This window comes from Hyphomicrobium sp., from assembly GCF_036780825.1.
In the GTDB taxonomy this organism is placed as follows: domain Bacteria; phylum Pseudomonadota; class Alphaproteobacteria; order Rhizobiales; family Hyphomicrobiaceae; genus Hyphomicrobium_C.
In genome coordinates, this window is sequence record NZ_DAIQCD010000023.1 from 1 (window position 1) to 41178 (window position 41178).

General features: G+C 65.5%; 39 protein-coding genes. 15 read left to right on the plus strand and 24 right to left on the minus strand.

Features of this window, described 5'->3' with window-relative positions:
* The first annotated feature begins 7 nt into the window (after positions 1–7).
* Positions 8–136: a chemotaxis protein CheB gene (locus V7P99_RS10340; RefSeq protein WP_333794773.1), complete on the plus strand. Its 129-nt coding sequence runs from the start codon at positions 8–10 to the stop codon at positions 134–136.
* Here V7P99_RS10340 and V7P99_RS10345 read toward each other — a convergent pair.
* The 4 genes from V7P99_RS10345 to V7P99_RS10360 form a co-directional block, all read right to left on the minus strand.
* Positions 133–561, minus strand: a complete 429-nt coding sequence (locus V7P99_RS10345; RefSeq protein ID WP_333794736.1) for a DUF1178 family protein — start codon at positions 559–561, stop codon at positions 133–135. The genes V7P99_RS10340 and V7P99_RS10345 overlap by 4 nt on opposite strands.
* Positions 558–1430: a carbon-nitrogen hydrolase family protein gene (locus V7P99_RS10350; RefSeq protein ID WP_333794737.1), complete on the minus strand. Its 873-nt coding sequence runs from the start codon at positions 1428–1430 to the stop codon at positions 558–560. The genes V7P99_RS10345 and V7P99_RS10350 overlap by 4 nt, the downstream gene beginning before the upstream one ends.
* A gap of 3 nt (positions 1431–1433) precedes the next feature.
* Entirely contained in the window at positions 1434–1697 is a 264-nt protein-coding gene (gene grxC, locus V7P99_RS10355) for a glutaredoxin 3 (RefSeq protein ID WP_333794738.1), read from the minus strand.
* A gap of 125 nt (positions 1698–1822) precedes the next feature.
* Positions 1823–2623, minus strand: coding sequence for a ComF family protein (locus V7P99_RS10360; RefSeq protein ID WP_333794739.1), 801 nt, complete (start codon positions 2621–2623; stop codon positions 1823–1825).
* Positions 2624–2775: 152 nt separating this feature from the next.
* Here V7P99_RS10360 and V7P99_RS10365 point away from each other — a divergent pair, with 152 nt between their 5' ends.
* Positions 2776–3663 carry a methyltransferase domain-containing protein gene (locus tag V7P99_RS10365; protein WP_333794740.1) on the plus strand — a complete coding sequence of 296 codons (888 nt, stop codon included), beginning with the start codon at positions 2776–2778 and terminating at the stop codon, positions 3661–3663.
* A 129-nt stretch (positions 3664–3792) separates the two neighbouring features.
* Here the strand turns inward: V7P99_RS10365 and mutT are convergent, their stop codons facing one another.
* Positions 3793–4200, minus strand: a complete 408-nt coding sequence (gene mutT, locus V7P99_RS10370; RefSeq protein ID WP_333794741.1) for an 8-oxo-dGTP diphosphatase MutT — start codon at positions 4198–4200, stop codon at positions 3793–3795.
* Between the two features lie 50 nt (positions 4201–4250).
* Here mutT and V7P99_RS10375 point away from each other — a divergent pair, with 50 nt between their 5' ends.
* On the plus strand, positions 4251–5234 hold the full coding sequence (locus V7P99_RS10375; RefSeq protein WP_333794742.1) for a beta-ketoacyl-ACP synthase III: 984 nt from the start codon (positions 4251–4253) through the stop codon (positions 5232–5234).
* A gap of 694 nt (positions 5235–5928) precedes the next feature.
* Here the strand turns inward: V7P99_RS10375 and V7P99_RS10380 are convergent.
* Together V7P99_RS10380 and V7P99_RS10385 are read right to left on the minus strand one after the other, a co-directional pair.
* Positions 5929–9357: a helicase HerA-like domain-containing protein gene (locus V7P99_RS10380; RefSeq protein ID WP_333794743.1), complete on the minus strand. Its 3429-nt coding sequence runs from the start codon at positions 9355–9357 to the stop codon at positions 5929–5931.
* 47 nt (positions 9358–9404) lie between these two features.
* Positions 9405–10565 (minus strand): hypothetical protein, encoded by a 1161-nt coding sequence (locus V7P99_RS10385; protein ID WP_333794744.1) that lies wholly within the window; start codon positions 10563–10565, stop codon positions 9405–9407.
* 356 nt (positions 10566–10921) lie between these two features.
* Between V7P99_RS10385 and V7P99_RS10390 the strand changes: the two genes are divergently transcribed.
* Positions 10922–11611 (plus strand): CAP domain-containing protein, encoded by a 690-nt coding sequence (locus V7P99_RS10390; protein ID WP_333794745.1) that lies wholly within the window; start codon positions 10922–10924, stop codon positions 11609–11611.
* Positions 11612–11846: 235 nt separating this feature from the next.
* Here V7P99_RS10390 and V7P99_RS10395 read toward each other — a convergent pair whose 3' ends face one another.
* From V7P99_RS10395 to V7P99_RS10410, 4 genes are all read right to left on the minus strand, one after another.
* On the minus strand, positions 11847–12632 hold the full coding sequence (locus V7P99_RS10395; protein WP_333794746.1) for an enoyl-CoA hydratase: 786 nt from the start codon (positions 12630–12632) through the stop codon (positions 11847–11849).
* An 18-nt stretch (positions 12633–12650) separates the two neighbouring features.
* A complete protein-coding gene (mutM, locus tag V7P99_RS10400; RefSeq protein ID WP_333794747.1) occupies positions 12651–13538 on the minus strand; it encodes a bifunctional DNA-formamidopyrimidine glycosylase/DNA-(apurinic or apyrimidinic site) lyase in 888 nt (295 codons plus the stop codon).
* A 96-nt stretch (positions 13539–13634) separates the two neighbouring features.
* The gene (locus V7P99_RS10405; protein ID WP_333794748.1) at positions 13635–14519 is read right to left on the minus strand and encodes a hypothetical protein; all 885 of its coding nucleotides are present in this window, start codon (positions 14517–14519) and stop codon (positions 13635–13637) included.
* Entirely contained in the window at positions 14516–17065 is a 2550-nt protein-coding gene (locus V7P99_RS10410) for a Lon protease family protein (protein WP_333794749.1), read from the minus strand. Before V7P99_RS10410 ends, V7P99_RS10405 begins: the two co-directional genes overlap by 4 nt.
* 187 nt (positions 17066–17252) lie before the next feature.
* Here V7P99_RS10410 and V7P99_RS10415 point away from each other — a divergent pair, with 187 nt between their 5' ends.
* Positions 17253–17783, plus strand: coding sequence for an MmcB family DNA repair protein (locus V7P99_RS10415; protein ID WP_333794750.1), 531 nt, complete (start codon positions 17253–17255; stop codon positions 17781–17783).
* Between the two features lie 70 nt (positions 17784–17853).
* Here the strand turns inward: V7P99_RS10415 and V7P99_RS10420 are convergent, their stop codons facing one another.
* Together V7P99_RS10420 and V7P99_RS10425 are read right to left on the minus strand one after the other, a co-directional pair.
* Positions 17854–18420, minus strand: coding sequence for an ActR/PrrA/RegA family redox response regulator transcription factor (locus V7P99_RS10420; RefSeq protein ID WP_333794751.1), 567 nt, complete (start codon positions 18418–18420; stop codon positions 17854–17856).
* Positions 18421–18580: 160 nt separating this feature from the next.
* Positions 18581–20011, minus strand: a complete 1431-nt coding sequence (locus V7P99_RS10425) for an ActS/PrrB/RegB family redox-sensitive histidine kinase (protein WP_333794752.1) — start codon at positions 20009–20011, stop codon at positions 18581–18583.
* A gap of 162 nt (positions 20012–20173) precedes the next feature.
* On the opposite strand from V7P99_RS10425, the gene V7P99_RS10430 reads away from it, so the two are divergent.
* Both V7P99_RS10430 and V7P99_RS10435 read left to right on the plus strand, forming a co-directional pair.
* Positions 20174–20836 carry an SCO family protein gene (locus tag V7P99_RS10430; protein ID WP_333794753.1) on the plus strand — a complete coding sequence of 221 codons (663 nt, stop codon included), beginning with the start codon at positions 20174–20176 and terminating at the stop codon, positions 20834–20836.
* 158 nt (positions 20837–20994) lie between these two features.
* Positions 20995–22374: a polyhydroxyalkanoate depolymerase gene (locus tag V7P99_RS10435; RefSeq protein WP_333794774.1), complete on the plus strand. Its 1380-nt coding sequence runs from the start codon at positions 20995–20997 to the stop codon at positions 22372–22374.
* A gap of 148 nt (positions 22375–22522) precedes the next feature.
* On the opposite strand, the gene V7P99_RS10440 is transcribed toward V7P99_RS10435, so the two are convergent.
* Positions 22523–23461: a 50S ribosomal protein L11 methyltransferase gene (locus V7P99_RS10440; RefSeq protein WP_333794754.1), complete on the minus strand. Its 939-nt coding sequence runs from the start codon at positions 23459–23461 to the stop codon at positions 22523–22525.
* Between the two features lie 49 nt (positions 23462–23510).
* Entirely contained in the window at positions 23511–25172 is a 1662-nt protein-coding gene (locus tag V7P99_RS10445) for a GMC family oxidoreductase (RefSeq protein WP_333794755.1), read from the minus strand.
* Between the two features lie 281 nt (positions 25173–25453).
* Here V7P99_RS10445 and V7P99_RS10450 point away from each other — a divergent pair, with 281 nt between their 5' ends.
* A complete protein-coding gene (locus V7P99_RS10450; protein ID WP_333794756.1) occupies positions 25454–25888 on the plus strand; it encodes a GlcG/HbpS family heme-binding protein in 435 nt (144 codons plus the stop codon).
* Positions 25889–25971: 83 nt separating this feature from the next.
* On the opposite strand, the gene V7P99_RS10455 is transcribed toward V7P99_RS10450, so the two are convergent.
* From V7P99_RS10455 to V7P99_RS10490, 8 genes are all read right to left on the minus strand, one after another.
* Entirely contained in the window at positions 25972–26532 is a 561-nt protein-coding gene (locus tag V7P99_RS10455; RefSeq protein WP_333794757.1) for a TIGR00645 family protein, read from the minus strand.
* Between the two features lie 72 nt (positions 26533–26604).
* Positions 26605–27543, minus strand: coding sequence for a L,D-transpeptidase family protein (locus tag V7P99_RS10460; protein WP_333794758.1), 939 nt, complete (start codon positions 27541–27543; stop codon positions 26605–26607).
* 229 nt (positions 27544–27772) lie between these two features.
* Positions 27773–28699 carry a murein L,D-transpeptidase family protein gene (locus tag V7P99_RS10465; protein ID WP_333794759.1) on the minus strand — a complete coding sequence of 309 codons (927 nt, stop codon included), beginning with the start codon at positions 28697–28699 and terminating at the stop codon, positions 27773–27775.
* A 9-nt stretch (positions 28700–28708) separates the two neighbouring features.
* Positions 28709–29704 carry a murein L,D-transpeptidase family protein gene (locus V7P99_RS10470; protein WP_333794760.1) on the minus strand — a complete coding sequence of 332 codons (996 nt, stop codon included), beginning with the start codon at positions 29702–29704 and terminating at the stop codon, positions 28709–28711.
* Between the two features lie 148 nt (positions 29705–29852).
* The gene (locus V7P99_RS10475) at positions 29853–30848 is read right to left on the minus strand and encodes an acetyl-CoA carboxylase carboxyltransferase subunit alpha (RefSeq protein WP_442909894.1); all 996 of its coding nucleotides are present in this window, start codon (positions 30846–30848) and stop codon (positions 29853–29855) included.
* A 185-nt stretch (positions 30849–31033) separates the two neighbouring features.
* Positions 31034–31978 carry a site-specific tyrosine recombinase XerD gene (locus V7P99_RS10480; protein ID WP_333794762.1) on the minus strand — a complete coding sequence of 315 codons (945 nt, stop codon included), beginning with the start codon at positions 31976–31978 and terminating at the stop codon, positions 31034–31036.
* A 3-nt stretch (positions 31979–31981) separates the two neighbouring features.
* Complete coding sequence (locus V7P99_RS10485; protein WP_333794763.1) at positions 31982–33718, minus strand: hypothetical protein; 1737 nt, start codon at positions 33716–33718, stop codon at positions 31982–31984.
* Positions 33715–33873 (minus strand): hypothetical protein, encoded by a 159-nt coding sequence (locus V7P99_RS10490; RefSeq protein WP_333794764.1) that lies wholly within the window; start codon positions 33871–33873, stop codon positions 33715–33717. Before V7P99_RS10490 ends, V7P99_RS10485 begins: the two co-directional genes overlap by 4 nt.
* 245 nt (positions 33874–34118) lie before the next feature.
* Here V7P99_RS10490 and V7P99_RS10495 point away from each other — a divergent pair, with 245 nt between their 5' ends.
* Together V7P99_RS10495 and aroB are read left to right on the plus strand one after the other, a co-directional pair.
* Entirely contained in the window at positions 34119–34700 is a 582-nt protein-coding gene (locus tag V7P99_RS10495; protein WP_333794765.1) for a shikimate kinase, read from the plus strand.
* A gap of 67 nt (positions 34701–34767) precedes the next feature.
* Positions 34768–35916, plus strand: coding sequence for a 3-dehydroquinate synthase (gene aroB / locus V7P99_RS10500; RefSeq protein ID WP_333794766.1), 1149 nt, complete (start codon positions 34768–34770; stop codon positions 35914–35916).
* A 56-nt stretch (positions 35917–35972) separates the two neighbouring features.
* Here aroB and V7P99_RS10505 read toward each other — a convergent pair whose 3' ends face one another.
* Positions 35973–36254 carry a BolA family protein gene (locus V7P99_RS10505; RefSeq protein WP_333794767.1) on the minus strand — a complete coding sequence of 94 codons (282 nt, stop codon included), beginning with the start codon at positions 36252–36254 and terminating at the stop codon, positions 35973–35975.
* A 300-nt stretch (positions 36255–36554) separates the two neighbouring features.
* On the opposite strand from V7P99_RS10505, the gene V7P99_RS10510 reads away from it, so the two are divergent.
* The 5 genes from V7P99_RS10510 to V7P99_RS10530 all read left to right on the plus strand — a co-directional run bounded on the left by V7P99_RS10510 (position 36555) and on the right by V7P99_RS10530 (position 41149).
* A complete protein-coding gene (locus V7P99_RS10510; protein ID WP_333794768.1) occupies positions 36555–37184 on the plus strand; it encodes a J domain-containing protein in 630 nt (209 codons plus the stop codon).
* Between the two features lie 152 nt (positions 37185–37336).
* Positions 37337–38338: a cobaltochelatase subunit CobS gene (gene cobS, locus V7P99_RS10515; RefSeq protein ID WP_333794769.1), complete on the plus strand. Its 1002-nt coding sequence runs from the start codon at positions 37337–37339 to the stop codon at positions 38336–38338.
* A gap of 10 nt (positions 38339–38348) precedes the next feature.
* Positions 38349–38684, plus strand: a complete 336-nt coding sequence (locus V7P99_RS10520; protein ID WP_333794770.1) for a hypothetical protein — start codon at positions 38349–38351, stop codon at positions 38682–38684.
* Complete coding sequence (gene cobT / locus V7P99_RS10525) at positions 38681–40570, plus strand: cobaltochelatase subunit CobT (RefSeq protein WP_333794771.1); 1890 nt, start codon at positions 38681–38683, stop codon at positions 40568–40570. The genes V7P99_RS10520 and cobT overlap by 4 nt, the downstream gene beginning before the upstream one ends.
* 141 nt (positions 40571–40711) lie before the next feature.
* Entirely contained in the window at positions 40712–41149 is a 438-nt protein-coding gene (locus V7P99_RS10530; RefSeq protein WP_333794772.1) for a GtrA family protein, read from the plus strand.
* The last annotated feature ends 29 nt before the right edge of the window (positions 41150–41178 follow it).

The following is a 41178-nucleotide window of genomic DNA, read 5'->3' on the forward strand; positions in this document are numbered from 1 at the left end:
CTACAATATCTCTCAGGACCAGGCGTCCTGCGTTGTCTACGGAATGCCGCGCACGCTAATCGAGCGGGGGGGGGCGAACGAGATCCTGCCGCTCGACCAGATCGGCCCGCGAATCCGCACCGCGCTCGGGTGCTAGTTCAGATCATCCGGAAGGCGCGGCACGGGCAGGAAGGGAATGCCGTCCTCGGCAAGCCCTTGCGCCTCCTCAATGCTCGCTTCGCCATAGATGCCGCGGGGCTCACTTTCATCGAAATGAATCCTGCGTGCCTCTTCGGCAAACCGCGGGCCTACGTATTCCGCCTTGGCACGAATCTCGTCGCGGATCCGGCGTAGGATTTGATGATGCTCGGACAGCGGAGACGACGTCTCGGGCGCCGCCTTCCCATCGCGCTCCGCACGCTTGGCGATCGCGGGGGCCATGATCGCCTTATCGACGGCATTGCTGCCGCAGTGCGGACAGGCAATCTGCGCGCGGGCGACTTGTGCCTCATACGCCGCGCCATCCTGGAACCAGCCCTCGAACTCGTGGCCATCCCGGCACACGAGACTGTATTTGATCATGACGAAATCTCCGCGGCCTTCTCCGAGGCCGCCACAACGTCGAATGTCCTGTCATGCCGCAGGGACGGCACGCGTGCGCGGACGCTCGCGATCTCGGCCGGATCTATGTCAGCGAAGATGACTGACGGGTGAACGCCGCCCTCGGCGAGAATATGGCCCCACGGCGAGATTGCGAGGCTGTGGCCGAACGTCTCGCGCCCATGCTCGTGCAAACCGCCCTGTGCGGCCGCAAGAACGAAGCACTGCGCCTCGATCGCCCGCGCGCGTAGAAGCGTCGTCCAATGGGCTTCGCCCGTGAGACGTGTGAACGCCGCCGGCACTGCAAGGAAAGAGGCCCCTCCCTTGGCAAGGGCGCGGTAGAGATAGGGAAAGCGCAGATCATAGCAGATGGAAAGGCCGAGCCGCCCCCACGGAAGGTCGGCCACGACGGCGTGCGCGCCGGCTTCATAGTTCGCGCTCTCCCGATAGACCTCGCCATTCGGGAGATCGACGTCGAACATATGGATCTTGTCGTAGCGCGCCGTCACCGCGCCCGCGGGCGAGATTAAAAAAGCGCGGTTGGCAAGCTTCGTCTCGCTTGCCCTGACCACGAGCGAGCCGAGGTGCAGCCAGATCCTGAGCTCCCGCGCGAGGTCCGCAAATTGCTGAAGGCCGGCATTGGTGCTCTCGGGCTCCGCGGCCGCGAACAGGCGCTCGCGGTCGAGCTCCATGAGATTGGTGACTTCGGGCGTCTGCACATACTGCGCGCCGCCGCTTGCTGCCTCGCGGATCAGCGCCGATGCATCGCGAAGGTTGCGCGCGACGTCGCGCCCCGAGCACATCTGGACGAGGCCGGCCCTGAACGCCGCCGGCGTGTGAGCATAGGACATGGGCTAGGGACTCGCGGAAAGGAGGGGATCGAGCTCGCCGCTGCGCTCGAGGCACATCAGATCGTCGCAGCCGCCGACATGACGATCGCCGATCCAAATCTGCGGAACCGTGCTGCGCCCGCCGGCCTTGGCGCTCATCTCTGCCCGGAGTGCGGACTTGCCAGTGACATCCACCTCTTCGAAAGGCACGCTCTTTGCGCGCAATAGCTCCTTCGCCATGTGGCAATAAGGACAAAGCATAGTGGTGTAGATCGTGACTTTCGCCATGTCTCCCAAGGGCTTCAATGGCCCTGCCTCGTGTCGTCCCCGTGTTTGGCCAGTATATCTTGAGACGCAAAGGCATCTCAGCGCCATGACACTACGATTTGCAACTTTTTTCCAGTGCCTGCGCCTCAGGATGGAACGAGCGCGCGATCGGTGACCATCGCGACCACGAGCACATCCACGCGCTCCGCGCCCGCCCGACGCAGAACACGCGCGCAGGCACTCGCGGTCGACCCCGTCGTGATCACATCGTCGACAAGAAGGATACGCCGTCCCGTGACGCGCTGCCTGCATCGGGGCGGGACTGCAAAAGCTCCGGCCACATTGCGCTGGCGCTGAAGACGCGAAAGGCCGACCTGGCTCGGCGTCGCCCGCTTCCTTTCGAGAACCTGCGGCTCGTAGCCGATGCCGGTGAGACGCGCCACCTCGCGGGCCAGAATGGCGGCCTGGTTGAAGCGCCGCGCGAGGAGCCGGCGCCGAGACAGAGGCACCGGAACGACGATCTCGGTGTCGAGGAGAAGCTCGCGGCCAGCCTCAACAAGCCATCTGCCGAGCAAGCGACGCACGTCATGGCGGTCGTGGAACTTGAGCGCGTGAACGAGGGTGCGGACAGCCCCCGCATGCGCGGCGACGGCACGCGCCCTGTCGTAGGGCGGCGAAGCGGCAAGAGCGGCAGCCGAGACCATGACGCCGCCCGTATCGAACGGGAGCGGCATGCCGAGCCGATCGCACAACGGGGGACGGATGAACTCGACGCCGCGCCAGCAGGGGGGACAAAGGGCATCATGGTCGCCCAGCGGCTCTCGGCAGACGAGGCAGACGGGCGGCATGATGAGGTCGGACACCGCTTGGAGAGCGCGGTGAACGAGGCGGGGCGCCGCGCGGATGCCACGCGAATTCTCGCTGTCGTCTGCGCTCCATTCCGTCACGGCTCGCCTCCCACGCCAACTTTCGGCGAAGCGGGCGGCCTCGGCAATGCCTTCGCGGCCGGCGCAGTCACGGAACGCCTCGTTCCGATACCGGCGAAAACCCGTTAGACTAGATCGCGCATCCGACGCGCCAGCACAAAGCTTCTAACCGCATGCCTGAGTCTCACGCCCTATTCGACGCATCCCTGCTGACAGCCCGGCGCAACCGCGCCGCCGGTGCGGCGACGGGGCATGACTTTCTCCTGCAGCGGGTCGCAGACGATCTCGCCGAACGGCTTTCGATCGTCCGGCGCAAATTCGAGGTGGCAGCCGATCTCGGATCGCATCATGGAATAGTCGGCCGTCAGATCGCGGCTCAGCCCAATGTGGGGCGGCTGATCTCGCTCGACCCGGCAGAGATGCTGCTCGCGCAGGCGCCCTCGCCGCGCGTCCTGGCAAGCCTCGAGGCGCTGCCGTTTGCACCTGCTTCGCTGGATCTCGCCGTATCGGGGCTGGCGCTGCATTTCGTCGATGACTTGCCGGGAGCGCTGGTCCAGATCCGGCGCGCCCTGAAACCGGATGGGCTTCTTCTCGCCTCCCTCCTCGGCGGGCGGACGCTCGCGGAGCTGCGCGAAGCGTGGCTCGCGGCCGAAGAGGAGATAACGGGTGGAGCTTCGCCGCGCGTCGCGCCGTTTGCTGACGTCCGCGACCTCGGCGGCCTCCTGCAACGTGCGGGCTTCGCGCTGCCGGTCGCCGATTCCGACGTGGTCTCCGTCACCTACAGTGATCCGATCGCGCTGATGCGTGAGATCAAGGCCATGGGTGCGTCCAACATGCTGCGCGACCGGCGACGCGTGCCGGTCACGCGCGGGCTCCTGATGCGGGCGGCTGAAATTTATGCAGAGCGGTTCGGACGCGCGGACGGGCGTGTGGCGGCGACGTTCGAGATCCTGACGCTGACGGCCTGGGTGCCCCACGAGAGCCAGCAGAAGCCGCTCAAGCCGGGCTCTGCCCAGGCGCGCCTCGCCGATGCGCTCGGCGTGCCGGAGCGGAAAGCCTAGCCCTCAGCGTTCTGACGCGGCAAGCGAAACGGTGATTGGCGAAACTATGCGAGTTAAAGTGCCCGATAAGGAGCACGGAGAAACAAAAGCTTAGAGCCGTTCCCCGATTCCACTTAAAGCGGAACGGCTCTAGCCGAGCAGATCGCGTAGCCAGGGGACGAGCGGCGCATCGGCGGGGGGCATGGGATAATCCGCGAGACGCATGGCGCGGACCCAGGCGATCTCCTGGCCCTCGCGCGGCTCTACATCGCCCTCCCAATTGCGGCAGAGAAAGAGCGGCATCAGCAGGTGGAAATCGGGATATGCGTGGCTCGCGAACGTGAATGGGGCGAGGCATGTCTCGCAAACTTCGATACCGAGCTCCTCCTGCAGCTCGCGGCAGAGCGCGACCTCGGGCGTCTCGCCTGCGTCGACCTTGCCGCCGGGAAACTCCCACAGCCCCGCAAGTTGCTTGCCTTCCGGCCGCTTCGAGATCAGGACACGGTTGTCGGCATCGACGAGCGCTGCCGCGGCGACGAGAAGAATAGGCTTGCTCATGAGATGATTTGGACCTTGTCGGAGCGGAATGGCCGCCTGTAGGAAGGAGCATGGCATCTGGATCGGCACTTCACGCTCTCGGACACTATGCGCCGGACCGGCGCGTGACAAATGCGGAAATCGAAGCGCGGCTCGGCGTCGAGGCGGGCTGGACGGAGCAGCGCACGGGGATCCGCGAGCGCCGCTTCGCGGCCCCTGGCGAGGCGCTTTCGGATCTCGCCGTCAAAGCCGGGGAGATGGCGCTTCTGCAAGGGAGCATCGATCGCGCCGAGATCGGACTGCTCGCCCTCGCCACCTCTACACCCGATCATCTGCTGCCGCCCACAGCGCCCCTCGTCGCACATCGACTCGGACTATCGCGGGCGGGCGCCATCGACATGGCCGGCGCCTGCGGAGGCTTTCTCTATGCGCTGGCCTTCGCCGACAGCTTCGTGCGCCAGCAGCGATCCGCAGCGCTGGTGATCGCGGCGAACATTCTCTCGCGCCGCCTCAACCTCGACGATCCGGTGAGCGCGGTGCTGTTCGGAGATGGCGCAGGCGCGGCGCTTCTCGTGCCGAGCGACCGCGAGGGTTCAGGCGTGCGCGGGGTGCATCTGACATCGGACGGCGCCGCCTACGACCTGATCCAGATCCCGGCAGGCGGCAGCCGAACGCCCTTTGCCGAAGGCCTCCCGCCCGACGCAACCCTCATGCACATCCGCGACGGCCGCGCCGTGTTCAGCCGCGCGGTGAAGATCATGACGGCCTCGGCGGAGGCAGCGCTTTCGCGGGCCGGGCTCACAGCCGGCGAGATCGACTATTTTATCCCGCATCAGGCGAACGCGCGCATCATCGGCGCCGCACAGCGGCAACTCGGCATCCCGGACGAAAAGCTGCTCTCCTCGATCGCACTCTACGCCAACAGCTCGGCCGCCACGATTCCGCTCACCCTCTCGCTCGCAGCCGAGCAACGTCCGTTCAGAAGCGGCGAGCGGCTTCTGATGTCGGCTGCCGGCGCCGGCCTTACTGGCGGTGCTATCGTCATCGAAATCTAATTGGAGCGGCGCGCGCGGGAATTTCACGCTGCGCCAGCGGTATGGAAATGACGAATATGGCTTGAAAGCCCAGCCGTAGCTCGGCTTTCCGCGCACTTGGCTACATCGTGTTGAGGAGAACAAAGAGCCCAACGCCGACAGCCGGTCCAAGCAATGTGGCGGCTACGAGCATCAAAAATGATCGCGCAAACATAACACGCAAAACCCCGCACTCTACTTACTTGCCGTGAAGCCCCTCCCTTCTCCGGCATCCTCCGATGTTCGCGCCCCTCAACGCGTCACGACAGAAATATAACGCAAGGAATAAATCCCCTCCAGAGGCAACCTCATTTTCGCCATAATGGTGGTCAGCGCCGCCAAATTGATTTGCTGCAATGCGGCATCAGCGAGAGAACGCACGCTTTTACTCCGTAAATTCAAAACGTTCTAAGTTGCTTCCGGATTGAAAAGGGACGTCGAATTGGCTTCCGGCGCCGGGAAACGGACGCCGGGTCTGCTTCTTTTGTTAAGGTTAGTTGCGAAATGGCAACGACGTTTCCGCCATTTTCGACGGCCGGATAATGAACCGGTTAGAGCGCGTTCACTCTTATCGGAGTCGGATTGAGCGACGAGAACGCGCGCTAAGTTTTTATTTGAGAGACTGATTCACGTTCTCGGTGAGTGCGTGTCCGCATCCACCTCAAACGATCAGGCTCTAGCTGCGGCGCGCGCTGGACATCCGCAGGGCATCGAACAGGCGAAGCTGGCGCTCGTCCTGACCTTTGGTTTCGCTGGCAAGCTGCTCGATACGGTCGAACGGCACCTGCTCTGCCAGGATCAGAGATCGCTGCGCCTTGACGGCCCGCACCAGCCCTTCCTGCACGAGATGGAACTCACCGACCGTCTGGCCCGGGAGGACGGCTGCCGGATCGAGGCCGCTCTCGCTCTGGAACGCGGCCTTCAGCTTGCGCAGCGCCGTATCTTCACGCACGCGGCCGATGAACCAGCTCGTGATCTGGTCGCGGCTCTTGTAATCGAGGTCGCCGGGCGACTGCGTGGCCAGCATCAGGCCGAGACCGGCAGAGCGGGCGCGCTTGAGCAGGCTCTGGAGCGGCTCCGCGGTGGCCGGCTTGGCGTTGGCCGGGATGTAGAGGTCGGCCTCGTCGAACATGACGACGGCCTGCAGTTCGTCGTTCGGGTTGCGCTGACAGAAGCGCAGCGCCTCGGACAGAAACTGCGAGACCCAGAAGAGGATGTTCTCGTTGTCGCCGAGGAAACCCGTGTAGATGATCGAGAGCCGCGTGCGGCCGTCGCGTGCGTAAGGGCCGAGGCCGAGCAGGCTCTCCATGCTCAGGCTCTCGCCACCGCCCTCGAACAGGGCCGCGTTGCGATGGCGGAGGCTATCGAGCTGGGCGACGAGATCACGGCGCAGCCTGCCCGAAGGATCCATCCGCTGGGTGAGGTCGGTCAGCTCCGGATCCTCGTCTTCGAGCAGATTGATGAGATCGCCGAGCGTCACCTCACGGCTGTGGCGCGAGCCCAGAATGCGCAGCGCCACCGACAGCGTGCCGGACTGCTTCTGGTGGGTCGCCGAGTTCTTGAGATGCAGCATGTCGCCGAGGGCCGCGGCCGACAGGTTGGCGAGAAGCTGCTGCTCGTGGTCGGGCAGCTCGTTGATGCTGTTCGGCAGGAGCGTGATCGAGATCGGCCGGCCCGACGAGCGGCCAGGTGTATAGACGGCAACATCGATCGCGTCCGCCAAGCGCTCGCGCTCGCCACGGCGCTCTCCGAACTCGTCGTCGTTGGCGCGCCAGACGTCGGGATTGGCGTAGCTGCAGAGGTCGCCCTTGCGGTCGATCAGCACCGCCGGGATGCCCTTCAGGAGAAGCTGCTCGATCAGGCAAAGCGCCAGCGTCGTCTTACCGGAGCCGGAGCCGCCGAGCACCGCGGAGTGACGCTTCAGCACGTTCATGTTGAGTGTGACAGGCTTGGCGGGGCCGCCGAGCTCCCGGCCGGCGAGGATGCTGGTGCCGGTCGTGCCGGTTTCGTCCAGGATCACGGAGAGCGGCAGCTCGTCGTCGTTCGCAGGGAGCGGCTCCGCAGGCGCGCCGCGACCGAGAGACCAGGGCGGAGGCAGCGCCGGATCAGTCCGGTGCTCGGCGACGTCGACCGGCGGCAGCGGAGGAGGAGAAAGCGGAGTGGGCATCTCCGGCGGAGCCTCAGCTTCCGCCGCGCGCACAGCGCCCGCGGTACGCGGCAGCGCACGGCCGAGCAGATCGAGGCGCAGAACGCTGATGATCGAAATGATGTTCGACAGCAGCTTGGCATCCTCGAACCAGGCCTGGAAGCCGGGATCGTTCCGATAGTGGGCGTGGAACTCGCGCACCATCATCATCCGCTCCCATTCGGGGATCGGAATGGTGAAGAGGCGGCCGCCGCCTTCGCGGAACTTCCGGAACGCCTGCGCCGTCTGGTTCTTCTTGTTGGTCGGATAGTCGCTGGCGCGCAGCATCACGCAGGTGCGGCCGGCCGTCATGGGCAACACTTTATCGAGCTGCCGCTTCAAGCCTCCGCCCTGCGTCGGACGGTTGCAGAGAAAGACGCGCAGCTCGCTCATGTGGCCAGACTTATGGGTCACGCGAACATCGATGCCCGGAACCTCGTCGGACACCTCGAGCCCGCCGACGCTGAGCTTGACGGCGCTGCCCCACTCGTCCCTGGCGAGCGCGAGCGCGGACGCGAACACATCCATAAGCTCATTCTCGTCGGAGGGGATCTCCGCTTCGGAGGCGTTCTGGAAGCGCTCCCAGGCGTCGCGGTAATTGATCGAGGGAGAGAGCGGGCGCGATGCGTCACCGCCCGCGTCCGGGCCGCCGAAGATGCCGCCAAGCACGGACGCAAGCGTCGACGTCCACGAGCCCTGGTCCTCTGCCGGCTCATCGCCGGCCTCGGGAGACGCCTTGTCGCGCAAGCGGCTCTGCGCATGCTCCAAGAGGCGGCGCGTGGAAAGGCCGCCGAACTCCTCGAAGAAGTCGGGGCCGAAGTACTGCGCCGGATCCGGAAAATCGAGCCCGCCGCCCTGCTCGGCGATATGCTCGAGGCGCCGCGCGATGATCAGGCGCGCTTCTTCCGGTGTGCGACTCTCGAGCAGCGGCACGGGGCCGGATTTCTCGATGCGGTCAACGTAAGACTGCGCGAGGACGCCGCGCACCTGACCGTAAAAATCCTCGAGGCACGAGATGATGATGATGGCGTTCGGCAGGCGGTTGGCGATCTGGATGAGATCGCGCGCAGCCTTCTGGAAGCGTTCCTCCGCATCATCGAAGAAACGCAGGTCCTCGACCTGGTCGATGGCGAACACGAACGCGGCGCGCTCGACCGTCCATACCAGCGCACCCAGCGCCGTGATGATCTCAAAGGCACGATCCTCGCCGGTATTGGGATCGAGGGCCGCGACGGCCTGATGGGCGAGCTGCGTCAACTGGCGCCCGAACATATACTGGCGCACGCGCTGATCGATGCGCGGGTCGCGGCGCTCAAGGTAAAGCAGAGCGCGCACGATATTGATGTCGAGATCGAGGTCGCGGAATTTCGGGCTGGCGACGATGGCGTCACTGAGGCGCAAGATCAGCACCGCCAGGTCCTCATCCGAAAGCGAGCTGTCGCGCAGCGCCTTGAGGTCAGTCTTGGAGAGGACCTCCGCATCCTCGACGAGGCGCGTCGTGAGGCGGGACAGGGCGCTCTCGCCCTCGCCTTCGCTATCCGGATCGTAGGGCTTCTCGAGAGAGTGCACGATACGGCGCAGATAATAGTCGGCATAGTTCGAGACGTCGGGCGTCATCTGCGCATAGCCGAAGTAGGCCCTGCCCTCGCGATGCGCCGACGTGCGGAGGGCGCGCAGAAGGTGCGTTTTGCCGGCGCCGGACTGGCCGTGGAAGAGCAGGATGCGCGACTGCGCGGCGGCCTGGCTGCCCCCCGCCGTCACCTGCGCCAAGAGGTCGGAGAATTTACGGCGTGCCTTGACATGCACTTCGGGGACATCGACGGGATCGGCCCGCCAGATATCGTCCTCCCAAGTGATGCTGTGCTCAAAAGCCTGGGACAGCTTGTCCACGGCTCCGGCCTCGGCGACGTCGTGCTGCATGCGTCAACAATCTCCAACGCAAAAATCAAAAAACCAAACGGGGCGCGCTATTCCTCGACCCGAACGAAATGCCAAACCATATTCTTGTAGAGGACGGCTGAACTCTCGAGATCCTCCCTGCTCCGCTTGTCCTTGAGGTCGGCATTGGCGAGGACGAGCGCGCCCGCACGATGCGCTTCCGCCAGCATGCATTTGAACTCGATCTCGGAGACCTCCCAGTTCGGGCGGTTCAGGCGGATGGTTTCCCAGACATGGGAGATGTAGGCCTTGCGGCTGCCCGCCCAGCCCTCGGCGCGCTCTGCAGCCGCCTGCTTCACGGTGCGGGCGAACTCCGCAAGATCGGGCCGCGCGGAACTCGGCGGCCCAGCTTTCGCCGCGGGCGCCGGATCGTTGGCCGCAGGCTTGAGCGCCGGCGCCGCGGCCACGAGGACCGGCATCACCGTGCGCTCGGCGGTTTCCGCCTCCGCCAACGCCGCTTCAAGAGCGCGCGCGCCGAGGCCGCGCAGAACACCCATGCGCAAGCCTTCGAGCGTCGCATCCCGGGCGCCCGCGTGCTCGGCGGCAAGCTCCGCGATCAGCTTGGCATCGGTTGCGAACGCGCGGGGGTTTTTCGAGAGCTGACCCGCGAGCAACCGCCCCGCCTTGGCGGAGAGGGCCGACCCTTTGCCGAAGCCCGCCTTGATGCGGTTACCGAAAGCGTGCTCGAGCGCCACGACCGCAAGCTGCGCACGCAGCTTCGTCGGCGGCACATTCCGCCTCAAGGGCAGCCCGAACGCCTTCTGCACAATCACCGTGCGCAAGCCTTCGAGGCGCGCCAGCATGCGAAGCCGCTCGGCCGTCTCCTTCTCGACGCCGAGGCCCTTGGCGACGAGCGCGATGTCGCGCAGTTCCGGCCACGGCTGCGGCTCGGTGGTTTTCCGTCCGAGATAACGGGCAAGGACAGCGTGGCCTTCTTCAGAGGGGACGAGGCGGTTCTTTTCTTCGAGGGCGAGCCCCGTGGCGACGAGACGGCCGATCTCCTTTTCCGCAAGCCGGCGCCAGTCGGCGGACGAGAGCTTGTGCGTAAAGAGCGGCGCAAGGTCCGAAGTCACCTGCGCTCGGCTGGCACCGTTCGGGGTTGCCAGACGGGCAAGGATCAAATGGCCGATCTCCGTTGCGCCTATGCGCCGCGAGCCGGCAAGGGGAGCACCGTTGCCAAGCGCCGACATTCCCGTAAGCCTCCGGCTTGATGATGATTGGCAGCCGCACGCGCGAATCAGCGGCAAGATTCCGGGAGTCTGAGGGAAAACACCTTGAATTCCAAGGGATTCAACACTGCGCCCGTCTCATTTTTGAAAAAGTTGCATCTCCGCCTCACCTGATCAGGCTTTTGCCTTGGGAACGCCCAATTGGCGACACCTTCATCCGCAAAATTCCGAACCGGCTCCGGGGGATGGATCAGATGGGGGCGCGTTTTCTCCGCTCATTCCTCAGGGTAAACCCCAGCTTAGTGTTAACGGCGAGTTAACTCCTTATTGAGATGTTGGCTCTTCATACCGCGCATCCATCTGCGGGAGTTCAGGGAATGTATCGCGTCGCCCTACCGGCTCTCCTCCTTGCGGCCTCTTTCGCCCTTGGGGCCTGCAGCCTCAATACGGGTGCCATCTCGTCGGGCTACAACGACCTCGGCGACACGGCCTCGCTTACGCCTCAGGGAAGCTCCGGCCTCGGCGCCACGGGCTCCATCGGCCACAACGCGCGTAGCGCCAGCTCCGCGCCGGCCGCAACACAGGTCGCTGCCTACCCCGCCGACAAGGCTCCTAAGGGCTCATTCGAGAAAGCGCCGCGGGGCGCACTCTCGGACCGCGACTACTCAAGCACGACGCTCGATCCCAACCGCGCCCGCGATCTCATCAACCAGTATCGCGCCGAGCATAAGCTCAAGCCGCTCAAGCTGAACCTGGCGCTGACCGACGCGGCCAAGGCCCACGCGCGCGATCTCGCCAAATGGGACCGCATCTCCCATTACGGCTCGGATGGCTCGAACCCGTGGGACCGCGTGAAGCGCACCGGCTATAAGCCCAAGCTCGCCGCCGAGAACGTCGGAACCGGCCAAGTCTCGTTCAACGAGGTGCTGAGAGGCTGGAAGGAAAGCCCGGGGCACAACAAGAACCTGCTGCTTGGCGATGCGCGCGAGATGGGGCTTGCCCTGGTGCAGGATCCGAAGACGGAGTTCAAGTCGTTCTGGACGCTCGTCATCGGAACGCCGATGTAGTAGCGGTGCCGCGCGCCCAGCGACTCACGTGAAAACGTGAGAGTGCTTCTCATCGGACACTTGGCCTGCATGGCTCCGCCATGACCGGTTTCCACTTTTCCGGAAGCACTTTAGAGCGCGTTCACTCTTATCGGAATCGGATTGCGCAACGTGAACGCGCTTTAAGTTTTTATTTGAGAGACTGATTCACGTTCTCGGTGAATGCGTGTCCGCATCCACCTCAAACGATCAGGCTCTAGGCATTCTTGAACCCGGGCTGCCGCTTCTCGATGAAGGCGGCCATGCCTTCCTTCTGATCCTCGGTGGCGAAGAGAGCGTGGAAGGTGCGCCGCTCATAGCGCATACCCTCGGAGAGCGTCGTCTCATAGGCGCGGTTCACGCAGTCCTTGGCCATCATCACGGACGGAAGCGACATGGAGGCGATGGTCTCCGCCGTCTTCAGCGCATCGGCGAGGAGATCCGCCACGGGCACAACGCGAGCAACAAGACCGGAGCGCTCCGCCTCCGCCGCGTCCATCAGCCGTCCGGTGAGAATGAGCTCCATGGCCTTCGACTTGCCAACGGCGCGGATCAGACGCTGCGTACCGCCAGCGCCGGGCATGATGCCGAGCTTGATCTCCGGCTGTCCGAACCGGGCGCTGTCGGCGGCGAGGATTAGGTCGCAGCTCATGGCCAGCTCGCAGCCGCCGCCGAGCGCAAAGCCTGCAACGGCCGCGATCACCGGCTTGCGGACGCGGGATATGCGCTCCCAGCTGGCAATGAAGTCCTCCTTGTAGGCCGCGATGTAGGTCCTGGCCTGCATCTCCTTGATGTCGGCGCCGGCCGCGAACGCTTTCTCCGATCCGGTGAGGACAATGGCGCCGATCCCGTCGTCCGCCTCGAAGGCATCGAGCGCCTTGTTCAGCTCGGCGATGAGCTGATCATTGAGCGCATTGAGCTGTGCCGGGCGGTTGAGCGTGATGAGGCCGACACGGCCTCGGGTTTCGGCAAGAATGGTTTCGTAAGCCGTTTCGTTGGCCATCGCGCCCGCTCCTTTTCGTCAGCGCTGGCAGACTGGGCAGAAGAAGCTCGAGCGCCCGGCCTGCGTGTTGCGTCGCACAATGCCTCGGCAGCCCGGCCGAACGCAAGGCTCCCCCTCGCGGCCATAGACGCAGAACGTCTCCTGAAAGGCGCCGGCCTGGCCATCTGCTTGGCGATAGTCACGCAGCGTCGAGCCGCCAGCCGCGATCGCAGCTTCGAGCACGGCCTTGATGGCGGCCACGAGTCGGGTCGCGTGTGCAGTCGGCTTGCCGGTGGGTGTCGCCAGCACGGAGGCAGGCCGCCCCGGCTTGAGCCCCGCGCGGAACAGCGCTTCGCAGACATAGATGTTGCCGAGACCGGCCACGATCCGCTGATCCATGAGGAATGCCTTGAGGTCACTCCGCCGCCCGGCTGCGCGCGAAGCGAGATAGGCGGGCGTCAGCTCAGCCGAGAGCGGCTCGACGCCGAGAGCCCTCATCATCGCATGCGCGGCAAGCTCGGCTTCCGGCACCAGCAGCATGTAGCCGAACCGCCTTGGGTCCGCGTATGTGATGCGCCCGCCGCCCTGCATCTCGAACACGGCGTGCTCGTGTTTGGGCGCGGCGCCGGTGCTGTACTCATAATCGCCGATGAGATGGGGTTTCGCCTCGCCGGGCGCCTGGATGTGAAAGCGCCCCGTCATGCCGAGGTGCATGACGAGAGCTTCATCCGTCGAAAGGTGTGCGATGAGGTATTTTGCGCGCCGCTCAAGGCGGAGCACGCGCGCGCCTGCCAGACGCTCTGCGAAGCGTTCCGGAAAAGGAAAGCGCAGGTCTGCCCGCCGCGTCGTGACGCGCCGGAACGTACCGCCTTCGAGCAAGGATGCGAGCCCAATGCGGACGGTTTCAACCTCAGGCAACTCCGGCATGCGCTATCGTCCCAGTATCGAGCCTGGGAGCTAGTAACGGGAGTGATGCAATGGGACAAGGCTTGCGCCGCATCTTCTGGCGCGGCCAGTCCAACGCTACCGCACCAGGAACAGCGGACCGTCAAGCATCTCCGCCAATGGCGCAACGTCCTCTTCGCGCCGCGCGAGCGCACCGCCGAAGCGGGTGATGACAAACCCCGCGCCGGCATGCCGCAACAGGCATGCGACGCTCTGCGGCGTGTGCATGGACATATCGAGCACCTCGAGCCTCCCGTACGGAGCCGCTGCGCCGAGCGCAAGGCGAACCTGGCCTTCCAGCCAATCCTGACGTCCCCGATCATCGTCGAGCAGCCAGAGGCGCGCCTCGCCTCCGACGGCCGACGCGATCCGCTCGGCCGCGCGCATCATCGGGACGGCGCGCTCCAATTCCTCGGCGACGGCGATCACCGGCCCGCGGGTGCGCCGCGCCTCCGGGCCGGCGACGACGATGCCGGTGGCCGCATGCACGGTATTGAACACCTGCGCGAGCCCGGCTCCCATGTGACCCGTGGCCGTGCCGTTGCGTACCGGAACGCCGACCGTCACAACGTTCCAGGGGCCCATCTCGGCGCACGTCTCGGCAAGGGCCTGGAGCGGATCCGCGCGCACGACGCGCACCGCCGCCTTCACCTCCGCTGCGCGCGCCTTTGCAAGCACGCGCCGCTGCTGTGCGGCTGCATGCGCTTCGAGATCGCCCGCCAGCACAGCTTGCGACATGGCCCGCGTCCGGCGTCCCGAAAAAGAGACCTCGCGCGCGAACGGCAGATCCGCAAGATCGAAGAGCTGGCGATCCTCGATGAAAAGGCTCTCGATCTCGGAGCCGAAGGCCTGCGCCAGCCGCAAAGCGGCATCCACGGCCGCTTCCTGCGGCTCTTCGGAGGCTCCCAGCCACAGCACGACGCGGCCGCTCTGCTCCTCCGCCTCGGCGACGTGCGCGATCATACCGTCTCCTTGGCAGCACTTCCGGGCGCACCGGCCACGGCGAAAGCGCGTGCGCGCTCGGCGAATGAGCGGAGACGGGCGTCGATGCGCCCGTTCACCGTCTCGGGAGCGAAGCGGCCGTCCGCACTGCGCTCACCTGCATCGAGCCCGGTCAGGAGCGCGATGCCCTCGTCCACCGTGCGGATGGCATAGACGGCGAAGCGCCCCTCGCGCGCTGCCGCAACCACGTCCTCGCGCAGCATGAGGCTGTGGCAGTTAGCCTCTGGAATGAGGACACCCTGCGAGCCGGTCAGCCCACGCGCCACGCACAGATCAAAGAACGCCTCGATCTTCTCGTTGACGCCGCCCACGGCCTGGATCTCGCCCCACTGATTGAGCGAGCCTGTGACCGCCATATCCTGGCGCAACGGCGCGTCGGCCAAGGCCGACATGAGCGCAAACAACTCGGCCGCCGAGGCGCTGTCGCCTTCCACCGTGTCATAGGATTGCTCGAACACGAGCGTCGCGGCGAGCGCCAGCGGCACCTCTCGCGCGAAGCGTCCCGCGAGATAGCCCGAAAGGATCATGACTCCTTTCGCGTGCAGCGGACCGCCAAGAGCGACCTCGCGCTCGATATCGATCACGCCACCCTGGCCGAGGTGGACTCGGGCAGTGATGCGCGCCGGGCGGCCAAATGCGAGAGACCCCTTCTGCACGAGCGAGAGCGCATTGATCTGCCCGACCTTGCGGCCGCCCGTGTCGATCTTGACGAGGCCACGCTCCACCGTCTCCTGCGCCTGCTCGCGCATCCGGTCTCGGCGGCGAGCCCATTCTTTGAGCGCACGCGAGACATCGGCGGCTGTCGTTACCTTGCGGCTGTCCGCGTCCGACCAGTAATCCGCCTCGCGAACGATATCGGCGATGCGTCCGGTCTCGAGAGCAAGCTTGTCGCGGTCCTCGCTCACGCGCTGCGCCTCTTCCATGAGGCGCGCAACGCCACCGGAATCGATCGGCTTCAGCCCGTGCGCCTGAACGATGGAGGCGACAAGCCGCGCATAGACGCGATCATTCTCCGTGCTTCGCGCGATGCTTTCGTCGAAGTCCGCCTGCACCTTGAAGAGCTGTGGGAACTCCGGATCGCTTCGCTCAAGCCGTTCGAGCGTTTCCGGATCGATCATCAGCACCACCTTGATGGCGAGTGGGATCGGCTCCGGCTCGAGCGTATCCATTGGGGGCGCAGCACCGCTTGCGGACCTCGGCGGCCGATGGATGGAAATCTCTCCCGCCTCGAGCACGCGCTTCAGGCCGTTCCATGCCTCGGGCTCGGCAATAAGGCGGCGCGCGTCGACAATCAGGGCGCCGCCGTTGGCCTTGTGCAGCACGCCGGGCCGGATGGACAGCACATCGGCAACAAGGCCGCCGCTGTATGCGCTGTGCTCCACGGCGCCGACGAGGCTTGCGAGTGTCGGGGCCGGTGTCTCGCAGACCGGCGCGCCGGTCTTGTCGTCCGGGCGCGAGACGAGCACGTTCACGAGATAGCGGCGCAGGCGGGCATCCTGCGCGGGCTCAATCTGCGCGGCGATGGCAATGCGCTCGGGATCGGGCAGCGCGAATTGCGACGCGCTGCGTATCAGATCCTTCTCGACGTCGGCCAGGAACGCGACCACATCCGGGACGTCCGCGAAGGTCTGTGTGAGCTCGGCCAGCGTGTCATCCAGAACATGGCGCAGAACCTCGCCGTCGAGCTCGGCCGTTTGGCCGCGGCGGCGCTTATCCGCATCCGGTCTGTTGGCAAGGGTGGCTTCAAGCTCCGCCTCGAACGCCGCGATACGCCTTTCCACATCCACGCGCATGGCCTCGGGAAGCTGGCGGAACACCTCTGGCCGCACCACCTTGCCATCGTGCATGGGCGCCATAGCGAAACCGAGCGGGGTGCGCAGCACGGCAATGTTCTGCTCGGCGGCCCGCCCCTCGAGCATCTCGAGCGCACTCTGATGGCCGGCGCGGAACGCCTCCTCTATGGCGCGCCGCCGCGCCCTGTAGTCCTCGGAGGCGAACGCGGCGGGAAGAGCTCCGGCCAGCTCGCGCATCGCCCGCTCCATGCCGTGCGCAAGCTCTTTCGCCCGCCCGGGCGGAAGCGGGAGGGCCCGCGGGCGGCGCGGATCTTCGAAATTGTGCACGTAGACCCAATCCGGCGGCGTTTGCGAGGCCGCGGCGATCTTGGCAAGATGCGCGCGGACCGCGGCGCTTCTTCCGGCGGACGGCGCGCCGACGATGAAGATGTTGAAGTCCCGTGCCCGCATGCTGAGGCCGAATTCGATTGCCGCCTGCGCCCGCTCCTGGCCAGCCAGGCCGCTCGCCGGCTCAAGGTCGGCGGTCGTATCGAAACCGAGCCCTTGCCGGTCGACAGCACGGTGCAACTCCGAGGGTGCGAGCGGCTTTAGCTTGGACGCGATCTCGGCAACCGCGCTGGAGGCACGCTGCGCGGAGTCGCCGTCCTTCGTCTTGCTGTCGGCCGGCATCGACGCCGGTGCCGATTTGGTCTTTGTCAGCCGTTTGAAGAACATCGGAATGTCGGTCTCACGGGTATGATGAGGACATGATGAGGACGGGCACGCTTCCCCGGCGGGCTCGGATGAAGGCGGAAGGCAAGCCGATGCGGCCGCAGAGCGCATGCTCCGATGCGCCCGGCGTCTTGCTTGCCTCCGGCAAGGCTGCTTGCGTCCAAAACGATCAGGCGCTGATGGCAGATCGATGACCATCACGGAGGGCTATGTGGAGAACGGCACGAATCATCCGGAAATTCCGCTGCCCGCGTTCGGCGGTCCGCAGTCGCCGGTGGCGCGCGATATCTGCCGCGGGGTCGTGCGCGTTCTCGCGGCACATGGACTGGCGGCGGTTGCCGAGCTTCCGCTGCCCAATGGCCGCCGCGCGGACGTTGTGGGGCTCGGCCCCGACGGCATGATCTGGATCGTCGAGATCAAATCCTGTCTCGAGGATTTCAGAAGCGATCGGAAATGGCCGGAGTACCGCGAGTTCTCGGACCGGCTTTTCTTTGCCGTCGGCGTGGGATTTCCCTGCGAGATTCTGCCCCGGGACGCGGGCCTCATCGTCGCCGATCGCTATGGCGGCGAGATCCTTCGGCCGGCTGCGGAGGCCCGTCTGGCCGCCCCGAAGCGGAAAGCCATGACCTTGCGTCTCGCGCGGGCCTCGGCAATGCGCCTTTCAACTCTGCTCGACCCTACGCTTCCGGCCAGCGTCGGCCGCGATATTTCCAGCGCTTAGTTACGCGGGCACGCGGTCGCGGCAAGCCAAAGCGCTCTCCGATTGGAGCGCGGCCAGGATGTGCGGAGGATTACTTCGGGGCACGCTTGGCGAGGATGCGCTGCAACGTCCGCCGATGCATGTTGAGGCGCCGCGCGGTTTCCGAGACGTTGCGGTTGCAGAGCTCGTAGACGCGCTGGATGTGCTCCCAGCGGACGCGATCCGCCGACATCGGGTTCTCAGGCGGGGCCGCCTTGGCGTTGTGGGGCGCGAGCAGCGCGTCCGTCACGTCATCGGCGTCGGCGGGCTTGGCCAGATAGTCGATGGCACCAAGCTTCACGGCCGAGACCGCGGTCGCGATGTTGCCATACCCGGTGAGCACGATGATGCGCGTATCGGGCCTGACCTTCGTCAGCTCGGCGATGATCTCGAGCCCGTTGCCATCCTCGAGGCGCATGTCCACGACCGCGAATGCCGGCGCCTGCTGCCTAATCAGGTCGATGCCCTCGGCGATCGAATGGGCGCTGCGAACCTCGAAGCCGCGCAGCTCCATAGCGCGCGCCAACCTCTGAAGGAACGGCCGATCGTCATCGACGATGATCAGCGACCGGTCCTCGGGCAGCTCGTCTTTCTGGAACGATAGGTCTTCAGTCACCACGGTACACCTCCCGGGTCCTCGACTTATATTAGCGGAGACTTGTTCGCAAACAGGAGTTGCACGAAAAGGCATAATAAATGGAAAGAATTTTGGGATGACCGGTTAAGGAGAGTTGTTTGCGGGCCTCCTATCCCGGCCTCACCGTTATCTTTTAAGCCACTCAAATCGCATCAGAAATAGGATCGTTCGGCCCTGGCGGCTCGAGCCTGCGGACCGGGCGGGGGATCTGCGCCTCCTGCGCCTCGGCAGGCGCTTCGAAGGCGGGTCTCGGCCAAGTGATGCGCACGATGGCCCCGTGCTGGGGCACCGGCCGATTCTCCAGCGTAATCCGCGCCTCGGACCGCTCGAGAAGCGTCTTGGCGATAAAGAAGCCAAGCCCGAGCCCCGAGATCTTATTTCCGCTCCGGCGCTCCTTGCGCCCCTGGGAGCGTGTCGTAACATAGGGCTCGCCGATGTTATCGATGAGGTCGGGCTTGAAGCCGGGCCCATCGTCCGCGATCAGTACGGTGAGGGCCTGGCCATCCCATTCGCCCGTGATCTCGACGCGGCCTTGAGCATAGTCGGCGGCGTTCTCGATGATGTTCCCAAGGCCATAGATGACGCCGGGACGCCGGATGGTTACCGGCTCGCGGGCGGCCGGCCCCGTCGCGGCCTCGGACGGCCCGGTGCGGATCGCGATCTTGGTCAGCCCGTCCATATAGGGGGCGGCCGCCTCATGCAGCATCTCCTTCACCGTGAGGCTGCCGTGCAGCGGATCCTCATCGGGGGGATGGCGGGTCAGCTTCTGCAAAATCTCGCGGCAGCGCTGCGCCTGGCTGCGGAGCAGCAGGATGTCGTCCCGATGAGGGCTGTCCTTTTCGACCTGACGGTCGAGCTCGTTGGTAACCAGCGTGATGGTGGACAGCGGCGTGCCGAGCTCATGGGCGGCAGCGGCGGCGAGGCCGTCCAGCGCATGCAGCTTCTGCTCGCGCGAAAGCACGAGCTCGGTCGCGGCCAGCGCGGCCGACATCTGCCGGCCTTCCTGCGTCAGCCGCCAGACATAAAGCGCGAGGAACGGCATCGACGCGGTGACGGCCGCCAGGATGCCCGCCTTGTAGAGGAACGGAAAGGCCAGCGGCGGATCCACATACCAGGGCAACGGCATGGCATTGAAGGCCAGAAGCCAGGTGCACCCGAGCGCCAGCAGGCCGAGGCCGACGGTATAGGCAAGCGGCAGAGTGGCCGCGGAGACCGTTACCGGTGCGACGATGAGCATGGTGAACGGATTGTCCACACCGCCTGTAAGATAGAGCAGCGAGGCGAGCTGGATGATATCGTAGGCAAGCAGCGCGGTCGCGAAGTTGACCGACAGGCGGTGGCGCGCCGGGTAGCGGATGGCAAGGAAAACGTTGACCCAGGCCGAAACGGCGATGATCGTCAGGCACGGCCCGATCGGGAGATCGAACCCAAGCCAGAAATAAACGACCCCGAGCGCGAGAATCTGGCCGATGACGCCAACCCACCTCAGACGAACGATCGTCTGCAGGCGGAGCTGGCTTTCGCCGGTCAGCAGCAGCTTGCTTTCGAAAACCTTGTTCAGGTGTGCGGGCACGGGGGTGACTTGTTCCTTGTGCATTTGCCTCAAGATCAGGGACTGTAGCACAGCTTGCAAGTGCCTGTTGTGTGCTCCAGATAGGGGCGGACATCTGGAAACGGCGAGACTGAACCTCGTCGGTCCGAAGGCAGGCGGCTGCGCCAGGATGGAGAGATCGGGATGAGCGGTGAGACGACTGGACCGAAATTCGCGGGGGCCTCGCGCCGCACGCTTCTCCTCGCACTTCTTATCGGACTCGCGGCCGGCGTGTTAAGCGCCGTGCTGATCTTTGCCCCATCGGCGGAGTCTCCGAAAGTACAGACTGCCGGCAAAGCCCTCGTCGGCGGGCCGTTCACGCTCACCGAGCCCTCCGGCAAGCGCGTCACCGAAAAGGACTTCGCGGGACGCCCGCTGCTCGTCTATTTCGGCTTCACTCACTGCCCCGACGTATGCCCGGCAGGCCTGCAGGTCATCGCTGCGGCGCTCGACCAGCTCGGCGACAAGGCCAAGGACATGACGGCTGTCTTCATCACGGTCGATCCGGACCGCGACACACCCGAGGTGCTTGGCAAGTACGTCGCCTCCTTCCACAAGGATATCGTCGCGCTGTCGGGCTCACCGGAGGACATCGCCGCCGTGACCAAGGCCTATCGGGTCTTCGTCAAGAAGGTGCCCGATCCTTCCAGCCCGAACGACTACAGCGTCGACCACAGCTCGTTCATGTATCTGATGGATGGCAACGGCGAATATAGGCGCCACTTCCTTCACAGCGTCGACGCGGCGGAGCTTGCCGACGTGCTCGCCAAGGCAATCGACAATCCTGCCGCCGCTCCGGATGCTTAGCCTTCAAGATCGAATCAGTGCATTCTTTTTTCGGGGGAGCAGCAAGATCCGATTGAACAGGGTTCGACGGCTTTTAGCCGCATCCCCCGTTGATGAAGCGGGCGAGCCTGCGCATCGTAGCGGGGCGCGGGCGCCCTGATCGCGATCGGAGCAAGCTCGTGCTGTATCACTGGTATGAGATGGGCCACGCCGCGCTAGGGCCGCTACGCGCCATCGCCGAGCAGATGCGCTATCTGGTCGAAAGCCCCTTCAATCCTATCTCGCAGACGCCGGTGGGGCGTCACGCCTCGGCCGCCTGCGAGGTGTTCGAGCGCACCACGCGCCGCTACGAGAAGCCGGCGTTCGGCCTCACCTCGACGCGAATCGGCCATCGTAGCGTGGCAGTGCGTGAAGACGTCGTTTGGGAGCGGCCGTTCTGTCGCCTAACGCACTTCCAGCGCGACATGCCGGCCGCTCAGCGCGCCGCCGATCCCCGCATCCTGCTCGTCGCCCCAATGTCGGGCCACTTTGCGACGCTGCTGCGCGGCACGGTCGAGACGCTGCTGCCGAACCACGAGGTCTACATCACCGATTGGCAGGATGCGCGCTCCGTTCCGGCGGCGTGCGGCCGCTTCGGTCTCGACGACTACATCGAATACGTGCGTGAGATGCTCGCCGTCTTTCACGGCGATGTGCATGTCTTTGCCGTTTGCCAGTCGGCGGTTCCCGTGCTCGCTGCGGTCTCGCTGATGGAGGAAGATGGAGATCCGTCCATCCCGCTCAGCATGATCTTCGCCGGCGGGCCCATCGACACACGCGAGAGCCCGACCGCCGTCAATGACGTTGCAGTGTCCCGCGGGACCGACTGGTTCGCGCGCCACGCGGTCACCATCGTTCCCTGGCCGTACGCGGGCGCGGGGCGACGCGTCTATCCGGGCTTCCTGCAGCTCTCGGGCTTCATGTCGATGAACCTCGACCGTCACGCGAAAGCCCACAAGGACCTCTTCCACCATCTCGTGACCGGCGACGGCTGCTCGGCGGAGAAGCACCGTGAGTTCTACGACGAGTATCTCGCCGTCATGGATCTCACGGCCGAATTCTATCTCGACACAATCGATCAGGTGTTCGTGCGCCACGCGCTGCCGAAGGGCGAGATGATGCATCGAGGCCGGCGGATTGATCCAAGCCGCATTCGCCGCGCCGCGCTGATGACCATCGAGGGCGAGAAGGACGACATCACCGGCCTCGGCCAGTGCCGGGCCGCGCTCGATCTTTGCGCGGGGTTGCCGGCCGAGCGGAAGATACACGTCGCGTGCGACGGCGTCGGCCATTACGGAGTGTTCAATGGCTCCCGCTTCCGCGCCGAAATCGCACCTCGCATCGCACAGTTCGTGCGCGTCTTCGATCCGCGCTCCAAGCTGATCCTGACACGCCCCGTCACTCCACGCCGGGGCATGGCCGCGCAATTGGCAGCCGGCCATGATCCGGCGGACGTGGCCTTCACCTTCGCGGCCGCCAACGATGCGGGACCTGCGGCGCATCCGGTGCGAGGCCGCTAGAGCGCGTTCACTTTTATCGGAATAGGATTGCGCGACGTGAACGCGCTCTAAGTTTTTGTTTGAAAGACTGATTCACGTTCTCGTGTCCGCATCCACCTCAAACGATCAGGCTCTAGAGCCGTTTCGGTTCAAGTGGAAGGGGAACGGTTCAGGGTATCCATCCCTTGTCGAGATCCATGGCCTGGCGCGCCTTCGATGCGCCATCGCGGTCGAAATGCACGGCGGTCCACGCGAGGTGCGTGCCGGTTTCTTCCGACGAGCGCGAGCGCAGCGTCACGAGCACGGTTTCGCCGGCTGCGAGGTGCATCGGCGTGCGGAGTGGAAAGTAAAGCTGCTCCCAATGCGTGCGCGGCGCGTCGGGCGCAGTCGACAGCGTGATGCCTTCGATCAAGTCCGCCTCCCACCAGTAGGCGAACCCATAGACTGTCTGCGCCGACCCAAGCTTCCAGGACGCCTCGCCCCTGCGGGTGCCTTTCCTGTCGGAGCCGAGCGTGACGCTGTCCCAGACCTTGGCCGCCGCCCCGTCCTCCAAGAGCTCCCCCGCCGTGAAGCTTCTGACGTAGACGTTGTTGAGGCTCATCTCACGGGCATCGGCGAGATCGATCCCGAAACCGACCTCGTCCCAGATCGTGAGCTCGCGGTGGATGCGGTCCGAGATCACAGGCACGGCGTATTGGCGGACGCGGGCCGGGATCATCAGGCCTCCGTCCTTCAAGTGCCGGCGGCGGGCATCAGCAAGCGTATCGATGATGTTCTCCTCGAACGCGTAGTTGCCGAGCGTCTCCGAGACCACCACGTCGACGCGCGGCGGATCCTCCATCTCCATCGAATGGCACGGCATGAGATGGCAGACGCGGGCGCGGTTTCGCCTGATCACGGCATCCGCCACGCCCGCAACTTCGGCCGCCTCGTAGAGCAGCACCTCGCGCGCGCCGAGCTTGGCCGCCATGAGGCCGATCAGCCCGGTTCCGGCGCCGATGTCGGCGACCGTCGTCTCATCGGGCCGGATCACGCGGGCGAGCGCGTCATGAAAGGCCTGATTGCGGATGCGGTCTGCAATCAGCGTGCGATGATATTCGATGCGCATACGGGTCCCTGGATTGGCCTCGAGCGTATGGTTTGATTTTAACGCGGGATCAGGCGTGGGCGGCGGGAGACGCGGGTGCCGTCGTAAAGCGCAATCCGCGATCCTCTGCAAAGTGCAGCATAGCCCGTTCGGCGAGCGCCGTGATGGTGAGCAACGGATTAACACCGAGCGAGCGCGGGATGACGGCCCCGTCGATCACGTAAAGGCCGTCGTGCACGGCGGTCGCTTCGGCACCCGGCGTGCCATCGAACACGCGGCACTTGTGATCGACGACGCCCTCGCCGCGCTCGGCTGCCATGCCGCAGCCGCCGAGAGGATGCGCGGTGGCCGGCTGGTGGCCCATGATGGTTCCCGCCAGCGGGTTCTTGACGTAGGAGCCGCCACTCTTGGCGACGAGGCGGGAGAGGATGGCATCAAGGCGCGCGTAGACCGGCTCATCGCTCGCACCCGGCCAGGCGAGCGAGAGCTGCCCATCTTCGAGCGCGAAGCGCCCTGACGCACTGTCATGCGAGACGGCGAAGAACGTCTGGAGATGGGCGAACGGCCCCTTGTAGACGCCCTTGACCAGGCTCGAGAGCGCGCCGAGCAGGCGGCCGTTCGGCAAAAACAGAACGGGCAGCGCGGAGGCGAAGGCGGACGGCAGCGCGCCCTCCTGCACGTTGAGCTCGTTCGCGAGGTGCTCGGCGTCGCGAAACTCGATCTGGCCCGTCACCGCAGCGCCGATCTCGAGGCCGTCCACCTTCGGCGGGTGGCCGACGCCGACACCGTTGACGACGGGCGTGGCGCCATAGCCGAACGCGATGATGTCGCCGTTGGCCGAAAAGCGATGGCCGAGCCGGTCCGAAAGAGCGAGCCCCGCCTCGCGGGAGCGCAGGAGGATTTCCGTCGACCCGAGCGTGCCCGCGGCGAGCACGACAACGGGCGCTTCGATCGCAATGTCCGGCGCGTTGCGGGGCGCTCCGAGCGAACGCGCTGCCACCTGCCATCGGCCATCAGCGCGCTTGCGAACGCGATCAACCTTGATTCCGGTGAAGACCTCGGCGCCGGTTCTCACGGCATCCGGCAGGTACGTCACCGCGACCGTATTCTTGGCGCCGACGTTGCAACCGGCGCAGCAGTCGCCGCAGCGCGTGCAGGCCAGTTGCCGAATGCCTGCCGGATTGATCGTGTCCTCGAAGCTCACGACGACACGCGAATCAACGAGGCGTCCTTCGGTGCCGCGCCCGGCCGCTTCCAGCACGCTGAATTTTGTCATCTCGCGCGCACGAGGATCCGTCGCCGGCCGCAGCCACTGCTCGGCGCGGCGGAAGCCTTCCTCGAGCGTTCCGTCCCGTGCAATCGGCGCCGGCCATGCGGCGTCGGCAAAAACGCGCGGATCCGGCACCAGCGCGACGCCGGCGTTGACGAGCGAGCCGCCGCCGAGGCCGCACGCCACGAGCACGTGCATGTCGCGCCCGAGCCGCACATCGTAGAGCGCCTGCTCGGAGCCGTTGCGGAAGCTCCGTCCCGTGACCTGGAACTCATCCTTGAGCGCCGAGAATTTCTGCGGAAACTCGCCGGTGGCGAACTCGCGGCCCCGCTCGAGCACGGCGACACGCTTACCGGCCCGCGCAAGGCGCGAAGCGGTAACGCCGCCGCCATAGCCCGAGCCGACGACGATGACGTCGTAACGCGGCTTCAGCGCACTCGCCGGAAGGCTCAGTCGTGACATTCCTCAACCCCGTGCTGGTGCTCGTCGGTCGGCGGGCCGCGCCACAGCCGATCCATGCCGAGACGAGACATCCCGCCTTACTCCTCCCGGCCGCGCGGCGCAACGCGAGGGATCAAGTCACCTGGCTGATCTTTTGCAGGCTTCCCGGCAGGTGCGCGTGCCATCATCTCAACGTCCGTCAGATGACGCACGTTCCCGGCAGGCACGTACCGTCATTGAAATCCGCCGCGCCTCTCGCAATATGCGAAACGGCACGTCTTTCGCGTATCGGAGAAAAAACCATGCATGTGACCATCGACGACGCCCAGAAGATCATCGCCGCCGCCCGCAAAGAGGCCGAGAAAACCAAAACCAAGATGTGCATTGCCGTCGTCGATAGCGGCGCCAACCTGAAAGCGTTCCACCGCATGGACGATGCGTGGGTGGGCTCCATCGACATCGCCATCAAGAAGGCGAAAACCGCCGTGTTCTTCGGCATGCCGACGGGGCAGATCGGACAGCTCTCGCAGCCGGGCGGCCCGCTGTTCGGCATCGAGCATTCGAACGACGGCCTGATCACGTTCCCCGGCGGCCTCCCGATCGTCGACAAGGATGGCGTCATGGTCGGCGCCATCGGGGTCTCGGGCAGTTCGGTCGATAACGATCACCGCGTAGCTGCGGCTGGCGTCAAGCCCGTGGGCGTCTCCGATCTTCCGGAGCATCCCTGGCGGACCTGAAGCGCGAGAGCGCTTCACTTGTGCCCGAATGATCAGGTTTTGAGCATGCGCCGCAGACCTTTGCGGCGCATGCTTCCAGTTCGTCAGTGCCCGCCTTTATCGGCCTTCGACCCATTGGCGTCATTGTGGCTGCCATGGCCTGCGATGCGGTCGGACAGCGCGAGCAACACGCTCGACACCACGAACACCACATGCACGACGACGAGCCAGAAGATCTCGCGCTCGGACACGTTCTGGATCGACATGAACTGCTTCAGGAGCTGAATCGCCGAGATGGCGACGATCGACGACAGGAGCTTGAGCTTGAGGCCCGAGAAGTCGATGGTTCCCATCCACTCGGGCCAGTCCTTGTGCTCGCTATGATCGATCTTGGAGACGAAGTTTTCGTAGCCCGAGAAGATGACGATGATCAGCAGCGAGCCGGTCAGCGTCAGGTCGACAAGTGCCAGGACACCGAGGATGACCTCGCTCTCGGTCGAGGTGAAAGCGTGCGTCGCGAGGTGAAACAGCTCGCCAGCGAACTTGATGAAGACGATGAGGATCGAGACGGCAAGCCCGAGATAAAACGGCGCCAGAATCCAGCGGCTGGCAAAAATGGCGGTCTCGAGCCCCTTCTCGATTCTGCCGGGAAGCGTGTCTGACATGTAGCCACTCCGCTGATTGCGCTTGAACGGAGCGGTGTATGACATGCACCGGGAGAGCGCCGCAACCGTTCCTCAACGCTGAGTGACGGATCTGCCGCCAAGCTCTGCGCGGCCCGATGTCGCGGCATGCTCCGGGCCCTCCGCCGTCACCACGCGAGGCGCCGGACAGCCCGAGCGTAGCGCGCCGAAAGCCCAGTCGGCCCGCGTACTTGTCCGCCGATTTTTCCGATGTGCACCGCTCTGCGTTTCGGATGAAGCCGACTTGAGCGGCGCGTCCTCGACGTGGTAGCGCCCCTCGCAAACGGCGACGCGCGGCGGACGGCGCGTCCGCTCGAACGACACGTAGCCTTCCTTGAGCGACGACCAGAAGTCGTGCCACGGGCTCTCGCTTCGCGCCGCGAGCGCCGCGTCCGTCAGGCGGAAGGGAAAGATATGCAGCGGGATGTACCGCTGCCCGTCGCGAATCGCCGCCGCGGCGAGACCGTGGATCTCGTTCATCACGGGATTGGTCATTGCGAAGCAGCCGACCGAAGAGCAGCCGCCATGCATCAGGATATAGGAGCCGCTGCGATCATGGGCGCGATCGTAGATGTTGGGAAAGCCGATGTTGATGGCGCGCTGCCAGCGGCCGAGATGGCGCATCTGGCGGTTGGTGATCGTGTAGAAACCTTCGGGCGTCTGCTTGTCGCCCTCGCGCAACTTGGGCCCGAGCGTCCCGGCCCAGTGGCAGACCGGATAGGTTGCAAAGAGAACGAAGCGGTCTCCCTTCTCGAGCCAGATCTCGAGCTCGCTCGTCTCCTTGAACATGCGCATCAGCATCGGTGCGCCGGACTTGAGACCGGCTTCGGTAAGGCGCTGCTCCAGGCGGCCAACATCCGGCGTGTCGGCAAGCGGCAGCCTTCCCTCCCCCGCGGCACGCTGGCGCTCGATGCGGTCGGAGGCCACATCCTTGAGCTCGATGCTGATCGCCGCCGCCTCGTGGGCCGCCGACAGGATGACGGCCGCTGCCAACGCCAGGCTTGCCGCCGGCCACCGGGATAAGTTTCGTTTCCATACCGGCATTGCGCGAGCCATGTCACTCTGGCGAATCGAGAGGGACGCCTGACGATTAACCGATTGAAAGCATGGGCGCCGCGGCGGAGGAAGCGCAACATGCCCGAATCGCTAATTCAGCCTTTCAAGCGAATCTGCCCGGCCACAGTTCCATCGGTGATGTGTGGATAAACCCGGCTCCGGCGGGCTATCGGGCTGCCGGCACGGGCGAAGCCGGGCATCCGGCCTCGATCGGGGCCGAGCCATCGGAGCCCTGCGGACCCGGTGCGAACGCATACTGCTTGCCGCACACGCTGACCTTGGGCGGCACCCCACTCGTCTCAAAAAGATCGTAGCCCGGCTTGAGGCTGGTCCAGAATGGCGCGAGCGGTGAGCCGCTGTGGCGCGCCAGATTGCGCTCGTTCATGCGGAACGGAAAGACCTGCACCTGGAAGCGCTGCTGGCCGCCGCTGAGCGCTCCCGTCACAAGGCGCCAGATCTCGTCGATAACGGGATTGGTCATCGCATAGCAGCCGATGGAGCCGCAGCCGCCGTGCACCATGAGGAAGGAGCCCGTGCGCCCGTGTGCGCGGTCGAAGGCGTTCGGAAAGCCGAGGTTGAACGAGCGGTGCCAGGCGCTGTTCGGATTGAGCGCGCCGGCGTCCACCGTATAGAAGCCTTCTGGCGCCTGCCGGTCTCCCGTCTTGAGCTTCGGCCCAAGCTCGCCCGACCATTTGCAGATCGGATAGGTCGCGAAGCGGTGAAAGCGGCCGTCGCGCATCATCCAGAGCTCGAGCTCGAACTCGCGCTTGAAGATGCGCAGAAAGATCGGATCTCCGACCTTCACGCCCTGGGCGGCCAACCGGCGGTCGAGGCTCGCGAGATCGGGCGTTCCCGGAAGCGTGACGCCATAGGAGGCGAGCGTGGAGCGCCAGTGCCGCTCGATGCCGATCCAGACCCGCTCCGCCTCGACGGGGCGGACCAGCGCGTAGATCGCGACCGTAATCGCGAGCGCGAGCATCAGCACCACGAGCAGCCGAACGGTCCGCGCCAGCCATCGGAAAGGCCGGCGGCCGCGCGGCCGAGCCGATGCCTCCGAGGAGGGCGCATCCGTTTGTGGAGACGGCCCGCTCACCCGTCTGCGCTACGGGTTGAAGCCGAGCGCGGACGCGCCGGGAGACATGCCGGGAAGCGTCGGAATGGAGCCAGTCGTCGCGTAGGCGGGCTGCGATTGGGCCCTCGTCGTCGACGCGACCTCGGTTGCGTCACGCGTCTTGGGCCCGGGCACAGTCAGCCGCTCGGACGCGAGCTGCCATTCAGAGGGGCGCGGCGAGAAGGGCTGCAACGATGGCTTCAGGAAGCGCGGGCAGCGGCCCTCGGGGTCGATGCGCTGCGGCTCCGAGAGGACGGCGTTGACCACATAGCGGCGCTCGCAAACAGCGACCGCCGGCGGGATGCGATTTGCCTCAAAGAAATCGTAGCCTTCCTTGAGCGTCTTCCAGAACGCGTACCACTGATGCGACTTGAAACGGTTGAGCTTCTCGTCGGTCATGCGGAACGGGAAGGCATGCACCTCGAAGCTCTGCTGGCCGCTGCGGAACGCGTCACGTGCGAGCGCGTAGATCTCTTCGGCAAGCGCATCGGTCATCGCATAGCAGCCAGCCGACTTGCATTTACCATGCACCATCAAGGCTCGTCCCGTGCGCCCGTGGGAACGATCGTAGGCGTTCGGATAGCCGAGATTGAAGGCGAGATAGTACTTGGAGTTCGGATTGAGCTGGTTCTGGGCGATCGTATAGAAGCCCTCGGGCGCCTGTTTGTCGCCTTCTCTCAGCTTCGGACCGAGCTCGCCCGACCAGTTGCAGATCGGATAGGTCTTGAAGTGATAGAAGCGCCCATCATCGCGCATCTTCCACACTTCGAGCTCGGACTCTTCCTTGAAGATGCGCACGAAGATCGGCGCGCCCGGCTGCATGCCCTTCTTGCCGAGCAGCGACACCGTCTCCGCAGCGAGCGGCTGCTCCGATGGCGGCAGCAGCCCCGGCGCGCTCGAGCAGGCCGCGAGGCCGCACGCGAGCACACCTGCAAGCGCGAGCTTGAGGCGAGAAACGAGCCTGTTACCGAGGATGCTTAGACGCACACGCTTTCCCTTTGGCGCATACGAACGACCATCCGGCCCCAACCGTAAAGTTTTCATTAACGTTACGGGCTGCCAAGATTTTTCCGCGGGCCGAGGAAAGTCAAGTCTCGTCGCGGAATAGGGCGCGCGTGCGGCGCAAGAGGGCAGCTTAAAGCTGCTGCCCGATGTTGAGGAACCGCTCGTGGCGTAAGTGCCTGATCTCAGCCGGGGATTTTCCATCAAATTCCGCCAGCGCCTTGGCGATGGCATCGCCCGCCGTCTGGATGGCGAGCTTCCGGTCGCGGTGAGCGCCGCCCACAGGCTCGCGGATGATGACATCGATCACGCCAAGCGAATCGAGATCCTGGGCGGTGATCTTCATGTTCGTGGCGGCGTCGATCGCCTTCAACGAATCACGCCAAAGGATGGATGCGGCGGCTTCGGGCGAGGCGACCGTATAGATCGCGTGCTCGAGCATCAGGATCTTGTTGGCGGCCGCAATGGCGATGGCGCCGCCGGAGCCGCCCTCGCCGATGACGACGGCGACGATGGGAACGCCGAGAGAGAGGCACTTATCCGTCGAGCGGGCGATGGCCTCCGCCTGGCCGCGCTCCTCAGCGCCGATGCCGGGATAGGCGCCCGCCGTATCCACCAGGGTCACCACCGGCAGGTTGAACCTGTCGGCCATGTCCATGAGCCGCACGGCCTTGCGGTAGCCCTCGGGCCGCGCCATGCCGAAATTGTGCCGGATGCGCCCTTCCGTATCGGAACCCTTCTCATGCCCGATAATGACGACGGATCGGCCGCGGAAACGGCCCAGGCCGCCCATGATCGCCTCATCCTCGGCGAAGTAGCGGTCGCCCGCGAGCGGCGTGAAGTCCTCAATGAGCTCCGCAATGTAGTCGAGAGAATGCGGGCGTTCGGGGTGGCGCGCCACTTGCGTCTTCTGCCACGGCGTCAGCTTGCCGTAGGTATCGACGAGCGCCGCCTTGGCCTTCTGCTCGAGCTTCTTGATCTCATCGGCGATGGATACGCCTTCGCCGTCCTCGAGCGTCTTCAGCTCGGAGACCTTGCTTTCAAGCTCGGCAATCGGCTTCTCGAAATCGAGATAGGTGCGTACAGCGATCGTACGTTCGGGTTTGGTAGGTTCCAAGCGGGGCCTCATCCTGGCGCGAGGTACGCGGGCGTTCGGTCAGACTATCGGGAAAAGAGCCCGCACGTTGACCCTGCCGCCGAAATTCTGTCAACCCCTGCGGAACTTTTCATAAACATGCGGGCGAACAGCGACCTGCATCAAGGCCGTTCGGAATTTAAGCTGCGCTGACAGAAAGCGCTCTGAGGCGATCGGCATTACCCGCCCTTCCGGGCGAGCGGATGGTGCTCGGTCACGAGCCGGCGCAGGCGCTCCTCGAGCACGTGGGTATAAATCTCAGTGGTCGAGATGTCTGCGTGCCCAAGGAGGCTCTGCACGCTGCGGAGATCCGCCCCCCGATCCAGGAGATGGCTCGCGAAGGCATGGCGCAGCACGTGCGGCGATACCCGATCCGGGTCGAGCCCGGCGAGCAGCGCCGTCGCCTTCAAGTCCTGGGCGAAGCGCTGCCGCGTCAGATGTCCCTGCCCGCCGCGCGACGGAAAAAGATATCGTGTGGCGATCATCGGCGCCACGCCGTCCTCCGGCGCAGAGCCGAGGGCGAGGTAGCGAGCGAGCGCTGCGCGGGCGCCAGCGTTGAGCGGCACCAGCCGCTCCCGCCCGCCCTTGCCGCGAATAGTGAGCAGGCGTGGATCGCCCGTGAGCACGCTGCGCGGCAGCGAGACGAGCTCGGAGACGCGCATACCCGTTGCATAGAGCATCTCGAGCAGGCAGTGATGGCGCACGGCGCGCACGAGGTCACGGCCCGAGAGGCCCTCGGCCGCCCTCGCCGCCGTCGCGATCAGGCGGTCCACCTCATCGACGGAGAGGATCTTGGGCAGCGTACGCTTCTTGCCGGGCGCCCTAAGCCCGTCCGCGGGATTTTCGGGGATGACGCCCTCGGCCTCAAGAAACTTGTAGAGCTGGCGCACGGCCGAGAGACGGCGGGCGCGTGAGGCTGGCTTCAATCCCGAGACGGACAGCTCCTGCAGGTAGCGCGAAACGTCGGCGCGCAGCGCTCCCTCGACGGCGATCGCGGATCGCGCGAGGAACGCCGTGTAATCGGCAAGGTCTCGCCGATAGGCGTCGAGGGTGTTCGCAGCCGCTCCCTTCTCCGCCGCCATCATCTCCAGAAATGCGGTGATGTGGCGCTGATCCTCACTCATGGCTCACCTCGCAGGCACGCCGCGCGGCCAGCGGCCAAACAGGCTTTCGAGCGCGAGCCGGCGCGCTTCGGTGGCGAGACCGGCACGCTTCAACGCACGGATTGCGTCGCCGAGGGCCAGCATGTGGGCGCTCTCCGCCGTGCCCGGGCCGATCGCGCGCATGACGAGAAGCACGGTGCGCCCGAACTGCTTCTTCTCCGAAGCCTCCGCCAGCTCAGAGAGGACGCCCGTCTCGGGCAAATGACCGCCCGCCGGCTGCGCCGTGCGCCCGGCAAGCTCCCACAGCCCCATCGGGACCGCGATGTCGAGCGCGTCGAGCGCCGTTACCAAGCGATGCAGCACAGCCGGATCGACACGGCCTTGCGCGGCGAGCGCCTCGACACCGGAGAAGCTGCGCCCTGGGTCCGAGCCCGATGCGGGATCGGCGAGATCGATCAGCGCCATCCAATGGGCAAGGGAATGCGACGGACGGTTCGCAGTATAGGGCGCATCGACGAACTGTGCCCAGCGGCGCGCCGCTCCATAATCTCCGCTCGCAAGGTTGATCTCGACGGCCGTCTCCGCAAACCAGCCGATTTCCGGCACCGGCTCGAGCGCGCGCGCCGGCCCCGCCATCAATTGCAGTGCCGGCCAATCAAGGCCAGACCGCCGCGCCTCGTCGAGGAAGGCGCGGATCATGCGCGCCTTGCTGAGCGCAGCCCCTTCACGTTCGGCGGCCTTGAAGAGGCCAGCGCGCTCGATCGAGCCGGCGTCGCTTCCGGCGCCGTCCGCGCGGTAAAGTGGCGCCAGGTCTTCGGCGGCAAGCCCATTGAGCCTTGCCGCCGCCTCGCCGGCTGCGAGCCGCACGTCGGGTGCGAGGCGTGGATCATGGGCGAGGCCGGCAAGAAGCGCGGGCGTCGCGGCGGACATGAGCCTTGCGCTGTCCGGCGCGCCGCCCAGCGCCGCGATGCGATAATCGAGCAGCGAGAGCCTGGCATCCGAAGGGATATCGGGCTTGAGCCCTCCGGACACGGCATCGAGGAGGTCGGCGCCTAGCCCGCCAAACTCCAGCTCACGCAAGAGGCCGGCCTGGATCGACGCTGCGGCGGTATTTCCGGAAGCTGCCGCACAATAGCCGCTGATGAGGATGAGGTCGGCCTCGATGGGCTTCGGCAGACCCGATTGCGCTGTCCTCAGGCCGTGCGCGATCTCGCACCCGCGCTCCACATTCCCGAGACCGATCTCGCTGCGCGCCGTGAGCGCACGCAGCAGCGGATCGTGCTCGGCCTCGAGATCGCGTGCGAGCACCGCGGCCACCTCGTCGATCAGTCCCGACTGCTCGAGGGCCTCGACACGCAGGGCCGTAAACCGGGCGCCATCGGCGCCTGTCGCCGGAACCGTGTCGGATCCTATGAGGCGCCGCCACAGCCCGAGCAGCACCGGCGAGCGCGGCGGGAGGGCGAGCGCCGAGATGGCTTCGGCAAATTGCGCGGCAGACAAGCCGTTCCAGAGCTCGTGCGGCAGGCCCGATCCGTCCGCCGCCAGCACTGGATCGAGCTCCTCGCGGATAACGCTCGGCGGCCGGCGCTCATAGGCAGAGGACGCCGGCGGAATTTCATTGAATGCGCTCGGGGGCCGCCGCTGCGCGGCCGCTTCCGGTATCATAAGGCACGCGAGGATCAAGGCGGCGAAAATCGGCCAGCCGGCCGCGGGGCGAAACCCTGCCGCCACGATGCGCGAGGCGGACAGCGGGCCTGTCATGGGGCTGCGTCAGGCTTGCGGATCTTGACCCCCGGCACCACCTTCACGACTTCGTGCTGCTCTGGCTCGAACTTATGGGCGAGGATGTACAATCCGACGCCAAAGAACGCTGCCATTGACCCCGAGGTAATTAGGAAGCGAAAAAGGCTCGGCATCGGCGGAAAGCGCTCTGACGAAAAGGCGGATACGGACATAGAGCGGAGATGGCCCGCTATGTCCGGACCCAACGTGGCGCGATTATGGCTCATAAATCGTTACCATTCTAGAAGAGCGCGCCGCCGGCAGCCAGACACCTCGCTTCCGAACGGGAGATTGGGCTAAGGTGAGCCCCGTGAGCGCCGGGGTGCCGGCGTCTCCCGAATCAGGCCAGCTGAGGCCGACACGAGTTCGCCGGGGACAAATGGAGCAGGATAAGGACATCGTTGACAGGGTGCGCCAGGGCCTTGGTGAGCGGTCCCTCGTTCTCGTCGGCCTCATGGGCTGCGGCAAGTCCTCGATCGGCAAGCGCCTCGCCACGCGGCTTGGCCTCCCGTTCGTCGATGCCGACGAGGAGATCGAGCGCGTGGCGCAAAAGACCATCAGCGAGATCTTTGCCGATCATGGGGAGGCGTTCTTCCGGGACCGTGAGGCCAAGGTGATCGCGCGCCTGCTCGGCAGCGGACCGCAGGTGCTGGCAACCGGCGGCGGCGCCTTCATCACCCCGGAGACCCGCGCTCGCGTGCGGGAGAGAGGCCTCTCGATCTGGCTCCGCGCCGAACTGCCGGTTCTCATGCGCCGCATCGGCAAGCGCGATTGCCGCCCGCTGCTCAAGGCCGGAGATCCCGAACGCGTCATGCGCGAGCTGATGCAGGCCCGCTATCCGATCTACGCCGAGGCGGACCTGACAGTTGACAGCCGCGACACCCCCCACGACAGCATCGTGGGCGACATCATTACCGCGCTTGCCGAGCATCCGGCGTTGGCGCAACCGATCGCGATCTGATACCTGATCTGATACCTCTGGCGCTCTCGAAACCAGAGGGCAGTCGCAAGCAAGAAGATTGAAACCGATGCCGACCCTTGCCCATTCCATGGCCGCGACCACCCGGGCAGCGCGCACTGTTCACGTGCCCCTCGGCGGGCGCGCCTACGACGTGCTGATCGGCCCCGATCTTCTGGCTGAAGCGGGCCGGCTTGTCGCCGGGCGCCTCGGCAAGGCGCGCTGCGGCATCGTCACGGACGAGAACGTCGCCAAGCATTACCTGCCGCTCATGGAGGCAAGCCTGCGGGCGGAAGGGCGCCACAAGGGATCGATCGTGCTGCCGGCAGGCGAGCCGTCGAAAAGCTTCGGTGCGCTGGCCCCCCTTTGCGAACGTCTCCTCGAGATGGGCCTCGAGCGCGGCGATCTCGTCATCGCTCTCGGCGGTGGCGTCATCGGCGACCTCGCCGGTTTTGCGGCCGGCATCTTGCGCCGTGGGGTGCGCTTCGTGCAGATCCCGACGTCGCTGCTCGCGCAGGTCGACAGCTCGGTCGGCGGAAAGACCGGCATCAACACGAGCCAGGGGAAGAACCTGATCGGGGTATTCCATCAGCCCGCCCTTGTCATCGCCGACACGGATGCTCTCAAGACGCTGCCCGCGCGCGAAATGCGCGCCGGGTACGCCGAGGTGGTCAAGTATGGCCTTCTCGGGGATGCGGGCTTCTTCGCCTGGCTGGAGAAGGCTCATGAGGGCATCTTCTCTTTCGACCACGAGACGCTCGCCACCGCTATCGAGACGAGCGTCAAGGCGAAAGCCGCCATCGTGGCGCGCGACGAGCACGAGACCGGCGAGCGCGCGCTCCTCAATCTCGGCCATACCTTCGGCCACGCGCTCGAAGCCTGGACCGGCTATTCTGATCGCCTGCTGCATGGCGAGGGTGTCGCCATCGGCATATGCTTGGCCTTCCGCTTCTCGGAGAGCCTCGGCCTTTGCCCAAAAGGCACGGCGGAGCGGGTCGTGCGCCATATCGAGGCCGTGGGCCTGCCGACACGTATTGCCGATATCCCCGGCGGCACCGCGGATGCGGACGAGCTCGTCCGCCTCATGGGCCAGGACAAGAAGGTGCGGGACGGGCGGCTGACCTTCATCCTCGCACGCGGCATCGGCGAAGCCTTCATCTCGCACGATATCGAGGCCAAGCAGGTGCGCGAGTTTCTCACGCGCGAAATCGCAGCGTAGATGAGCGGCGAGCTGAAACTTGCTCTCTCGCCTCGCGCCGAACGACGCTCCGGCCTTCAGCCTTGCGGCACGGGCTCGCCGGGTGCATAGGTCGCCAGCGCGAGAGCGTGAATGGCATCCTTGAGTTCGTGGCCGATGGCGTCGTTGACCATGCGATGGCGGCCGACGCGAGAGACGCCGGTGAACATCGGCGAGACGATGAGCACGCGAAAATGACTCTCGCCTGTTCCTGGGGAGCTGCGATGTCCCGCATGCAACTCGCTCTCGTTGATGATGTCGAGCCGCGTTGGCTCGAGCGCGATCATGAGCTGTTCACGCAGACGTTTCTCCGCCGACATAATAGTCCCTCCGAGCATGTGAGCGCGACGAGAGCACTCTTCGTTCGCTTGCGTTCATCGGGAAGTCTCTCGAGCGTCTCACCGATCGCATGGAATCGGATCAGATGCTGTACCCCTTTGATGAGACCGATGATTCACGCTTCGGACTGATAGGATCCGAAGCGATCATGGTCTAGGTATTTGTGCGAGCCTTCTCCCGCCCGGGCGCAAGCGATCGAACGGGATCCGCTCCAGATCCTGCGGCAGTCTGCCGAGGCGTTTGTCTTGTCTGGTCGCGACCAGCAGATCATAATCCGAGCCATGAAGCTGAATTCCAAATACTTCGATTCGATCCGGGTGGCCCCGAAGCGGCAAGCGGCGAGCGCGACCGCAGCGGACCATCCCCCTTGCCAATGGAAGGGGTGTGGCCGGCCGGCGCCCTATCGCGCGCCCAAAGGTCGCGGCCGGGACGGGGAGTATTTCGCTTTCTGCATGGATCACGTGCGCGAATACAATGCCGCCTACAATTATTTCGACGGCATGAGCGACGCCGAGGTTACCGATTTCCAGAAGGATGCGATGACCGGCCATCGCCCCACGTGGAAGGTGGGCGCCAACTCGTGGGCCCACGGAACCAGTGCGCGCATGGCCAAAACCGGTGCCGACACGGGGTTCAGCGCGCATGATCCGCATGGCTTTTTTGCGGAGCGTGCCCGACAGGCTCGGGAGGAGCCGGTGGCAGGCCGGCGGGTGCTGAAGCCCATCGAAAAAAAGTCGCTCGAGGTTCTGCATTTGCCGGAAGCGGCCTCGAAGGTGGAGATCAAAGCCCGCTTCAAGGAACTGGTGAAGCGCCATCATCCAGACGCGAATGGCGGCGATACGCGCTCGGCGGATACGTTGCGCGAAATTATCCAAGCCTATAACTATCTGAAGAAGGCGGGCCTCGTCTGATCTACAGGCGCGGCCCGCCGCTTTGGGCAGCGCCGGGGAGGGCGCAAGCCTCGTCGTAGCCTTGCGGACACCGCGCACCATTGCAGAAGCGGTCCGCAAGCCCACCGGGAGCGCTCGTTAAAGAGCGGTCCGTTGCCCGAGAACAGGTCCTCATGCGCGCGCAAGATTCGACAGTCACGTCCCCTACAGCCGGCCTGCCGGACATGAAGCTCTCTGTCCGCCAGGTGTTCGGGATCGATTCCGATCTCGAGGTTCCCGCCTATTCGAAGGCGGACGAGCACGTTCCCGACCTCGATCCCGATTACCTCTTCAACCGCGAGGTCACGCTCGCCATCCTCGCCGGCTTCAAATTCAACCGGCGCGTGATGATCCAGGGCTATCACGGCACCGGCAAGTCGACCCACATCGAGCAGGTCGCTGCGCGCCTCAACTGGCCATGCATCCGCGTGAACCTCGACAGCCACGTCTCACGCATCGATCTCGTCGGCAAAGACGCGATCGTGCTCAAGGACGGCATGCAGGTGACGGAGTTCCGCGAGGGCATCCTGCCCTATGCGCTGCAAAGCAACACCGCGCTCGTCTTCGATGAGTACGACGCGGGGCGGCCGGACGTGATGTTCGTCATCCAGCGCGTGCTCGAGGTGTCGGGCAAGCTGACGCTGCTCGATCAGTCGAAGGTGATCCGCCCGCATCCGGCCTTTCGCCTGTTCGCAACCACGAACACCATCGGCCTCGGCGATACCTCGGGCCTCTATCACGGCACGCAGCAGATCAACCAGGGGCAGATGGACCGCTGGTCCATCGTCGCCACTCTGAACTATCTGCCGCACGACGACGAGGCGAAGATCGTCCTCTCGAAGGTGAAGAGCTGGGACAAATCGGAGTCGAAGCGGAAGGCCGTGTCATCCATGGTCCGCGTTGCCGATCTCACGCGCCAGTCATTCATCAACGGTGACCTGTCGACCGTGATGAGCCCGCGCACGGTGATGACGTGGGCCGAGAACGCGGAGATCTTCGGCGACATCGGCTTCGCCTTCCGACTCACCTTCCTCAACAAGTGCGACGAGCTCGAGCGTCCGCTGGTGGCCGAGTTCTATCAGCGCGCGTTTGGCGAGGAACTGCCGGAAAGCGCCGCCAACGTCGCGCTGGCCTGACGAGGGAGCCTTGGCTCTGGCGCTGATGGACCGGGACCGCGAGCATCGGCAGGCCTTGGCCGCCGCCGGATACACGGGGGCCAAGGGGGCTGTGCTCTTCTGCACGCTGCTGGCGATCGTCGGCGCGCTGTTCGGTTCGGTCGCGTTCGCCATCCTCTGGGGCCTAGCCATCCCTGACAATGCGCCGGCCGAGAATACGGCGCTCGGCATAGCCTCCGGTGCTGCGCTCGGTATCTGGATCGGTCTTCTAAAGGTGCGCCGAGGCAACCGCGACGCACGCGAGGAGGTCGAGGATCGCGCGTGGCGCCGTCTCGTGCGCCAACAGAGCACGGATAGGAATCCATGACGCACAACCCGAGACGCCAGGAGCCCCCCTCCGAGCCGCTCAAGCGCGTGCTGGGGCTCACCGTGCGCGCCATCGCCGGCGATCCGGACATCCAGGTCACCTATGGGCCCACGAAGCCCGTCTATGAAGGCAAGCACGTGCGCCTCACCGCGCCGGCGCGCATACCGACGCGGTCGGAGATCGCAGTGCTGCGCGGCTGGGCCGACAGCCTGGCGCTGACGGCTGCATGCCATGACGACGCCGTACATCGGCGGCTCGCTCCCTCAGCGGGGCCGGCGCGCGAAGTGTTCGAAGCGATGGAGAGAGCGCGCATCGAAGCGCTCGGCGCCAATCGCATGAGCGGCATGGCCGCCAATCTCACCGCCAAGTGCGAGGATGAATTCGGCCACGGCCGTTTCGAGCGCCCGGCGGACGCCAGCGACGCGCCGATCAGCAGCGTGCTCTCCCTTCTCGTGCGCGAGCGCCTCACGGGGCAAGCGCCGCCTGCAGGCGCCCGCGCCATGGTCGATCTGTGGCGTCCGCGCATCGACGATCGCGCCGAGGCGATGTTCCGGCGACTGAAGGACGTGGCCGAGGATCAGGAAAGCTTCGGGCGCCTCACCCGTGACCTTCTCAAGGCGCTCAACCTTGCCGACGACCTCCTGGAGAGCGAGGCTGAGGAAACCGAGGAAGCCGCCGAGGTCCAGCCGGACGCGGGCGAAGCGGAGGCCGAGAGCGAGGACCAAGGCGGCGAAGGCGGCGAGGAGCAAGAGCGCGAGCAGGAACGCCTCGAGGGCGAGGCGGGAGACGCGCAGCAGCCGACCGAGACCTCCGACCAGCACGACATCGAGAGCGAAGGAGAGGAGCCCGACGGACTCGAGACGAGCGAGCCCTGGCGGCCCAACGTCTCCGTGCTCGATAACCCCGAGCCCTTTGGCTACAAGGTTTATACGCGGGCCCACGATGAGGAGGTCGCCGCGGACGACATCTCCAACTCCGAGGAGCTGGAACGCCTTCGCACCTTCCTGGACAAGGAGCTGAAATCGCTCGCGAGCGTTGTTGCACGCCTCGCCAACCGCCTTCAGCGCCGCCTCCTCGCGCAGCAAAACCGGGCCTGGGATTTCGATCTGGAGGAAGGCGCACTCGATGCTGCGCGCCTCACCCGCATCATCACCGATCCGATGCATCCGCTCTCGTTCAAGCGCGAGCGCGATACCGACTTCCGCGATACGGTCGTCACGCTGCTGCTCGACAACTCGGGCTCGATGCGCGGCCGGCCGATCATGGTGGCGGCCTGCTGCGCCGACATCCTGGCACGCACACTCGAGCGGTGCGGCGTAAAGGTGGAGATCCTGGGCTTCACCACGCGCGCCTGGAAAGGCGGCCGCTCGCGCGAGGATTGGCTCGCGGCCGGCAAGCCGCCGGCGCCGGGCCGCCTCAACGATTTGCGGCACATCGTCTACAAGACGGCCGACGCCCCCTGGCGGCGCGCCAAGCGCTCGCTAGCGCTGATGATGCGCGAGGGCCTGCTCAAGGAAAACATCGACGGCGAAGCGCTAGCGTGGGCGCATCAGCGACTGATGGCCCGGCCCGAGCAGCGGCGCATCCTGATGATGATCTCGGACGGCGCGCCCGTCGACGACTCGACGCTATCCGTCAACTCCGGCACGTACCTCGAGCAGCACTTGCGCAAAGTGATCGAGGAGATCGAGACCCGCTCCCCGGTGGAGCTCATCGCCATCGGCATCGGTCACGACGTGACGCGCTACTACGCGCGCGCCGTCACCATCTCTGATCCGAGCGAGCTCGCCGGCGCCATGACGGACAAGCTCGTGGAGCTCTTCGAGGAGGCCCCGAAGGCGCATCCGGCCCGCGGCGCCGGCCGCCGTATGCAGCGTGCAGGTTAGGCGCGGCTTGGATTCACGGCGCTTGGGTTGTGCCGGCACGTGACAGCGGCTTTGCAGAAGATCCGCATCGACGGCGGCAGCGATCAAGCGCACGGGACCGTATCAGGGCATAGCGTGCGCGATCAGAGGCAAGAGGACAGCTTGCATACATCCGCAGAGGATCTGCCCGCCGTGAGGCCGCACACCCGTGCCGAGCGCATCCGGCGCCTGATCCGATACACCGGCGTCAACGTCGCCAGCCTCGTGGTGGACTACGGCGTATTCTTCGCCGTCATGGCCGTCACCGCATTGCCCGTCCTGGCGAGCGTCGCCGGCTACGCGGTGGCCTTCTCGCTCAACTACAAGCTCTCGCGTCTTTTTGTGTTCGTCGGCGACGGCGCACACAAGAGCGACAAGCGGCTGTTTACCGAGTTCATGGCAACAGGCGTGCTCGGGATCGTGCTCACGGCGGCCGTCACGGCGGCGGGCGTGCATCTCGCCAACCTCGCGCCTGTGCTCGCAAAGACGGCGGCCATGCTCATCTGCTTCGTCACGCTTTACTTCGTTCGAAGCCGGCTGGTGTTCACACGGCTCGCGTAGCGTGGCTCCGGAAGCACTTTGTTTGAGAG

Excerpts from the sequence above, each read along its gene's own strand:
- V7P99_RS10345 (WP_333794736.1), bottom strand. The coding sequence starts at position 561 with ATGATCAAATACAGTCTCGTGTGCCGGGATGGCCACGAGTTCGAGGGC.
- V7P99_RS10350 (WP_333794737.1), bottom strand. The coding sequence starts at position 1,430 with ATGTCCTATGCTCACACGCCGGCGGCGTTCAGGGCCGGCCTCGTCCAG.
- grxC (WP_333794738.1), bottom strand. The coding sequence starts at position 1,697 with ATGGCGAAAGTCACGATCTACACCACTATGCTTTGTCCTTATTGCCAC.
- V7P99_RS10365 (WP_333794740.1), top strand. The coding sequence starts at position 2,776 with ATGCCTGAGTCTCACGCCCTATTCGACGCATCCCTGCTGACAGCCCGG.
- mutT (WP_333794741.1), bottom strand. The coding sequence starts at position 4,200 with ATGAGCAAGCCTATTCTTCTCGTCGCCGCGGCAGCGCTCGTCGATGCC.
- V7P99_RS10375 (WP_333794742.1), top strand. The coding sequence starts at position 4,251 with ATGGCATCTGGATCGGCACTTCACGCTCTCGGACACTATGCGCCGGAC.
- V7P99_RS10380 (WP_333794743.1), bottom strand. The coding sequence starts at position 9,357 with ATGCAGCACGACGTCGCCGAGGCCGGAGCCGTGGACAAGCTGTCCCAG.
- V7P99_RS10385 (WP_333794744.1), bottom strand. The coding sequence starts at position 10,565 with ATGTCGGCGCTTGGCAACGGTGCTCCCCTTGCCGGCTCGCGGCGCATA.
- V7P99_RS10390 (WP_333794745.1), top strand. The coding sequence starts at position 10,922 with ATGTATCGCGTCGCCCTACCGGCTCTCCTCCTTGCGGCCTCTTTCGCC.
- V7P99_RS10395 (WP_333794746.1), bottom strand. The coding sequence starts at position 12,632 with ATGGCCAACGAAACGGCTTACGAAACCATTCTTGCCGAAACCCGAGGC.
- mutM (WP_333794747.1), bottom strand. The coding sequence starts at position 13,538 with ATGCCGGAGTTGCCTGAGGTTGAAACCGTCCGCATTGGGCTCGCATCC.
- V7P99_RS10405 (WP_333794748.1), bottom strand. The coding sequence starts at position 14,519 with ATGATCGCGCACGTCGCCGAGGCGGAGGAGCAGAGCGGCCGCGTCGTG.
- V7P99_RS10410 (WP_333794749.1), bottom strand. The coding sequence starts at position 17,065 with ATGTTCTTCAAACGGCTGACAAAGACCAAATCGGCACCGGCGTCGATG.
- V7P99_RS10415 (WP_333794750.1), top strand. The coding sequence starts at position 17,253 with ATGACCATCACGGAGGGCTATGTGGAGAACGGCACGAATCATCCGGAA.
- V7P99_RS10430 (WP_333794753.1), top strand. The coding sequence starts at position 20,174 with ATGAGCGGTGAGACGACTGGACCGAAATTCGCGGGGGCCTCGCGCCGC.
- V7P99_RS10440 (WP_333794754.1), bottom strand. The coding sequence starts at position 23,461 with ATGCGCATCGAATATCATCGCACGCTGATTGCAGACCGCATCCGCAAT.
- V7P99_RS10445 (WP_333794755.1), bottom strand. The coding sequence starts at position 25,172 with ATGTCACGACTGAGCCTTCCGGCGAGTGCGCTGAAGCCGCGTTACGAC.
- V7P99_RS10450 (WP_333794756.1), top strand. The coding sequence starts at position 25,454 with ATGCATGTGACCATCGACGACGCCCAGAAGATCATCGCCGCCGCCCGC.
- V7P99_RS10455 (WP_333794757.1), bottom strand. The coding sequence starts at position 26,532 with ATGTCAGACACGCTTCCCGGCAGAATCGAGAAGGGGCTCGAGACCGCC.
- V7P99_RS10475 (WP_442909894.1), bottom strand. The coding sequence starts at position 30,848 with ATGAGGCCCCGCTTGGAACCTACCAAACCCGAACGTACGATCGCTGTA.
- V7P99_RS10480 (WP_333794762.1), bottom strand. The coding sequence starts at position 31,978 with ATGAGTGAGGATCAGCGCCACATCACCGCATTTCTGGAGATGATGGCG.
- V7P99_RS10485 (WP_333794763.1), bottom strand. The coding sequence starts at position 33,718 with ATGACAGGCCCGCTGTCCGCCTCGCGCATCGTGGCGGCAGGGTTTCGC.
- V7P99_RS10490 (WP_333794764.1), bottom strand. The coding sequence starts at position 33,873 with ATGCCGAGCCTTTTTCGCTTCCTAATTACCTCGGGGTCAATGGCAGCG.
- V7P99_RS10495 (WP_333794765.1), top strand. The coding sequence starts at position 34,119 with ATGGAGCAGGATAAGGACATCGTTGACAGGGTGCGCCAGGGCCTTGGT.
- aroB (WP_333794766.1), top strand. The coding sequence starts at position 34,768 with ATGCCGACCCTTGCCCATTCCATGGCCGCGACCACCCGGGCAGCGCGC.
- V7P99_RS10505 (WP_333794767.1), bottom strand. The coding sequence starts at position 36,254 with ATGTCGGCGGAGAAACGTCTGCGTGAACAGCTCATGATCGCGCTCGAG.
- V7P99_RS10510 (WP_333794768.1), top strand. The coding sequence starts at position 36,555 with ATGAAGCTGAATTCCAAATACTTCGATTCGATCCGGGTGGCCCCGAAG.
- cobS (WP_333794769.1), top strand. The coding sequence starts at position 37,337 with ATGCGCGCGCAAGATTCGACAGTCACGTCCCCTACAGCCGGCCTGCCG.
- cobT (WP_333794771.1), top strand. The coding sequence starts at position 38,681 with ATGACGCACAACCCGAGACGCCAGGAGCCCCCCTCCGAGCCGCTCAAG.